The organism is Caldiplasma sukawensis, assembly GCF_052315375.1.
Lineage (GTDB): Archaea > Thermoplasmatota > Thermoplasmata > Thermoplasmatales > Thermoplasmataceae > Cuniculiplasma.
The window spans coordinates 115,066-171,572 of the sequence record NZ_JBLSDG010000002.1 but is presented as its reverse complement, the minus strand read 5'-3'; the positions used below and the strand labels follow the sequence as shown (position 1 = coordinate 171,572).

Genomic DNA, 56,507 nt, shown 5'->3' with positions numbered 1-56,507 from the left:
GAATGTCTCCCACATCTTCTGCATCTGATATGGACTTTCTTATTGGACATTTTTCCCATTACGGCTGTTCCATTGCTCATTACTGTTCACCTCCGGGAGAAATAAAAATAACATTATCCCCTCTTACAACAACCATTTCGTGTGTCCCCTTTACCTCTCCATTTATCATCTCAGTGGCATTCCTAAGAACCAGATTCATGTAAACATCATATCCTTCAAGAACGCCTGAATAATTCCTATTCCCTTTTACCTCAACAAGAACATTCTTCTGTATTGAGTGTTTAAGTGAATCCATTGGCTTTTCTCCAGAGTTTATATTGGATCTTTGCATAATGACTCTTACTGAATTTTAACTCAATATTAAAAATTATCTCAATATTACTTTACAGGTTATCTCACTTTTATTTAAAATCTGAGAATATAAAAGTTTGTAAATTTCAGGACATTATCAGAAATGGTTTGAGATTCAAAAATCAAGCATAAGTGTATGATTGTTAACAATTCAGTGAGATGTGCCACATTTTTATGTGAATACGGTATAATGGGATGAAAAATCCGCATATAATTAACAGAATATAATCATTAAACTTTTTTCATAGCCTCTAAGTGATATGGAGAGTATTGAGAAATTAAAGCGTGTTAATTAAGACTTGAAGAAGATCCTTGATAAACATAACAGAAGGATAAAGGAACTAGGGGATTTCTACGGTTATATTGGAAAAAGGCATCACTAAAGAAAATGTAAGATGATGCCAAGTCTTTAAATGTTCATGGCACGGATGATACCGCAGGTCTCTTTATCCTGGATTTAGATTATGACAGCATGAAATGCAGAGGATTTGTTAAAATCTCCTAAAGAGGAAGAAGGAGTAGCAGTTCCGTTTTATCATGGATACAGAAGTTGAATTCACCAATAACATGGTTGGCTGGTCTTTCACATATTCAGAGATATACAGGAGGGGATTAGGTCAATCAGGATCAGAGAGATTTTATGAGTTCTATACAAAGGTATATTCCATACACTACACATCAAAGTTGAGAGGTATAAATTCATGGATTAAACTCCATCTATTATTAAAGGAGGGGCTAAACCTGACTCACAGAATCTAGTAAATCAAACTGAACAGTTACCATGATTGGCTAAATTATTATATGAATAATGTATACGTTGTAAGCCGTTTAAGAAGTAAAGGTGAGGTCGTGAAAATTCCAAAAATAGTTAAAATGTATTGCAATCATTGCAAAACACATACTGATCATGAAGTCGAGAGAGTAAGAAAGAGAAAGGCAAGCGAATTAAGAAAGGGTCAGAGAAGATTCAGAAGAGTGACTTCAGGATATGGAGGTTTCCCAAGACCTAAGTTCGAGGGAAGGGAAAAACCAACCAAGAGGGTAAGTATCAGATTCAGATGTGTGAAGTGCAAAAAGGCCATAACCAGACCAACCCAGAGAGCAAAGAAATTTGAAATTGTGGAGGTGAAATGAGTTTGGTTAAAGAAGGTAAGAAATTAAAATCAATTGGAAACAGATTTGTAAAAATTAAGTGCAATGAATGCGAAAATGAACAGATAACTTATTCAAAAGGGTCTTCAGTGGTAAACTGCAACATATGTGGTTCAGTAATTGCTGAGCCCACAGGGGGCTCCATTAAAATTAAGGGAGAACTATTGGAAAAATATTGATAATTATGCAGGAAGCAGTGAAATTTCCCTCAGAAGGGGATCTTGTTGTTGTCACCATAAGAAAGATTAATCAGTTTAACGCTGAGGCCGATTTGGATGAATATTCTGGGCTAACTGGATTCATAGCTATTTCCGAAGTTGCAAACGGGTGGGTAAAATATATACGAGATTTCCTTAGGGAAAATCAGAAAACAGTCTGCAAGGTTCTATCTGTGGACAAAAAATCAAAAGTGGTTGAACTCTCATACAAAAGGGTAAATGATCATCAGAGAAGAGAAAAGATATCAGAATGGAAAAATGATCAAAAAGCAAGAAAGCTTATGGAAATAGTGGCGGAAAACCTTAAAAAAACTTATGAAGAATGTATGGAAGAATTTGGAAACATGCTTGTCCAGAGATTTGGAACACTCTATTCAGCATTTGAGGAAGCTTCTGCAGAGGGTGACGATTTCCTAAAGGGTACCAGATCAAAATGGAAAAATGTTTTTGTAAAAATAGCAAAACAGAATGTAACATCTCCATATGTAAAGATAGGTGGAATGATGGAGCTCTACTCTCTTGACAGGGATGGTGTAGAAAAGATTAAAAAAGCTCTTACGTCGGCAATTGTGGATGGAATAACCATAACATATGCAGGGGCTCCAAAGTACAGAATTTCTGTTAGGGATACTGAATATAAATCTGCCGAAGAAAAATTAAAAAAAGCGATTTCTTCAATTCAGGAGGAATGCAAAAAGCAATCAATTTATTTCGAATTCAAAAGAGAAGAAATAAAATGAAAAGTTACATCAAATTTTGTAGGTCCTGTAAAAAGTACACAATGAAGGATATCTGTCCTGTATGCAAAAATGAGACAACAAGACCGGACCCACAGAGATTTAGTGAGAATGATAAGTTTCAAAAGTACAGAATTCAGATTATGGAAAGTGATGGATGTGGAAAAAATAATAGTTAAGGAGTATGGTCTCCCGGAAATACGTGGGAAAAACATAATGATCTGTGGTCTCCCTGGAATAGGAAATGTTGGAAAGATTGTTGCAGCCTACATAATTGAAAAGATGGGCATGGTACAGATATGTGACATCTATTCGGAATATTTTCCACCTCAGGTGTTAATTAACAGTGATGGAGTGGCAAATCTAACAAGGAATTCATTTTTCATGAAAAAATTAAGTAAGAACAAGAACCTTATAATATACACAGGGGATTTTCAGGCAAACGATTCAGAGGGCCAATATGAGTTGATTTCAAAGGTTCTTGAAATGGCATTGAAATACCATGTTGATGTCATATACACCATAGGAGGATATGGTATAGGAAAGATTGTGGAAAGCCCTAGGATACTTGGTGCTGTGTCAAATATATCTTTGAAGGAAGGTCTTGAAAAATCAGGAGTTATCTTTTCAACAGGTGAACCGGGCGGTGGAATAATAGGAATGAATGGTCTGATAATTGGAATGTCTGAGCTGATGTATGGCATTCCTTCTGCATGTCTTATGGGTGAAACATCCGGATATTTCCCAGATCCAAAGGCTGCAATTGAGATAATTAAAGTTCTACAAAAAATAGTAGGTTTCAAGGTAGATCTTTCAGATCTTGAGGAGAGAATTAAAAACATTGACAACATAACTCAAAAGATACAGGCAGAGGGCGAGAAACAGCAGCAGGGAAAGGGGGAAGACCTGAACTATTTTCAGTAAAGATCGTATTTTGAACCTCTCCAAGTTATTGTTCTCTTTTTTGAAGCAATTGCAATATTTACACAGTATATGTATGGAAGAATAAACTGTAGGAAGAAATAGACTGCATCTTTGTCCTTAAGTCTTCCAAATGTTCTAATTTCACTCAGGATAAAAGGTATTAGGAAAATAAAAAACAGATGATTGTAAAAAATTCCCAGGAATAGGCCCTCCCAGAAGAGAAATATGAAAGACAGATATATCCCAATACCATAAATTATGTATTTTCTTCTCCTGCTTATCATTAGTGCGGTCTGTCTTACACTCCATTCAGAGAAGACATTGAAATTATCGGGAGAGTTCACTATTGCAACAGCATCAGGGCAATATTCAATATTATAATTTTTCCTTGCGCAGAGTTCTGTAATTGCCATGTCATCGGAAACAGATGATGCAAAATATTCAATGGAATCATTTATGAGTTCCTTCTTAAAAGCCATGGAGCCTCCCCAACAGAACCTTGTGATTTTTGATTCCATCATACTCATGCCAACGAAACCCCAGAGTGTTTTGATCTTTGACCACAGTCCGCTGACTCCCTTGAAATAAGGGAAAGTTGTGCTCGCTCCTATTTTATCATCAGAAAGTGGTCTTATGAGGTTTTTTAGCCATCCCTTCTCTACCTGAACATCAGAATCAACAACAACATAGGCATCATAATCTTTAAAGATTTTCAATGCTGTTGTGATCGCTCTTACCTTTCCTGATCCTTTCTTCAGGTTTCTATCTGTGATTATGTAATTAAGGTTTAATTTTTTTATTAACGGTATTTCACTCTCATTCTCATCGTCAAAAACCACAACAAGTTTAAAGTCAACCTCTCTCTGCTCAATTACGCTTTTTATGTTTTCTTCAATTGAATAATCTGAGCCCTTAATGGGCAAAATAACCAGCACCTTGCCTACAAAATCCCTGTAATTTATCATTTTATTCTTTCTGGGAAAAGAGAGTATGAAATGAAAAATAAAATTAAGAAATGATATTAATATAAAAATCCAGAACAGAATAAGAAAAATTACCAAGTTCACACAAGGCCCAATTCTTCGGTTTCTACCTGTCCGACCCCTTTAATTTTTTTTATTTCCCCCTCAATTCTGTCGTGTTCATTATCCCTGTCTGGAACGATTACCTGTAAATTTACATTCTGCAGACCAAAAGCAAGATCCTTTTTTTCAATTTTGGCAACCTTGCATTTATCCTTTAGATTATTTTTCAGGTTTTCAATCAGATCATCTATATTGTAATCTTCCTCTGGAAGCACTGAGAAAGTTATGACCACCTCTGCCATGAGATCACCTATGGTCCCTGAAATCCACATTTTTCACAGGTATAGGGTGTGGTCTGTTCCCTGCATATTCTACACCTTCCTATTACCTGTTCTCCACACTGAGGGCAGTCAAAAATTGAATATCCCTCCTCAACCAGACCTCTTCCACATGATGTACAGTTGGATGCTGTTCCCATTTTATATCAAACCCATATTGGGCTTTTGTTAATTATTTTTTTCTTAAATTTCATTCTAATGCAGGAAGACCCTGTTACCTGTAAAAACAAGGGAAATATTAAGTTCACGGCACTTTTCTATTACCTCCTTATCTCTTATGGATCCTCCTGGCTCTATGATTGAGCATATACCTACCCTACCTGCTTCCTCCACATTGTCCGGAAATGGTAAATAGGCATCAGATGCCATTACTGAATTTTTAGCATTTTCCCCTGCTCTTCTCACTGCAATCCTTGTAGCCTCTACCCTTGAAGTCTGACCTGCTCCGATTCCAACTGTTACACCATCCTTAGCGAGAACTATTGCATTGCTTCTGCAATGGGCTACAATCTTCCATGCAAACAGAAGGTCCTTCAATTCTCTCTCTTCAACTTTACCATTGACCACATCTATTTTTTCTGGTTTTACAATCATTTTTGACTGTAAAAGATACCCTCCAAAAATTGACTTGACATTACTATTATGATCCTTACCTTTGTATTTTATAACTCTTAAATTTTTCTTTCTTGAAAGCTTAAAAAGTGCCTCAGGAGTAAAATCCTTCGCGATTATTATCTCAACAAACCTTTTATCAATCACAGATTCACAATCCTCATCGAATATCCCATTAACAGCTATGACTGAACCGTAAGCAGACTCCTCATCTGCAAGAATTGCGTATTTCAAAGCATCTGAAAGTTTCTTCTTCACAGCGGCCCCACATGGTGTATTGTGTTTTATCACAACAGCAGCATTCTCATTTTCAAATTCCATTATGGTCTGTATGGCAGAGGATGCATCCATATAGTTATTGTAAGACATTTCCTTGCCCTGTAGTATTTCATATTGTCCACTGTCATCAGATATGAAAATTCCTCTCTGGGAAGGGTTTTCCCCATATCTTAATACCTTTCCATTTTCTGAATTAATTACCAACAGGTCCGGATCATTATCATCCCTGTATGAATTATAAATGACACTATCATAAGCAGAGGTTAATCTAAACGCTTTCTTCATTAGATATTTTTTAGTATTTTGAGAAACATCTCCAAGTTCTTTGATCTCTTTCAATACAGTATGGTAATCATTTACATCGGTAACAACTGCAACATTTTTCCAATTTTTTGCAGCAGCCCTAATCAGGGAGACACCCCCTATGTCTATATGCTCTATCTTCTCCTGTTCAGTACTTTCCTTAAATTTTTCAAATTCATAGAGATTACATATGAGCATGTGAAATGGTACATATCCCATTTTATCAAGCAATTTCAAATCATTTTCATCCCTGTAAAGGAGGCCTGAAAAAATTGAAGGATGAAGTGTTTTAACTCTACCATCAAATATATCCCTGAAACCAGTGAGACTCTCAATTGATATGGATTTAATTCCATTTTCATTTAAATATTTCTGAGTACCTCCTGTGGAATATACATTTACGTCATCCATGCCTTTAATAAACTCTGCCAGTCCATTTTTATTTGTGACGCTTGCAAGAATATTCATATTTTTCTTATCAATCTATGGCATATATTATTTTCAATAACCCACAGTAATATTTTGTTTATTTCAGTAATTTATGGTGGAAGTTAACAAAATATTTTATAAAGATCAAATGTTCTTGGCAGGATAATATGGAAAGAAACATATCTGTAGAACCCATAAAACAGGTTCCAACATTCAAGAGAGCAGTAGAGCTGGTTGAGAGAAAAGGTATTGGTCATCCGGACAGTGTTTCTGATGGAATTGCCGAGGCAGTGAGCAGGGAGCTGAGTAAATACTACCTCAAACACTATGGAAGAATACTGCATCACAACACTGATCAGGTTGAGGTTGTAGGCGGTCAGTCTGCACCAAAGTTTGGTGGAGGAGCAGTACTTGATCCTGTATATATACTTCTTTCAGGCAGGGCAACCACAACTGTTAATGGAGAGAGAATTCCGTGCAAATCAGTTGCAATAAAGGCTGCAAAGGATTATCTTCAGAATAATTTCAAGCATCTGGACCTTGATGCTGATGTTATGATAGATTCAAGAATTGGGCATGGTTCTGTTGATCTCAGAGAAGTATATGACACAAGCAAGTTCAGGGCTAATGATACATCGTTTGGAGTTGGCTTTGCACCATTTACAGATACAGAGAAGCTTGTAAAATCAACAGAAGCATTCATAAACGGTGAGATGAAAAAGAAGCTTCCTGCCATAGGGTACGATATTAAGGTCATGGGATATAGACAGAACGATGTGATAAATCTTACAGTTGCAGCTGCATATGTTGACAAATACGTTAAGGACAGTTCGGAATATTTCTCAATAAAGGAAGAGATGCAGAATCTTCTTGAGGACAATGCGGCCAAGGTATCAGATAAAAATGTTAAGATATTCATAAACACAGCAGATAAGGATGGAGATAAGATAACAAGCCATTATCTCACAGTAACAGGTCTTTCCATGGAAAACGGTGATGATGGATCAGTGGGAAGGGGAAACAGGGTTAATGGTATTATCACCCCATACAAGCCAATGAGCATGGAAGCCGCTGCTGGAAAAAATCCTGTTACACATGTAGGAAAACTTTACAATGTTCTCTCAAACATGATAGCCTCAAAGGTAGTTTCCGAAGAGGGAGGAGATGTTGTTGAAGTATTTGTGAGAATAGTTTCACAGATAGGAAGGAGCATCGACAATCCTCATGTGGCATCTCTTCAGGTAATATATGGAGACAACGTAGACCCGTCAAAACACCAGAAGAACATCGAAGCCATAGCAAATGATAAGCTTGAGCATATATTCGAACTTACAGATGGCTTTGTGAACGGGAAAATTGAAGTATTTTAATTATAAAATCAAAACAATTTTTTATAAGTTAAACATTCTTCTCTATGTACACCATTGACCCTGATGCGAGGGTTGCAGATCTGGTGGGTTTGCTATATACTTTAAATCATGAATTCAACAATCATACAGATCTTTTTAAAATTGAAAAGGAGATGGAAGTTGATATAGATGATCTTATGCCCATAATTTATGCGGCAAGTGAAATGGGATTTATAAAAACTGAGCAGGGTGATATCTGGATAACAGAACATGGTCTGAACTATATCAGATCAAATCCAAAAATAAGAAAACAGATACTAAAATCTGCAATTATAGGCCTTGAACCATTTGTTAGTGCAATTAAATTAAGGAAATTTGACATCGATGAGCTCATGGAAGAGCTTATAAATAATGGTGTTCAGAAATACAACAATCCATACGGGAAACATGGACTTGAAATAACCCTTATAGAGTGGGGCTTTTATTCAGGATTGGTTATTAAAAAGGGTGAAAAGTTCGAAGTTACAATCTGATTATTCGATTAAATATTTTTATGTTTGCACAGATTAAATTAATGTAATAACAGGAATTTACCCTTTATGGAAAATGATGATGAACTTCCAAGAGACAGGGATGAAATTGCAGATGACTACAATGAAAGGGGCATTTCATATTTCAACACAAAAAATTATACTGCAGCCATAAAGGAATTCACCAGGGCAATAAAGATACTCCCAAATGATCCGGATTTTTACTTTAACCGAGGATATGCATATTATTCCCTGAGAATGTATGATGCAGCAATAAAAGACTATCTGAAGGCAATAGAAATTATGCCAGGAACTGCTGATTATCACAATCATCTTGGTGCGGCATATGAGGACAGCGGGAACATAGATCAGGCTATCAGTGAGTTTTCAAAGGCAATAGAACTTGAAAGTGACATACCAGACTTCTTCTACAACAGGGCTAATGCATACTTCAGAAAAAAGGAAAATGAAAAATGTATAAAAGACCTTGATGAGGCCATAAGGCTGAATGATACCAATCAGATCTACAGATACAGGAAAATAGAAATATTAAGAAATCTTGGAAGAGAGGAGGAAGCACTTAAGGAAGCAGATGAAACAATAGATCTGATACCTGAAAATGGAATATTTTATCTTTTGAAATGCGACATACTCACATCACTGGGAAGGAAGGAGGAAGCAAAAAAAGCTCTTGATGAAGCATCAAAGTTCAACATTTCGCCTGAAGATCTTGAAGAGAGAAAAAAGAAGTTAGGGGCGCTTTAAAAAGATGGAAGAATATGAAAAGAGGGATTATCAGGTAAGGACAATTCAAAATATTTATAAAGACCTAAAGGAGGGAAAAAATGTCATACTCTCTTCAGGGACAGGTACAGGCAAAACATACATGGCGCTCTCACCTGCAATAAAATTTGCAAAGGAAGAGGGCAAAAAAATTATTTACCTCACAAGAACCAATTCACAGCAGGAACACATAATAATGGAACTGAGAAAACTAAGATCGAAAATGGAATTTTCTGCTGTGGTGATGCAGGGGAGGGCAAATCTATGCCCACTTTACATGGAGATGACTGATGAAAGGGATTTTGATGTGGAATCACTTTCAAAACTCTGCTCCATCAAAAAAAGGTTGAGCCTGGAAAAAAACCCTGAGGGATGCAGGTACTATAACGGTGAGGTTTTTTCAGACAGTACAGAGCAATATATCCTTCAAAACATACATGATCCTGGGGATATATTTCAGGAGTTCACCGCAAAAGGTGTCTGCCCATACGAATCAATAAAATATGCCATGAGAGATGCTGACATAGTGGTTATGCCCTATGCGTATATGATTAATCATAATCTTGCAATTTCAACACTTTACAAGATGAGGGGTTCAAGGAAAAGTGTACTTATGATAGTAGACGAGGCCCATAACCTTCCGGAAATTGCAAGGGAATCAAACTCCTTTGAAATTACAACTCACATGATCGATCTTGCTGAAAGGGAATCGGTAAACTATGGTGATCCTGAGATAGTTCCTGGTTTTAGAGTCTCAGATTTTATGGAACTTATGAGAAACACAATATCAGACTTCTGGTTCAATGCAGGGGATGGGACAAAAGAGGGAAGAATAATGTTCAGGGATCTGTTTGAGCATCTTGCCATCACAGGAAAGAAGACACCTGATGATATATCCTATTTCGTTGATGCTCTGGAATCAATAGGTATGTCAATCGAGGCAAGGATGGAGGGAAGCAATAAAGTCCCAAGATCAAGGATTCTTTCACTGGCAAAAAAATTAAAATTCATGGAAATGGGGGACGATGAAAGATATATATGTTTACTGACTCGTGATTCCAAAAATGAAAGCATAGAAACATATTGTATGGATACTTCAGTGTCCCTTTCCCATTTTAATCTATCTCAAAGCATGCATCTTTCAGGAACAATAGAACCTGTTGACTTTTATATAAAATTAACCGGCCTTTCCAATTACAGTTATCACAGGGTGGAAAATCCATTCGATAAATCCAATCTTTTGAAACTCTACTGCGATGATGTTAGCACAAAATATGACACTATGAATGATGAGATGATAAGAAAAATTGGAGAAAAACTGAGATTGATGTTGAACTCAAGCAAAAGAAGAAAAATAATTTTCTTTCCATCTTTTTCAATCATGGAAAAGGTTGTTGAGGTGATTGGTAAAGATGGAATTCTTCTAGAAGAGAGAAACATGTCACCCATGAACTTCAGAGATATAATGGAGAGATTTAAAAATGGAGAGGGAACCATGTTTTCAGTTATGGGGGGCAGATCTTCTGAAGGCATAGATCTTCCCGGATCTCTGCTGGAAATTGTTGGAATCGTTGGCATTCCATTCCCAAAACCTGACATAAAAAGAAAATCACTGCTCTCCTACTACGATCACGAATTTTCCAATGGATGGGAGTATGCATTTCTTTATCCTGCAATAATAAAGTTGAGGCAGGCGGCAGGAAGAGCAATAAGAGGTTTAAGGGACAGGGGTGTTGTTGTCATTTTTGATTCAAGAATAGAATCAATACCATTTTTTGATGATTATAAAAAATGCAGTGAAGATTTTTCTGAGATAAAAAGTTTTTTTGGAGATTAAGAAAAGTTGATAATAATCAGATTCATTAACATAAGTTATGTCTGATTTTAAAATTCAACCTCTGCCTAAAAGTATGGCAAACTGCTATATTGTGAAAAGGGGTGATGAAACTCTTCTCATAGATGCGGGAACGGAAAAGACTGGCTTAAGGATATCTCAGTATGTTAAGAATAACAATATCAGTGTGGATTATGTGCTATTAACTCATTATCATCCGGATCATGTTGGTGGTTTGAAGAATTTGGACTTAAAGGATACAGTCATCTATGGTCCAGATGGAGAATTAAATGTAATTAATGGAAAGGAGCCCATGAAACCTGGCAAATCATTCATATCAAAATTGATTGCTTCAAGGTTCAGTGGTGTTCAGAACGTGAAATTAGAACCAATTTCCAATATGAAGTTGAGCTGGATTAGGTCTGAGAAAACTCCGGGACATACCCCAGACAGCAGAATTTTTGTTATTGATGAAGAAAAAGTAATATTTTCTGGTGACAGCGCTGTGGAGAAAGGAGGAAAACTCTCTGTATCAAAGGCCTTCAGTATGGATTATGATCTTGCGCAAAAATCTCTCAGGGAAATATTGGGTCATAGTGGATATACAGTATACCCGGGACACGGAAAAACAGTTAAAATAGGGTGATCTCACTGAAATTTTTCTGGAAAAAAACCAACAAAAATGAAAAAAATAATGGCAAATCACATGATTTTGAGGTAATAGTTAGTGAAAATCTGAAAATACGGCTTTTTGATCCTTATGACCTGGAGAGGGTTGCTGAGATCTCAAAAAAATCTCTTTCTGAACATTATGCAGACAATCTTTTCATTGAGATTTACCAATCATGGCCGGAGGCTTTTCTCATAGGGGAATGGAATGGTGAGATAGTTGCCTTCATGACAGGAAGAAGAATGACAAGAACAGACGCAAGAATTTTGATGTTTGCAGTGGATGAAAAATTCAGGAGCCATGGAATAGGAACAATATTGATTAACAGATTCATTGATGTTTGTAGAAGTGAAATGATTATTACGGTGAGGCTGGAGGTTAGGACCGATAATGTTAGGGGTATAAAATTTTATCAGAAAAACGGTTTTGAAGTAACATCCATTCTAAGAAATTATTATAGCGACGGTTCAGACGCTTATATTATGTCCAGACAGATTATATGACATGATTTCCATCTTTGTATTTACAGAGGCGTTCAAAGTCAGTTCACTTTCAATATCAAGGACCGTACCAGCACTGTATATTGTGGCATCTCCTTTATTTTTAATAGTTCCCTCACCGGATATGAATCTAATCACACTGTTTTTCATATATTCAAGCTTTAATCTGCTTCCACCACTGATGTAATATTCAGAAATTGATACATCTTGATTCTGGAAGACCTTTCTAACATATCCGAAATCCTTATCCTCTCTTCCTGCATATTTCTTCCTGACCTGTTCCAGATCTTTTTCACTATCAATACCTGCCCAGAAACTGTTTTCCCTGTATGCTCCTATCATCTTTCTTCCTGCAAGTTCAGGAAAAACAGTTGTTTCAAGGTCCTTGCCATTATATTCCTCCATAAAGAAGCTTTTTGCTGAATTTTTAATGTAATATAAGCCTGAATTTATGTAATGATCAAGCTCAGGTTTTTCCATGAATGATTGAATCTGATCTCCGAGAAGATCAACTATACCATAGGGGCTTCTCATTTTAGTTACCATCATCACAACAGCATATGGGGAGTTTTCAGAATATTTTTTGAATTGCTTGAAATTTATATCCGTGACCGTGTCTCCGTTTCTTACAACAGCATCCTCTTCACCTATATTGCTGAAAAGATTTCTCAGGGAAAAAAGAGTGCCCATGGGTTTTTCTTCCCTCAGATAGTGAAAATTAATGCCATCCTTGTTCTCTCCAAATCTCTCTTCGATTTTTTCTCCAAGGTATCCTGACAATATGTAAACATCATGAATGCCCATAACTCTGAAATCATGTATCTGTCTATCCATTATTGTATAATTGTCCTTGATTTCCACCAGAGCCTTTGGAACCTGGTCAGTTATGGGCTTAAGCCTTTTTCCATACCCTCCAGCCAGAATTGCACCTATTACCATAATATCAATACCCATAATGATTATAAGTGAATAAGTCTTATTTTTTACTATCTCAACATCTTGGACATGTAAGGTCCATAATTTTCGTAACCAAGTTTTCTGAAATATTCCCTAACACCAATACCGCTTATCACTGATATTCTCTGGTATCCGAATTCATCAAGAACTATTCTTTCTGCCTCCCTTAGCATTTTTTTTCCAATACCTTTGTGTTGAATACCATTATCAGTGTGTGAACCCAGTGGAACAACATCTCCAAGTACCTTTATCTCTCTTATCATTCCACAGGATCTGGAATACTCGTACCATCCATTATCGTCTATCATCCTTAGCCTTAAATACGAAGCAATCTCTTCATCCTCTGTCTCAAAGGATATAAAAATCTCTCTGGAGCCGGATGCTCTGTAATCTATTCTTTTCATTTCAAGTTTCTTGGAATAGTCTCCGGTAAAACCTATCTCCCTTGATCTTATCTCTTTTGTTTTAACACCTAGTTTTTTTAGATTTTCATCAACCAGATTTCTTATATCGCTTCTTTTTACTCCTGCATCAATGAATTTTGCCGGTATATCTCTCTGTATTCTCTGTACCCTTATCCATGGTGGCATCTCCATCATAAATTTTGTAATCATATCCAGTGCATCTTCATTATTCATTTCCCTGTATTCTCCGTTTTTCCACATGTTGTAAAGTTTTGTTCCCTTTACTACCAGGGTGGGATAAATCTTCAACATATCAGGTTTAAAATTTTCGTCATTCACAATATCCCTGAAACTTTTCAGGTCGTCATCCCTTGATGCACCATACATGCCGGGCATTATGTGATAAACTATCTTTAAGCCAGCATCTTTTGATAGTTTTGTGGATTCCACGATCTCTCTCACTCCATGCCCCCTGAAATTTTTTTTAAGAACCTCCTCATTTATTATCTGGACCCCGAGCTCAACCTTAGTTGTCCCATAATTGAGGCTTTCTCTTATGTTATTTTCCATGAACCAGTCGGGCTTTGTCTCTACAGTCAGGCCTATACACCTTCTCTTTGCTGTTTCGTTTACCTTCATGGCTTCTTCAAGACTATTGGAAACCATGCCGTTCATACCATCAAGGCATCCTTTTACGAAATATCTCTGATATTCAAGAGGTCTTGCAGTAAAAGTTCCCCCCATAATGATCAGATCAACCTTGCTTGTATCATGCCCTATCATCTCAAGCTGTTTCAATCTGTTAAATGTGATCTCAAATGGGTCATATCGGTTCATTCTTCCCCTTAGGGCAGACGGTTCATAGCCAGTGTATGCCTGGGGTGAATTGTTCTCAACACCACCTGGACAGAAAATACACCTTCCGTGGGGGCAGATTTCAGGAGAGGTCATTGCAGCCACCACAGCAACACCTGAAATTGTCCTTGTTGGTTTTAAAGTCAAAATATTCCTTAGATTGTTGTCCATTAATCCTGAATTTAGTATCTCTGAATTTGAAGGAATTCTATCTAAATTCAATTGTTTTGCAATTTTTAATTTCTCCTTCTGAAGAGTATCTCTATCCCTGATTTCTCCCGTTTCTATCCTTCTTTTTATTTCTTCAATAAAGTTAATCATCTGTCACTAGGGGATTTGTTTAAAATTCTTAATTTTAATCATTAAAACATAAATTTTTCTTTAACATTATGAAAATACTGCTCATCATTATATATTATGTGTTTCAATATCCTATTATGGAGATCAAGGAGATTGAAATAAGGAAAGACAGTGAAACAAATGTTATTCTTGGGCACTCACATTTTATCAAAACTGTTGAAGATCTAGATGAAATAATAAAGACACATATTCCAAGGGCAAGATATTCTATTTCCTTCTCAGAGGCATCAGGTCCCAGGCTGATCAGGTACGAGGGTAATGATCCTGAGCTTGTAAACTTGTCCATTGAAAATATAAAAAACATTGGGGCAGGCCACACATTCCTGATAATGTTGAAGGATGCCTTTCCAATATCCATTTTAAATCAGATAAAAATGTGCCAGGAGGTAACAAGAATATATGCAGCTACTGCAAATCCTCTCACGGTGATCGTTTATACAGGATCACAGGGAAACGGAATCGTTGGTGTTATAGATGGGGCATCACCTCTTGCAGTAGAAGATGAAAAGGGTAAGCGTGAAAGATACGATCTGCTTAGAAAGATTGGATATAAAAGATAATTTAGGCCTGTGGTGCAGTGGATAACATGCAAGCCTCCGGAGCTTGCGACCCGGGTTCAAATCCCGGCAGGCCTGCCTTTAATCATTTGTATAAAATCAATTTCCATTTTTTGCTTAACTCAATTATGATTTTTGCCAGTATTTTATTTAAGATTCATATGATTTTTAAAAGGCAGAGGTTTGACAATCTAGAAATATTTATTTATAAGTTCAATATCATTTTTTTTGTGCTCACTTTATTTCTAATACCTTTGATGGCAGCAGTTGCTTTTGCAAGTGCTTACCTCATATACAGTATTGTGAGGGCTGAAAAATTATGACTTTTTCAACAGAATCAAATTTCTGGAGTTCTTTTTTTGTAAGTGACAGACTTTTATCAGGTATAATTATTATATTATTATATATAATAATAATCACAATAGTTGGTTATATTCTTTCTCCATATATAACAAAAATTTATCTGGATCAGAATACCAGATTGAGAAGATATACTGATCCAGTCATATCTTTTATAGAAAAGATTGTGGGTGTTGATAGGAATGAAAAATATTCAATAAAATATTATTTTCTTTCACTGATTATTTTCAACGCCTTTGCAGGTATTCTTTGCCTTCTCGCCATATTGATACAGGCGGATTTTTTTCCTGTACCGGGGCAAAAGGCAATGAACCTCACCCTCGCAATAAATACTGTGATTTCATTTCTCACAAACACCGATCTTCAGCATTATTCCTCTCCAAGCAGGCTTCCTTTTTTCCTATTTGAATTTGTAATTATAGGTCTTATGTTCCTGTCTGCGGGAACCGGATTTGCAGCCTCAATAGCATTTGTCAGGGGAATAGTTAGCGAAGATGGAAAATTGGGGAACTTTTTTCATGACTTTCTTGTATCCATATTTGATCTAATCCTTCCATTATCAGTTCTCGCAACCATTCTTCTAATAATATTTGGAGTCCCAGACACAACCTATAGCAGTATAACATTTCATCCATTTTTTGGGACAATGACATTTACCATACCAATCGGGCCGGTAGCATCAATGGAATCCATCAAATTCATTGGAACTAATGGGGGAGGTTTTTATGGTGCAAATTCAGCATACCCTTTTGAGAATCCCAACTGGATAACCAATCTTATTGAGGTGGTGTCCATGACCGTGATACCAACGGCCTCAATATTTGCCTTTGGAAATGCAATTGGCAACAAAAAGCTTGGAAACCTTCTGTATACTGTGGTTTTCTCAATATTCATATTCAGTGCGCTCTTCACGTTCTTTGGAGAAATAACTGGTATCCCTTCATACTATAATCTTGGTTTTATGTACGGCGGCAATTACATTGGGAAGGAGACTGCCATAGGTCTTTCCCAGAGCTCAATCTTCAATTCTGCATCAACAATAACATCAACTGGTGCTGTCAATTCTGCATTAATTGATTATACACCAGCCGGAATACTTGGTGTTCTTTTTCCATTGCTTTTGAACGATCCTCTTGGTGGGGTCGGAACAGGAATACTTAATATTTTTTCATATCTTATTTTCACAGTTTTTCTTGTTTCTTTGATGGTTGGTAAACTTCCTGAATTCATGGGATTCAAGATTTCATCCAAGGAGATAAAATACAGTACATACTCGCTCATAACTCACCCGCTCATAATAATCGTTCCCCTTGGTTTTACACTATTGTTTTCTTCAATTCTTATGGGTTCATTCGTAAATTCAGGTTCAGATAAAATTACACAACTGCTTTATGAATATGCATCAGCAGCTGCAAATAATGGCTCTGAGATGGGTGGATTTTTAACCAACTCACCTTTTTTCAATCTTATTGATGCTGCAATAATGTTGCTTGGCAGATACCTCATCATGTTCTTTCAGCTTTTAATAGCACAGTCCCTATCATTCCGGAAACCAAAAATGGAATATGGACGAAATTTCAGTGTAGGCTCTTTCTGGTTTGGCCTGATGCTGGCATTTGTCATTCTTCTGTTCGGTCTCCTCTCTTTCTTTCCAATTCTTGCCACGGGACCTTTGCTATCCTGGGGCCGGTCATTTGATCTCTTCATTGGGGGTGTTTTCCGATGAATGAATATTTGAAGGGAACTATTGAGGCATTGAAACAGTTTAATCCTGTGAGGTTGAAACAAAATCCAGTAATGCTAATTACGGAGATGTCTCTCATAATATCGGTATATGTTTTGATTTTTCATCAGGCCTATAATCTGAACATGTCTGCAATATACGTGGATTTTTACATTTCAGTAATAGTACTTTTGTTTCTAACCATATTCTTTTCAAATTTTGCAGAGGCACTTGCAGAAGGTAAGAGCAAAAATATATCAGAAACACTAAAGAGAATGAAGAAAGAAATACCTGCTAGAGTCATAAAAGAGAACGGTGAGGAGGTAAAGATGGCCTCACGAGATCTGAGAAAGGGAATGATTGTTGAGGTCATGAAGGATGAACTGGTACCAACTGACGGTGAAATAATCGAGGGAAGGGGGCATTTTAACGAATCTGCAATAACCGGTGAATCAAAACCTGTTATGAAATATGTTGAAGACAGTGTAACAGGGGGAACACAGTTCCTTGATGATAAGATAAGGATAAGAATAACTGCAGATCCTGGGGAAACCTTCCTTGATAAGATGATAGGAATGGTTGAAAACTCAAAGAGGGAAAAAACGCCCAATGAAGTTGCACTTCTTGTTTTACTTAGTGGTTTGACTCTCATTTTTCTTATAATAACATCGTCAATATACGAGTTGAGTGGATTTCTGGGAGTAAATGTTAACATAATAATCCTTGTTGTTCTCCTTATCTGTCTGATTCCAACAACCATTGGCGCTCTACTTCCATCACTGGGGGTTGCGGCAATAAATAAGGTATCACAGTTCAACATAATAGCAAAGAGTGGAAGAGCTGTTGAAAATGCAGGTGACATTGATACCGTAATACTTGACAAGACTGGTACAGTGACAATTGGGGACAGAGAGGTATCAAAAATATTCCCGGATCAGGGAGTGAAAATGGAAGAGGCCCTGAGATATTGCTATCTTTCATCGAAACAGGATGAGACAAGGGAAGGCATATCACTTGCGAATTTTGCTTTAAAAAATGGAGCTAAAGAAGAGGAGATACCTGAAGGCTACACTTTCATTCCTTTTTCATCTGAAGAGAAATACAGCGGAATAAAAAATGGAGATAAATTCATAATAAAGGGGGCCGCATCATCAGTATGGAAAATACTGAATCGTTCTGATGAATACCTGAACGCAATTTCTGCCGAAATTTCAAGCAGGGGTGGCACATCAATTATTGTTGCTACTGAGGAAGGACCAATTTGCGCTGTTGAATACAACGACATAATGAAACCCTGGATAAGGGAGAGAATAGAATCATTGAAGAAGATGAATATTAAGACAATAATGTGTACGGGTGATAATGAGCTGAATGCCGCCTATATATCAAGAGAGGCTGGAATTGACGAATATGTGGCAAACAGCAAACCTGAGGACAAATTCAGAAAGGTAGAGGAGGAGAAAAATAAGCAAAGAATGGTTGCAATGGTGGGAGACGGGACAAATGACGCTCCCGCACTTGCAAGGGCTGACGTGGGCCTTGCTATGAACAGTGGAACACAGGCAGCAAAGGATGCTGCGAACATGGTTGATCTTGACAGTGACCCCACGAAGCTTCTGGATGTTATTTTTCTAGGAAAACAGATATTAATTACAAGAGGAGCTCTTACAACCTTCAGCATTGCAAATGACGTATCCAAATATTTTGTTATTATTCCTGCAATATTTTATACATTCCCATCCCTCTCATACATTAACATTCTAGGCCTTACTGATCCACTTTTGGCAATAACATCTGCACTTATTTTCAACACTTTCATAATACCTGCACTGATTCCATTGGCAATAAGAGGGGTGAGATTCAAACCGTCATCCATAGATGATCTTCTTAAAAGAAATATTGTCTTTTATGGATTTGGAGGGGTTATTCTACCTTTCATTGCCATCGGCGCCATATATGCAATTCTTTTTGGGGTGGGGATAAGATGGTGATGAAAAAGATAATGAGAAGTGCACTAAGCCTGGCCATAATATCGCTACTGTTGTTTGGCGTAGTAATTCCAACAGCTGAAGCTGCAATTAGCGAAAACATATATGGGCCTGCAAACGGTTCCCAGATAAACATAAACGGAACAATATATGGAAGTTATCTACTGGAGCAGGCATTTAACCGATCTTTCTTCTTCCAGGGAAGGCCATCAGCAATTAATTTCAACTCCACAGAGTCAGGAAGTCCAGAATGCTCCCCCAACACAAACCAATCACTGAACCTCACAATTGAAAATCTGAAAAAATTCGAAAATGAAAACAGAAACGTCAATATATCAAACATTCCTGGGGAACTTATAATGGATTCAGGATCAGGTCTGGATCCAGACATTCCAGTTGAGGGTGCCTGTATTCAGGTTTCAAGAATTGCATTGTCACTGCAAAAACTTGCTGAAAACAGTTCAGTGAATATTTCAATGAAAAAGATAGTGGAATTTCTTAGAACAGAAATAAATGAAACGAAAAAACAGGATTTTCCATTTTTTGGTGCATATTATGTCAATGTTGTCAGATTAAATGTTCAGATAATATATTTTATGATCCAGAATAAAATCATAACCTATAATTCAATATTCTGAATCATCTTTTAACTATTGCAACGTCTGTATGTGATTCCCTCAATATTTTTTTAATGTCGGAATTGATACGGACATTTGAGTATTGATCGGGTCTTACCCCCAGAAATATTATGTTTGATCCAGTTACATAAGCCTTCTTAACAACATCCTCAACAATATTTTCTCCCGCTCCCTTTATTATTTCGCATTCTACATTTAGATCTTTCCAGAATTCATTTTTAATCAGTGTTTTAAAACCGTGTACCACTTTCCTGTCCAGTTCCCTTTCATCCATAATTATGAGTTTTGCCCCCAGTATTTTGGCAAAAAGTCCAGAAATGTACAGACTCTTTCTTGTATTGAGTCTCTCGCTTAATGGAACAAGTATTTTATCGTAGGGGTACTTCCCATTTTTTATACCTATGCCCACAACAGTATTTTTGGATTTTTTAATTATATAGTCGCCTATTCCTCCAAGCAGAGAAGAAGACATGGAGTCCCTTATCCTTGCACTGAAAATAGCGAGATCGTAACCCTTGGAGTTTATTTCATCAACAATACCTTGTTTTATGCTTCTTGCAGATTGTACCTTTGGAATAATCTTAATTCCTTGGTTTTTGCCTATTTTATAAGCATTTGTTACTATTGCTACCTTGTCTGACCATGTGACCTCCTTAACCTCCTCCTTCAGTGTGAGTGCAGTAATGTTTGAATGAAGTGTTTTACCAAACTCCATTGCAATGTCAAATGCCCTCCTTGAACTCTCCCCCTTTGCCATGGGAACGAGAATTCTTTCAATTTTTGAAAGGTAAGATGAGGTTTCTTCCATATTTGAAAGATATGACATAATAATAATAAAATATTTTGTATATTTTCATGTAACTTTTTGATGAGACTATAAAATAAATAATTATTCTTTATATATTATAATTAATGTATGATAAGTAATGACAGGCAAAACATTTTAACAAAATAAATATTACCACATGTGAACTGCCTTTTGATAAAAGATGATCATGTTTTTGGAGTTAAGGGTGGTACAGCTCTGGCATCCTATCCTGATGACGAAGCATTTGTTATAGATTACGATGCAATAACAAGGGGAAAATTCAATTTTAAAATTTATGGAAAAATTGCTAAATTTATTGAAATGACTCTACTGGCCTTTCCATACACAGAAAGGGATCTTGTGGATATATTTGTATCAGGGGCATCAAGAGTGGTGATCAATCATACCCTTGATGAGGGCACAGTAAGGAGATTTCTTGATTCTTCCGATGAGATAGTGATGAATTGCAACTCAAGATTTATAGCGTCCCAGTTCAGAAATCTTGGGGGTGAAATGTACTTATCATGTAGGGTATATGATGTACCAGGAATATACTTTTATTATGGGACACAGCCAGAAAAATTCAGCAATGTAATACCTCTTGAAAATTTTCCTGAGGATTTGAAAGATCTTTGCCAATAAATATTATTGTATGATACATTAACCATCAATGCAGGAAAAGCTATTTACATTTGCGGGGGGCCTGAAACTTGGGAATCCGTCAATTTTAGCATCAGGAATATTGGATGAAAATGGCTACTCAATGCTGAAAATAATGGAAGATGGTGCTGGGGCAGTTGTTACCAAATCAATAGGAATGACTGAGAGAAATGGCTACGAATCTCCTGTGATATATGAGGGGGAAAATTACCTCTTAAACGCAATGGGACTTCCAAATCCTGGTATTGAAAATTACAGGAATGAGATTGAAATTGCATCAAAGGGCGGCAAACCCATCATAGGAAGTATTTTCGGATCCACAGAGGACGAATTCCTGAAAATAGGTGAAAAAATGCAGGATTTTGGTGTAAATGCCATTGAGCTGAACCTTTCATGCCCTCATGTTAAAGGATTTGGAACAGAGGTTGGTTCCGACCTTCCACTTGTGAGAAGAATACTGAAAAATCTGAAGGGTTCTCTTAAAATTCCAGTATGGGCTAAGTTAGGTCCGGCTACCTTTTCATACGTGGATTCAGCATATGCATGTTCTGATGCTGACGCAATAGTACTTATAAACACAGTGAAAGCAATGAGAATAGATATTAGATTCAAAAAACCTGTTCTTTCCAACATATACGGTGGGCTTTCAGGCTCCACAATAAAGCCCATAGGGCTTAGGGCTGTTTACGAGGTGAAGAAAGAGACAGGAATGGAGGTAATTGGTGTTGGAGGCATAACCACATGGGAAGATGCTGTTGAATACATAATGGCAGGAGCGTCAGCATTCCAGGTTGGAACAGCCATTTGGAGAAAGGGTAGAGAGGTGTTTAGAGAGATAAATGATGGAATAACGGGTTTTATGAATAAAGAAGGATACCATAGCATAAAGGATATGGTTGGGGTGGCAATGGCATGAATCAGATGGTTTTTGTAGAAAGAGTTGTAAAAGAGAGTCATAACGTATCAAGTATATATTTCAAATGGGATCAGGAGATAAAACCAGGTCAGTTCACAATGGTATGGGTTCCTGGAAGAGGGGAGATTCCACTTTCTCTTTCAAGGCTTGGTGATGAAAAATGCATAACAATAAAGGAATTCGGACCAACATCAAGTGCAATTTTCAGGATGAATCCAGGTGATTCTTTCAGAATAAGAGGACCATATGGCAGGCCATTCAAGTTAGTTCCTGGAAAAAAACTTGTGATAGGGGGTGGTAGTGGAATGGCATCCCTGAGAACATTGATAGATGAAAATACATATGGAATAATTGCCGGAAAAACAGCCTCTGATCTTCTTTTCATGAACGAATTTAGAAAAGGACAGGTAATCGGTGTTACAGAGGACGGTTCTACAGAGGTCAGAGGATTTGCATATGAAGGTCTGAGTAAGGTGAATCCTGGAGATTTTGATATGATTTATGTTTGCGGCCCAGAACTTATGATGAAGTCAATATATGACAGGCTTTCAGGAAGGTACGAAAATGTACAGTTTTCACTTGAAAGGCATATGAAATGTGGCATTGGAATATGTGATTCCTGCTCTGTGAACGGTTTTCAGGTATGCAGGGATGGCCCGACTTTTTTTATTAATGAGTTAAGGGAAATGAATGAATTTGGAAGGACAAGATTGCTGGTTTCTGGAAGGAGGATATTCTTCTGATGTTATTGACAGAAAAATTTCACAGTATACAGGGTGAGGGTATATACACAGGAATACCTATGTATTTTATCCGTACCAACAGGTGCAATTTGAGATGTAAATGGTGCGACACAACCTATTCCTTTAAGAATGGGTTTGAACAGGATATTGAAAGCCTGAAGGAAGAAGCTCTTTCAGTGTGGGAAAAATGGATATGTATAACTGGAGGAGAACCCCTCCTGCAAAAAGAAACCTTAATCCTTTCAAACTATCTTTCAAGCAATGGAAAAAATATACTTCTGGAAACTGGAGGTTCATTACCAATAGAAGAATACACGTCAATTTCGGAACTTTATATAGATATGGATATCAAAACCCCTTCTTCAGGGGAGGAAAAAAGATTTTATCCCAACAATTTGAACTTTCTGAGGAGTGGGAAGGACTATGTGAAGTTTGTAGTTTCTGATTTAAGGGACATTGAATATTCACAGAGGTTTCAGGAAAGGATACCTGACGGTGTTGAAATAATAATACAGCCAGCTTATGGCTCAGATTACCAGATGCTTGTCCAAGAATTCCTTAAAAGAAAATTGAGGGGCAGGTTTATGATGCAGGAACACAAATTCATTTGGGGTGATAAGAGTGGTGTTTGAGGTTGTATATGAAGGGCGTTTTTATTACAAAAATGAGTTCAAGGACCTATATGTACATACTGAAAACGGTTACATAACTAAAATTTCTCAATCCATAAATCATGGTAGGGCAATTAAAATACCTGGCGGTATCCTCCCTGCATTCACAGACATTCACGTGCATTTCAGGGATCCTGGAGAGACTGAAAAGGAAGATTTCAGTACCGGGAGTCTTGCCGCACTTTTTGGTGGGACTACCACTGTATTAGACATGCCAAATAATAGAAAACCTATCAGAGATTATGAAACATTTATGAGAAAAAAATCTGCAATAAACAAAAGATCATACGTTGATTATGGATTTTACGCAATGTACGACGGTACAAACGGTTCAATAATGCCGGATGAAAATTGCGGAATAAAAATTTACATGGGGGAGAGTACAAACACCAAAGGTGCGGATATTGATTATGGAAATGACAATTTTCTGAATGAATACGGAAAACCTGTTATATTTCACGGTGAAACCCTAGATTGCCTTGAAAAGAATGTGAACATTGAAGCTAAAAACACCAGAGAATACAATCTCAAAAGACCATCAGAATGTGAAGAAGAGGCAGTGAAAAGAATTTTGAAAGTTAAGGCGGAGAGAAAAATAATGGCACATGTGAGTGATGTCACAAATATTGATGGGAGTTCCATAATAACAGAGATGACTCCTCATCACATGCTTCTCCATGACAATATGGACCTCGGTTCATTAGGAAAGGTAAATCCACCACTGAGGGAAAAGAGGACAATGGAAAAAAACTTCCAGTATTTTCTGGATGGAAAGATCAATATACTCTCTTCAGACCATGCTCCTCATCAGGAGAAGGACAAAGAGGAATTTCAATTTGCAAAAGCAGGTATACCTGGAGTTGAGACAAGAATACCCATAATGCTTTCACTTGTGAGAAGAAAAATTCTACCACTTGAAACCCTTTTGAATACTGGTTCAAAATTTCCTTCAAGTTATTTTGGAATCCCGAAGGGGGAAATTGACGTTGGCATGAGGGCAGATTTCATCTCTGTGGATTTTTCAAATGAGAAGAAAATAGATCAGAACAGGCTTCACTCAAAGAATCCAATAACTCCTTTTGATGGCTTTTATGCAATCTTTCCTTCAACAGTTGTGATGGGTGGCGAGATAGCAATAGAAAATTACGAATTTATTGATGAACCAATGGGAAAATATCTAAACTTCAAAGAAGTGAATAGTACTCCAGAATTTCAATGAGCCCCTTTCCATAACTATTTTCTGAAACATATTCTGATATTTTTTTTAAAGTATTGAATGAATTTGAGGGGCACCCCGTATGATATCCACCTGAAAACATTGATATGTCGTTTTCCCCGTCTCCGCATACCAGAACCTCCTCCTTTTCAAATCCATAAGATTCCCTGAAATATTCAACTGCAGATAATTTACTCTGGTCTCTGTTCATAATGTGTTTTGCATAACCGCTGTCTTCTATTCTCACGTTAAACTCTTTTTCATACTCAGAAAAATCATGAATACCATTAAGTATGAAGCTTACGGATGTTTCCCTCCACCTATTGGTAATGAATTCTTCAGCTCCAAGCTCCCTATGCAACTTTTCGTAACATTTATAGGGGCCTTCTTTATTAAATTTTTTAATTATATTACCTTTATGAAAAAACATACCTCCATTTTCAGCAGCAAGGGAATCACCAATTCCTGTAATGTTTTTTATACCTATCATTACGGGTAATACATTTCCGCTTGCCAAACAGATTGCAGAAACCTTATTCTTAAGTTTTCTCAGATAAAACAATGTATTTTCAGAAATACTCTGATCTTTTTCAGTTATTGTACCATCTATATCAAGAACAACCAGTCTTATCACAGAAAGTAATTATAAGAGGTATAAAATAACATTCAGTTGAGGAAGGATAATTACACACAGAAAATCGCCAGAAACAGGATTCAATACCTTTACAGTATTGTTGAAAATGGAAATTCCAAAGTGGAAAGAAAAAATGCAATCATTCTAATTGAGAGAATAGCCAGAAGGATGGATATAACTTTGCCATCAAAGATAAAAAGGAGCTATTGCAAAAAATGCAAAAATCCAATTGGCACATTAACAAGGGTAAGAATTAAAAATGGATATGTGAATGTTAAATGCAACCTATGCGGTAATGTAAAAAGGTACAGGATCAGTCGCTGACAGTTTCAATATGAAATAAAACCCTGAAACCTTCTAGAGTCGCCTGTATCTTATCCGCGAACCATAGTGAATCTTCCTCAGTTGCCGTATGTCCCCATTCATACACCATATCATGCTCTCCAATTATTGGTTTGAAGCCCAGTGATCTCAACCTGTTTATAACTTCACTGGGTTTTGCGCCTTCACTTGAGAAAGTAACATCGAGATAAGTCTTCATTATTATCCTTGCGAGATTGTAGAATATTATATAATATTTTTACTGTTAAATTTGAACGATTTTTATTAATAATATCCATAAGGTCCGTGCAAGTACGATTTGGGAATTCAATGACGGAAAACTTTTGAATCATTTGAAACAATAAGCATAAAATTCTTTAATATTCAACTTGCTGAGGCTGGATAAGAAATACAACTAATTAAATATCAATAGACAAAAGCTACTTAGAAGGCTATGATTTCCAAAATTTTTCTAGTTTTTTAATGAACGTTCTAAAAGAATCTGAATTGGTCATGGCTTTTGTCATATCAAATTTCTCTAAAATTTGTGTCATTATTTCTATCATATCACTTTTTTTCGGTAAGCATGCCCTGAATTTTTCCTTGGTACATTCATTAGGTTTAGGTAATTTTCGCATGCCTATTTCTTTCCTGGAATAATCGTCCAGCCCTGCAATATACCATCCTTCAATCTCTGGAAATACTAAAGAGATCTGTTCCTCCTTTAGATTTGGGTATATCCTCTGTAATTTTTTGACCTTGCTTAAAGGATCTGGATTCGTGTCGGGATCACAATCAGATAAAAATATAAAATTTCCGAAATTAAGATTGATTACTTTAATATAGGCATTTATCTTCGATTTTTCCTTTCCGGCATACCTTATAATTTTAGGTACTGGATTTATATCCATTTTGGAAATTATATTACTTACAAACAATTCATCATAAAAGCCCTCTACGAAAATAACATCAAATGGCATATAATTCAATTAAAGATACCATCTGTGATGATGTCACCAATATCTATGTTATCCTTTATAAATTCTTTTAATTCCTTAATTGTGGAAGCCTTTGTAATCTTTGAGTCCCCATCGGAATCTCTGCTCATAAGGAATATGTTCTCTAAACTCACTTCCCTCAGTATTTCAGGGTTGTGAGTTGTAATAATTATCTGTTTCTTCTGGGAAGCTTCCTTAAAAAGAGGTACTAGATTTGATATTAAACGCGGGTGAATATCCCTTTCCGGCTCCTCAATCACAATCAATTGATTACTTTCAAAAAATAGGACGTAAATGATGGAGATTATTTCAATTGTGCCATCTGAAATTAAGGCTGCAGGAAGTTTCTTTCTTGAATTGTATGTTTCGATAGTTTTGAACAATAATGATTTGTCGGCCTGAGGTTCAACCAAAATTTCCTTAATGAATGGAAGGCAAATTCTCAAATAACGCAAAAATCTCTTCCTCTTTTCTGTGTCTGACAAGATTCCTTTTAAAAGTAAAGCTATGTTGCTACCATCTGATTCAAGATCTGCTCTTCCCGCAATAGGTATGGCTTTCTTAGAAAGCTTTGGATCAAAGTCATATATCTGTATGGATCTATCAGTAGCTCCCATAATAAATGATAGTGGAGGCAACTCGGCCATTGTGATTTTATTTTTCTTCCCTTCACTGCTTTTTGTCAAATGTAATAATGGAAATATTTCATAGATAAGTTTTGTATGTTGATTACCCTCATTGACATGACCGTTGTCTGAGACTATGATTATTTCTTCTTTTTTTCCTTTGGAATTCAAGTTCACTGTAACTTCTTCTTTATACTTTTTTAATCCTTTTTTTCCTTTTGATGGAAACAACATTAATTTATAATTTACAAAACTAATGTCTACTTCCTCCAGTTTAGTACCAAATCTCAAACGATTCTTTTCAAATGTAATCTCTATTTCTAATGGTTCCTCTGAAGCACTATTGAAATTTATCAGATATTCAATACCTCCGTGCAAGGAAATGGCGTTTAAAAGTCCATCTCTTGCCATATCTCGAATAAATTGAAATACTGACACAAAATTTGATTTGCCTGATGCATTTTGGCCTATGATAACATTTAGATTAGAAAGTTCAATTTCTAAACTCTTAATACTTTTAAAGTTTAGAACTTTTATTTTTTTTATCATTTTAATCTTTATTAACTACAACTATAAAATTATGACTCATAGAAAATCCAGATATTATCTCAAATTTTGTGTGAGAACAAGAGAAATAACTCCATCAACAACTAACACATTTCATTAAACATAAAAGGATGCCTCCTTAGAACAACCACAGGAGGCAATGAATAATGGAAGAGTTTGATAAAAGTATATGGGAAATTGTAAGGAAGACAGTGAAGGAGTTCATGGAATCTATCATGAATTGAGAGATACAGGCATTCCTTTAAGAGAATAAGGGATCAAGGAATGGATATTACGAAAAGAATATTTGAAAAAGATACGGAAAGATCAATTATCTGAAGATTCCAAGGGATTGGGATAATGAATTCCAGACAGCACTATTTGAAAAGTACCAATTTGTAAACACCGATCAAGATTTGTGCAAAATCACCGGTTTGAAATTGACTCCGTACATATACAGTTTTCATCCCCCTTTTCACTCCTTCTTAATTGTTTGTAATGAATTCTTCTTCCTGTACTTCAGACTGTATGATTCACCCTTTAAGTTTATTACAGTGCAGTGATGATGCAATATGCGAGAAAGGACAGCAGCTGCCATTACTGAATCTACCAGGTCTTCACCCAGTTCTGAAAAAGATTTGTTGCCTGTGTATATGGTTGATCTCTTTTCATATCTTGTTAATACTAATTGGAAAAACAGGTTTGATTCTTCCCTTGTCAATGGAAGATATCCAATCTCATCCAATATCATAAGTTTGAATCTTGAATATGTCCTTATTCTGTATTCAAGTCTCTTCAGATCATAATCTTTCTTCAGGGTCTGCACAAGTTTCATGGCTGATATGTAATATGCAGGAATATCTGACATTATTGATCTAATTCTAAGTGCAATTGAAAAATGAGTATTTCTGTCTCCAGACGATCCTAAGAATACTATATTCCAGTTGTTGTTTATATACCTCATTGTCATGAATTCATCAATCACTGATCTGTCAATGGATGGCTGGAATGAGAAATCAAAATCAGTCTTTGTCTTGAGGAATGGGAAGCCGGAAAACTTTAGCACGTTCTCTGACTTCCCTGATATCTTATGTTTTAATCCCACTAATAGAAGATGATCAAGTATCTCCATTACAGTTTTTCCATGTGATGATTCAAGATAACTGTGGATAGTGTTCTAAATTGTTGTGATTCCAAGCCTTGATAGGTATTAATGGACTTTTTCATATGAATCCATCAGATCACATCTTCATATCTCTTCAGATCACTTGTTTCATCATGCTATTCGTATATTGCAGAATTCTCTTCTCTTACTGCCTTGAGAAGTCATTCAAAATATTCCTAATTCATTGAGATCCTTCCAGTTCCTTTAGTATTAAATGATCAGCAACATAAATGGAATCGATATCTATTTTGAGAATGGATGATTCCTCAATTATCTTGCAATCCCTTCCTTCATATTTCCATGGAACAGAATACCTGTTTCCACTGTATGATACATAACAGTATGTGGATGCCTTTATCACCTTTTCCTTCCTTGTCATGTATCCTAGTGCTGTTGATACAGTATTGAGTGATTCTTTTTTGAGTCTTTCCACAGGTATTTCATGAGTTGTTCCATGTAGTCCTGAATTAACCTTATGGAGTCATTCATTGCACTGCATGTTGATATCATTCAGATCAGAAAATGTTCTTCCATTGAAGAAGTTGATTCCCAGATATTTGATTGTGTTCTCAATCTTTCCCTTTGTTTAAAGCCTGTATGGATAGCATAATCTTATTACAATTCCATAGTATTCAGCAAAATCCATGAATTTAGAATTGAATGTTGATTCCGTTGTCTTGATCTTACGATCTATGACAATTTGCTTCATGTTGTCAAAGAGTATTCTGTCAGTGAATTCTCCAAACAATTGAAATGCATTCATATGTATCTTAATGACATTCTCTCTTGAAATATCTGTTATGAATTCCACACATATCCTTGATTATCCGAGTATAATGGAGAATGCATAGAGTTTCCTTTGCCTCCCATTCATGTCAATATATCCGAATTCACCGAAATCCATCTGTGACTCCTTTCCCGGTTCTATCTCATACCTTTATATTTCCTGTATCCCTCTATTCTTCCTGAGTTCATGGCAGTAATACTTCAGGATTCTGTATCCTCCATCATATCCCCTCTTCCTTATATCCTCCAGCATCCTTACAGTGGATAGGTTGTGCCTTTCCATTAGTTCTCTTATCATGTCCCTGTATGGATCACGCTTTGATCTTCTGTTTCTTTTCCTTTTAACTAATGATTCTGATTTCATATATTTCCTGACATTGTTCTGGATATATTCAGGTCCCTGGCTATTGACTTAATGTTTATTCCTTTCTCTCTCATATTAAGTATCATTATCCAAGTCCAGATCATACAACTCAGACTTCTGTATTGCATGGAGAGTGGTCAAAATTAAACCGGCGATAGGGGACACTTTTATTCCGGCGAAAATGCACAAGTATGAACCGGCGTTTACAAAACGTGTGAGGGTGAAATTCATTTTTCCATGCTTTGCTTACAATGTACATGCATTGAAGATAATCAATGGATAGGTTAGCTATGAATCTTTTAAGAAATTTCATTGAAAGTAGAGGGAAAAAGCATAATTGTTTAAGTCAAAGGTAGAAATTATCAGGTTATGGTATTCCTGGAACAAATCAATAGGAAATTAGGAAACTTACTCGATTAATATAATCATTATATTCATGGATCTATCGGTGCATTATGCTACATTCAGGTAAAAGTGTAGCGCATCAGTCTGAATCGTTACGAAATTAGAAAGCATAAAATATGGAAATAGGGACAACTGTTTGAACATTTATGTTAAATCGCCAGAAGTTGATAAGGGGGATTGATGAGACATGCAATGGTCTAAATGTTGATCACCTTCCTGATGGTGCCTTAGTGCCGCTTAATATAGATGGAGTTAAAGTGAGAATTTCTAAGGTTGATAATGCGTTTCTGAACACTGTGGGGTTGGCAGACCTTGATGAGGTAAATTACAGAGAAGTTATAGATTCCGTTAAAAATCGCTACATAAAAGAGAACAAAATCTTTGGATGGTTGGTCGGACCAACCTCAAGACCAGTGAACATCAGCAAATATCTGATTGAAAGTGGGCTTAAGAAAGTCCCCGAGTTGACCCTCTCAGGCATGATTCTGGAGGATTTGAGCGTCCGAATAAGAGGAAATGATGAATTTGAGATAAAGAAGGTAGAAGTAGATGATTTTAGCAGGAATATTGCACTCATAACAAAGTAATTTGGTATGGGCTTAAGTGAGGAGGTAGCTAGCATAATGATGGCCATATATAAATCACAAGGAGAGAACAGTTACCTTTACCTCTCGTATGCCAAGGACACTAAAAAACCAGTTGCTTTTGCAGCTAGCATAATGGATAAGATTAATGATTTAGTAATATTATTGGGTGCAGGCACTCTCCCAGAATACAGAAGTAAAGGCATATACTCATCACTTGTTGCAAGGCGGCTTGAAGATGCAAGAAAGGCAGGTATAAATTCTGCAATAATTCAGGAGGTAAAGAATACATCTGCACCGATATCTGAAAAACTAGGGTTCGGAATAGTTTGTGAAATAGATTTCTACATTTACAATTCCTGAAAAATTTTCCCCTGAAGATAGCCTCTCTGTTCATCTATTTTCTAACTTTGTTTGATTTTCTTTAGGTTAAAGGTGAACAGGAGAAAAGCAAAAAAAGCGTGATGAGCCTAAAATTTATATAAATGTATAAATTATAATAATTATGAATAAAAGTTCCTTAATATCATTTATAGATGCAACATGCAATGAGATGAATTCAAGATTTTATAAACCAGATGAATTGGAACCCCTTGGAATAGAGAATGTTACCGGACGCATATCCAATTTAGACTCCTTTGCGATTAATTGCGTAGGAAATGCAAACATTCCAGAAGAAAAAGCTGAGGGGATGATAGAAAAAGTTATTTCACGCTACTACGAAAGAAGAAAAAATTTTACATGGCTTGTTGGACCATCATCATCTCCTCATTTTCTTGGAAAAATACTTGAGAGAAAGGGTCTTGTGAAAATTCCACAAGTTTGCATGGCTGGAATGTATGCGGAGATTAATGAAATGAACATAAAAAGCAACACGGAAGTAAGAATAGAGAAAAAACCCACATCAAAACTTTCAGAATATGTAAATTTAATGTCCATGGCATATGGATTTGGAGAGACTGAGGATGGATTTAAGATAAGGTCAAAACTAATTGCTAATTCCGGAGATGGTGGGGAGGTTTACCTTGCGTTCTTAGGTGATTCTGATACTCCTGTAGCTTACGGTGTCAGTGTGTATTACAGAAAGGAAAAAATACTTATTATGCAAGGTTCAGGAACCAAAAAAGAATTCAGAGGCAAAGGAATATATACAAGCCTTGTTGCGGCAAGAATATCCGATGCCAGGAAAATGGGTATTGAAATTGCAGTTATTCAAGCTATTAAGAGTACTTCAATGCCCATATGCAAGAATCTGGGATTTAAAATAATTTCTGATATTGATCTATATGCTTTTGGTAGTGCAAATGAAGAGCATATGAGGAGGGTAATATCACTACTATAAATGTAGGTTTTTCTAGGAATCTTATTTAATTCAATTCGCGAGAGTTGCTTGAACTATCATAATATTCTATGTACATTGTTCTGCTTGCATGGATTTGCAGGATTTAGATATTCGAATTTTTTAAAAAATGATCTAAATCAGCGAGTATGATATCCTGAAGATATAAAGGAAGAAGGATTGGTTGAAAAGGCGTTCATGTATTCAAAATATGTAATGGAACCACTGTATGCACATACAGAGTAAGGAACACGGGGAAGGGTGTTCCTCTCCATCCGAGGGTATGCAATCTTCGCAATGATCGCCTACAGATACGAGTTGACATACAGCAAGACCATGGAAGCAATGAGAGGCATAAAGGGGGTTGTTTACACCAGTGGTTCACACAGTACCATTGAACTCACAAAGGATCAGAAAGCACTCCTTGAAAGACTTTCAATTGAATTGTAGTGTTAAAATAGGGCAAAGATAGGTTTTAGGTAATATTTACCAATTCCATTTATTTCCTGCTTCTTTTCCCATATTTCAACTGGCAATGTTATTTTATTACTATTACCTGTTAGGTAATATATGGAAGAATGGATAAGAAAAATACTTGAAAAGGAGGATTTAATAAATGTTGAGGTCAAGAAGATAGGAAAAAACTATTATGTTTACGAAGTGAGTAGTATATAAGATAAGGAAAAGAAAAGGCCAAGGAAAATATCCGGCAGATAAATAGGAAAGGTAACTGAATTCGGCATAATAAAGAAAGTTCATAGAAATGTAAGGACAGTATTCGAATACGGGAATTCAAAGATCATATATGACATAATAAAGGACATAGAAGCACCATTGAGGAAACATTTTTCATCAGCAAATGAGATAATGGCAATGGCATCTGTAAAAGTAATAAGGAATGTGCCATTGAAATATATGGATGATGCATACTCAAAGTTCTATATGTGCAATGTAATTGATGCTTCATTATCCCATTCAACAATTGCACAGAAGCTGAGAGCGATAGGATCTAACATGAAATCACATCATGAATTTTTCAATGGATTGATAATTGATGGAAATGTGTTTCTGTATGATCTGTCATCCTTATTTTCATAGTGAGAGAATACAAACCTTGATGAGAGGGGTTACAATAAGGATCACATATTACTTGACCAGATCAATTTCTCATTGCTATTCTCAGAGGACAGGAATATACCCGTTTCATTCAAGACATATCCAGGTTCCAGAAGTGATATGAAGAAGGCAAAAAAGATAATTGAAGAATTCAATTTATAAAGTTAAATCGTTGTAATGGATCGTGGATTTGTTTCATTGGAAATGACAGATTACATGTCCCATAATATGAAGTTCATACAGCCTCTAAGAAGGAATCCAAAAATGATAGATTATTCCATATCCATGAAGGGATTATTCACATACCGTGGAAGACGCATATGATATGGTTCTGTAAAATACAGTGATTATTCAATGTATGTGTATGATGATGCAAGGTTGAGGGGAGAGGAGATATCAAATTCCATAGTTGCAAGAACTGTGAATCCTCATATCATGATAAATGAGGAAAGGCTTGGAAATATATCCATAGTATCAAAACTTGATAAAACTCCTGACAAGATATATTTAATATACGTGGAAAGGGAGGATATAGAGCAGTCATTTGATGCAATGAAGAATGAAATAGAGAACGACAGAAATATTTAAGGGATAACGATGCAATTATGAGATACTTCTTTGTATCCTTCATTTTACTTTACATACATTATAGGATAATTGAACTACTTAGAATCAACGATCTGATAGGTAAATACTCTGTGAATGAATTATTGTTTGAGCTTTCCAAGGTATATGCAGTGCATTACTCTGACGGTAAGATAGAATTCAGTGATATTCCAATGAGGGTTGAAACGATTATGAAGAAAATGAACATGGACATATTTCCTAAGAATTAGCGAGTTGAGGTTTTAAAAAATCAATAGTTATTGTTTAATTTAAACTTTTACTTAATTACTAAATATAAAAAATATTATAAAACAAAAGAATTGTTTAAATTTTGAGTAATGCTATCTTTGACAAAATCTATTATTTTTTCCTCATGTAAGAAAAAATATATGTTAGGACCAATATTATTGTAATTACACTGGAAATTATACTTATTGTTATGATTGGGAATGCATTTTCGTTTATTTTTGTAAATCCAACGTAAATATTGATATTTTTTGAAAGATTTATGCTTTTTTCAGAGAAGTTGTCAGTATATCCAGGCGGGGTATCTATGTTAACCTTATAGTTCCCCTCAGGGAGACTTATTTTCAAAAATGAATTGTTACTATAGTGCGCTTGATTGTTTATTATAACAATAAGATCAACATTATATGGTAGGCCCTGCTCATAAACAGTAAAACAATAATTTGTGGTTGAGTAATTTTTAACTGTTCTATCATTATTAAATTTGCCTGAATGTATGAGTGCAGGTGAAAACATTAACAGGATTATTAGGGAAATTGAAATTATCATAATTTTACTTTTCATTGCATCTGTATATATCTTACAGTAATATATAGTTGCAAAAAAATTTTTAACACCACACAGGAACCCAATCATACCTTTTTGCATAATAAAAGTTTTTGATTAAATTTCAAAATGTAAACATTTTGATTTCCCAAAAGTTCTTTTTCAATATTTTTCTTTGAAGTATAATAATCTTCAATAGGGTATCTGAAGAACACCTTTCCTGCATTAAGTCTTTTCAATTCATTAATAAGTTTGAAGTAATCAGTTTCCACCATGATCAAATACCTGTCTCCATAAAAATCGGCGAGGTGATCTGAGGTGTAAAATGCCCTTCTATTATCCTTAAAAATAAGACTAAGCCCTTTCTCATTTGCGTGGTTTCCATGAAGGCCAGAATAAAACATGGCACCATCTGTAATATATATGTATTTTTTTAAGGATGATGTGGTCTTTGGCATCTCAATAATTTCCCTGTGGAATCTCACATCTTTGTCAAGCATAACTGCTGTTATTCCTTCTTTCCCTTCAATACTATATATGGTAAGGCGACTGATATTCCCATTTTCCGAAATGTACTCTCTCTCACCTTTTAAAACATTAAGATGCTTTTCTTTCATCATTGGCGGGAGATCAAAGACAAAACCTAATGCCCTGCCATCTAATTTATCAATCAATTCAAGTGGAGATGGGATTAGGTCTTCCATTCTTCTTTCTTCTGCATTTACGGATCTCAGTGGATCTGAAAATATTATTTCATCTCTTGAAACAGAAACTTCCAACCCGTTTCCTTGCTCCACATTTACCTTCCCGTCATAAGCCTTATTGTTCAATACTGCCATGAGTGCCCTTTTTCGATCAATTTCAATACCTCTCACTTTTGAATTAAAAGAAAAGAATATGCTTTGCATTCCAGCCCCACAACCTATATCAACTATTTTATTACCACTGAGTATTTCAGATCTATACATCCCTACATTTTCAGGAGTGGAATATGATGCACTGTATGAGTCAAACCAAAGGCTCTCCCATTTTGAGTATTTCTTTTTAACCCTGAGCCTCTGTTTTGCAATTTCATAATATACATTGCCTTCCTCAACATTCTTGAAACTATGAACAATTTTTTCTCTTGAATATCCACTGATTATCATATTCATAGCCTCTTTTATTTTAATTTCAGTTTTCTTTATATTTTGTTCAGATGTCAAATTATAAAACAGTTCTAATGGTATCTCACTCATCTGTCATTATGATTACTTAAGATTTAATTCACTTTTTCATTTCTGTCTATTAAAATATCTACAATGTAATTTATACAAATTTTAAAATATATGATATTTATGGAGTTCGATGGGTTTAAAAAACATTTTACGGAATAAAAATTTGGTGAAGTTATTTGTTTTACTCGTTGTGATTTTTTTTGCCCAGACCTTTTTTTATTCTCTTCACTTTAATCAAAATCACAATCAGATAAGCAATTCATTTCACAATAACAATGAAGTCCCTTTAATTGGCTCTAGTTCTCAGGGAAAAATACCATCGAATATAAGATACCAGGTACCCCTGTATATTGTAAACAATCAATCCGAGCCTACGGTTAACGGTTTTCAGCAACTTGTTGACATTCAGCATGACCTGTTCAGTCCATATCTTAATGAATCCGGTTCTTTGGCAAATTTCGAATTTTTCTACACAAACGGAACAATAATACCCTCATGGATAGAGTCTTTTAATTCAACTGTCACTGTTGTCTATGTCAAGCTTTACTCTATTCCCGCCAATTCATCTCTAAAGATTCTGCTTGGTTTTGCAGCAAAAAATGTTAATCTTCTATCAAGTTCAGGAACGGAAGGAATAGGTGAGGCGCCTCAGCTTTCCCCATTATTCGGAGAATATGACGACGGTTCAAGTGTATTTTTGTGGTACAACAATGGACAGACAATAAGCGGGTACAGTTATATTAATGGATCAGAAGGTCTTGGTCTAACATCAACAACTGATCCTTATGGACAGAACTCTTCGGTTTTAACTTTAACTCCAGACAGGAACGTACAAAGCAACCCTACCCCATGCGATACGGTTGCCTGGTATGACAGTCCTGTAGTTGGAAACGATTTCATAATGGAAGGTTGGGTGCACAATTCAATACCCGGGAACTATAATGTATTTTTCGCTCTTGATGGGTCCAGCCCTAAAACAGATAACAACTTCATTTTTGGAAGTGGATGGCAAAACTATGGATCAATTATCGATTATATATATGGGGGATGTTATTTAAGTGATGCCAATTCCGCCAAAGGTAAGTTTCCAAGCGGATGGGCATGGAACGAGGCAATTGTCAATGGAACATCTCTGCACGATAAAATCCTTTCAGCACCACAGAGTACAGGTGGGACATTATTCTATTCCAGCAATTACACCGCAAGCAATTATAATTATTCTGATAAATACATAGGTTATTCAACATACACTTATGCAGGCTCACCTGTTTACTATTTCACATCTTTCATAAGGGACTATCCATTGAATGGAAAGATGCCTTCTGTAATATTTTCATTACAATCTTCGGAGTATAATGTTACTTTTAACAAAACAGGCTTGCCAACTGGAACAAGTTGGAGCGTATCCGTAAATGGCGTGAATTATTCATCATCATCAAGTTCGATTACAGTTAAACTGTTAAACGGAACATACAATTATAATTCAAACACAGTTGACACCTCATACATAGGATATGGAGGATCATTCACGGTAAACGGTTCTTCATTGATTGAGCAGGTACATTTCCTTGAATTATACAAGGTTACATTCAATGAGACCGGTTTACCACCAGGTACAAATTGGTATGTGAATCTTTCAAACGGAATGTCTTCAGGACCAATAAATGGATCATCATACACATTCCATTTACCAAACGGAACTTACAATTTAAAATTTGCAACATCTGACAAGGAATACAGTGCATATTGGAGTTATTTTGTGAAAGTATTTTACCACAATCAACTCACTTCAATTACAGTAAACGGTTCTTCTTTGTCAAATACAGTTAAGTTCTATATAGTAAAATATTTGGTGAGTTTTAGAGCAGTGGGCCTACCTTCCTCTGCAAGATGGTATGTCAATTCAACTCAGGTATTTTGCGTAGACAATCCTGGAAACGAGGCGGTATCTTTATTCCTAGAAAACGGCACTTACAATTACACAGTATCCACAACGGACAAGATATATCATGCAAATGGGGGGTCATTCACGGTGAACGGCTCCTCATTATCAATGTCAATAAAGTTCTCACAGGTAAACTACTCTGTAACATTTGTTGAAATGGGCTTAATGTCCGGCACTCCCTGGTATGTGAATCTTTCAAACGGAATGTCTTCAGGACCAATAAATGGATCATCATACACATTCTCACTTATCAATGGATCATACTCATACACAATAGGTACAGTTGACAAGACACATCATTCAAACGGAGGAACAATCACGGTCAATGGTTCTTCAGAGTCATTTTTGATACGGTTCTCACAGTTTTCATATTCATTAACATTTGTGGAGAAAGGATTACCATCAGGTACCACATGGTCTGTAAATATAAATGGTGAAAATGTTACATCATCAAACAGCACAATTACAATTTATCTGATAAATGGAACATATTCTTACCAAATTGTGAGTATCAGTGGATATACAGCGTCAAGCAACGGAACAAATTCATTTAATATAAGTGGTAAACCAGTTAATTTCGAAATCACATTTACAAAAAATTTCACTATATCTCAGGCTGACATCTACATAATTATTATATCGGTGATAGTGGTAATATCAGTAGCTGCTTTTGTTATATTCAGAGTGAGAAAACCAAAAGTAGAATAATTTAAAAGTTTTGAATTTTTTAAAATTTATATTTTTTAATTTCCTTATAATTTTTGAATCAATAGATATGATTACAAGGGAGAAACGTTGAATTTAAAAAGGAATTGGATCAAAAAATTTATATTGAAGAACAAATTTACCAGATTACTGGAGGAATAATAATGTTAGGAGGACAAATGCCAATACTCATTTTAAAGGAAGGGACAAACAGAGAGCAGGGTAAAAATGCGCAAAAAACAAATATAGAAGCAGCAAAGGCAATTGCTGACGCTGTAAGGACCACTCTTGGTCCAAAAGGGATGGACAAGATGTTGGTCGATTCCATTGGTGACATCATTATATCAAATGATGGAGCAACAATTCTAAAGGAAATGGATGTAGACCATCCAACAGCAAAAATGATAGTTGAGGTTGCAAAATCCCAGGACAGTGCAGTGGGAGATGGTACAACAACCTCCGTTGTACTGGCAGGGGAATTCTTGAAACAGGCTGAGGAACTGCTTGACCAGGGCGTACATCCAACAGTGATAGCAAACGGTTACAGACTTGCAGTCAATGAAGCAAAAGAAGAACTAAAAAAGATAGGGAAGGAGATAAAGGATAAGGAATCCTTAGAGAAAATAGCAAAAACTGCCCTATCAGGAAAAAACATAGGTCTAGCAGGGGATGTATTCTATAAAATGATAGTGGACGCAGTGGAATCAGTGGTTGAAGAAAGAGACGGAAAAATAATGGTAGAGCCATCCAACATAAAGGTAGATAAAAAGGCGGGTGGAAATGTAAACGAGACCCAACTAATAAAAGGTATAGTTATAGATAAAGAAAAGGTTCACGCAAAAATGCCTGCCTTTGTAAAGGATGCGAAAATAGCACTCATAGATTCGGCCCTAGAAATAAAGAAAACAGAAATAGAGGCAAAGGTACAGATTACAGATCCGTCTAAAATACAGGACTTTCTTGATCAGGAAGTAGAGACATTTAAAAAGATGGTCGAAAAGATTAAGAAAAGTGGAGCAAACGTTGTGCTTTGCCAGAAAGGCATAGACGATATTGCCCAGCATTATCTTGCAAAAGAGGGAATTTACGCAGTAAGAAGGGTTAAAAAGAGTGATATGGAAAAACTCGCCAGAGCTACTGGAGGTAAGATAATAACAAATCTCGACGATCTCAATTCAGACGCACTTGGAAAAGCAGAACTCGTAGAGGAAAAGAAAATCGGAGACGACAGAATGACATTTGTAACTGGATGCAAGAATCCAAAATCAGTATCAATACTGATTAGAGGAGGAACTGAGCACGTTGTCTCTGAAATTGAAAGGGCTCTAAATGATGCAATCAGGGTAGTTTCAATAGCAAAGGAGGAGGGTATAGTCCTTCCTGGTGGAGGGGCCACAGAAGCTGAGCTTGCCATGAAGATAAGGGCGTATGCAAATAAAGTTGGTGGCAGGGAACAGCTTGCAATAGAAGCTTTTGCAAGGGCTCTGGAAATAATTCCAAGAACACTGGCAGAGAATGCAGGAATGGATCCAATAAACACTCTCATACAGTTAAAGTCAGAACACGAGAAAGGACACAAATTCTACGGTATAGATTTCACTGAGAATAAAATAGGTGACATGGATAAGATGGGTGTATACGATCCTCTCAGGGTAAAAAAACATGCACTTGAATCCGCAGTTGAAGTTGCAACGATGATACTGAGAATAGACGACGTCATAGCAAGCAAAAAGAGTTCTCCAAGCAACAATCAGAATCCTCCAGGCGGAATGCCTGAATACTAATCTTTTTTATCTTTTTTTTAAATTGTCAATTTTACTCAAATAATTTTTATGTAAAATAAGCATTCCCGTCTGGTGGTCTATTGAATCTTTATGAATACATGGGAAAACAGGTTTTTAGAAAATACTCAATTCCTGTTCCGGAAGGCTATGTGGTTGAAAAAGAGGCGGATGTTAGAAAATACGAAAAACCAGTTGTTGTAAAATCTCAAATTTTGCTTGGGGGTAGAGGAAAATCTGGTGGAATAAAATTCGCAAAATCTGAAGAAGAATTGAAAAAAGCTGTTCATGATCTGCTTGGATCAAAGATCAGGGATCTAACAGTGACAAAGGTGCTTGTAGAAGAGATGATAGATATAAAAAAAGAGATGTATGTCAGCATTACCCTGGACAGAAATGAAAAAAAACCAGTCATAATTGCTACCACTGAGGGTGGAGTGGAAATAGAGTCAGTTCCACATGAAAAGATTGTTAAAAGGCATATAGACCCATTGATGGGATACTCTGACTTTATAGGCAGGGAAATCGTATCCAGGTTAAAGATAGATCAGGAAATAGAAAATCAGTATATGGATATACTGAAAAAAATGTATAAAGTTTTCACAGAGGAGGACTGTCAGCTTGTGGAAATCAATCCTCTTGTGATCACGGGGGATAAAAAATTGATAGCTGCAGATTCAAAGATAATAGTTGATAGTGACTCCCTGTTTAGGCATAGTGAATTTAATGTAAAAGATCCAGATAAAACCCCTCTGGAACTGGAGGCAAACGAGGCTGGGTACTCATTTATAGAACTGGACGGAGATATTGGGGTTATTGCAAATGGGGCAGGTTTGACAATGGCAACGCTGGATGCACTGACTCTGCACAAAGGAAAACCAAGAAATTTCCTTGACCTGGGTGGTACTGACAATGTTGAAATTGTGGCCAAGGCTTTTAGTTTTGTACTCAAGGCCAATCCAAAGGCAATTCTTGTGAATATATTCGGCGGTGTCACAAAATGTGATACTGTGGCTAACGGTATTGCCGAGGCGAAAAGGCGTTTTTCCATAAAGCAACCTATTGTTGTAAGACTGAGTGGTGTCAGAGATGATGAAGGCATTCAGATCTTAAAGGAAAACGGTATTGATTCTTATCATACAATGATGGAAGCAATTGAGGATGTAGTTAAAAAAGTGGGGGTGAATTAATGAGTGTATTTGTGGACAAAAATACAAGAGTGATTGTTCAGGGTATTACTGGACATCAGGGGTCTTTTCATTCTGGAGAGATGTTAGCGTTTGGAACCAACATCGTGGCAGGAATTTCGCCTAAAAAAGCAGGTTCAAAATTCATGGATAAGGTTCCCATAGTTTCATCGGTAAGAGATGCAATGGAATTTGAACCAAACGCAACAATGATAAGCGTTCCTGCACCATTTGTAAAAGATGCTGCCTTTGAGGCAATAGATGCAGGTATTAAACTAGTTTACATACTTACTGAACATGTACCTTTCCAGGACTCAATGGACATTGTTCACAACGCTTGGAGAAAGGGAATAACTGTAATAGGCCCCAATGGACCAGGTATAACATCTGTTTGGAGTAGATGCAAGATAGGCATAATGCCAAATAAAATTTTCAAGAAAGGAAATGTAGGTGTTGCATCCAGATCTGGAACACTGACATATGAAATTGTGGATGCCATAACAAAAAGTGGAAGAGGAGAAAGCACAGTAATAGGACTGGGTGGAGATCCGGTTGTTGGCCTGAATTACATTGACATCCTGAAACAGTATGAAAATGATGATGAGACAGAGCAGATAGTTCTGGTAGGTGAAATCGGGGGCAGTGCAGAAGAGCTTGCAGCCCAGTATATTAAGAAACATATTAAGAAAAAGGTTGTGGCATACATAACTGGAAGAAGTGCCCCACCTGGAAAGAGAATGGGTCATGCCGGAGCCATAATTGAACAGGGCGTTGGAACAGCTGAAAGTAAAATAAAGGCGTTCAATGAAGCAGGTGTAAAGGTAGCTGATTACCCAGTGGACGTCCCGAAGCTTCTTGACTGAGGTGTAAAAAATGGTTAAAAAAGACATTATTTCAGTTCTGGATTATGAAGACAACTTTCATGAACTGATAAATATGGCATACAAACTGAAAAGGTCAAGGTATGAGACACATGCCTCTGTTGAGGGAAGAACCCTTGGAATGATTTTTGAAAAATCAAGTACAAGAACAAGGGTTTCTCTTGAGACTGCAATGTTTCAGCTTGGGGGACATGCCATATTCCTAAATCCCAATGATATGCAGATGGGTAGGGGAGAGACAATAGAGGATACTGCAAGGGTTCTTTCGGGTATGCTGGATCTCATAACCTACAGAGCCTTCAGTCACCAGAATGTTAAAAAACTTGCTGAACATTCAACCATTCCTGTAATCAACGCACTGGATGACGAGGAACATCCATTGCAGTTGTTGGCGGATTATCTCACCATATATGAGAAAAAGGGAAAGATCGGTAATTTGAAATTCACATACATTGGGGATGGAAATAACATGGCCAATTCAATAATGCTTGCTGGGGCAATTGCAGGAAATGATGTAACAATATGCACACCCCAAGGATATGAACCGGATAATAAATACGTTGAACTGGCATCAAAGAAGGCAAAAGAATACGGAGGGTCAATATCTGTGACAAATGATCCTGTCAGATCCGTAGAAAATGCAGACATAATATACACAGATGTATGGGTGTCAATGGGTCAGGAAAAAGAAAAAGAGGAGAAAGAAAAGGCATTTAAAAAATTCCAGGTCAATGAAGATCTTGTTTCCCATGCAAAAAGAGATTACATTTTCATGCACTGCCTTCCAGCACACAGAGGACTTGAAGTGACAGATTCAGTTGCTGACAGTGTTAACAGTGTTATATTCCAGGAAGCTGAAAACAGACTGCATAGTGCAAAGGCTGCAATTATTAATGTCCTATCAGATTAAAAATACTATTTCTAAAATTATTTAAAACAGTTATGAATAACCTCTAAATTATAAGGGTAGAATCAGATGAGAACTGTTAACAATCTTTATGGACAGATTTCACAGGAATGGAAAAACATGAGTGATAATGGTTTCCTCCTGCTGCAGAGACAAAGAATGATAGCATGGAGAAACGGTCTCGCAGTGGAGAGGCTTGAAAGACCCACAAGACTTGACAGAGCAAGAAATCTTGGATACAGGGCCAAATCAGGATATATCATAGTGAGATCAAGGGTTAGAAAAGGAGGAGCCAACAGACCAAAAATAATGGGTGGAAGAAGGCCCAGGAGACTTGCATACAACAAACTTACAAGAAAAAAGAGCATACAGTGGATAGCTGAGGAAAGAGCAGCTGACAAATATCCAAACATGGAGGTGCTCAACTCCTATTATGTTGGAGAAGACGGTTTTTACAAATATTACGAGGTAATACTTGTGGATAAAAATGTGCCTGAAGTTTACAATGATAAGAGGATATCATGGATAGGTGAGCCTCAGAACAAAGGAAGAGTTTACAGGGGTCTTACATCCGCAGGATACAAGGGAAGAGGTCTAAGAACAGGTAGGACAAAATCAGCCAAGAGCAGACCATCAATAAGATCAAATGGAAGATTGAGAAGGTAATTAATTTGAGCCGCGGTGGCCCAGTGGTACGGCGCCAGACTTGAGATCTGGTTCCCTTTGTGGATCGGGAGTTCGAATCTCCCTCGCGGCGTACTTTTAATTCTTATTTAAAAAATTTATTATAAAGAGTATCTGAGAAACGGATTTCACAGATTTTTTGGAAAAAGATTAAAAGCATTCTGAAATATGGTTATATTGTCAGAAATCTGTTTTAACGTGGTTTCCAGTGGAAGCAGGGGTAATTCCACCATAGTTTGTGACGATGAGGATAAAATAGTCATAGACTTTGGAATTTCAGTGAAACGTTTTAATTCAAGACTGGAGGAACTGGGAAAAGACAGAAAAAACATATCTGTTATACTAACTCATGAACATGGTGATCATTCTTCTGGCCTTCTTTATGCCCATAGAAGGCTTGGAGCTGATATTTATCTTAGAGAAAAAGTGAAGACTGTAATGAAGGCTCATTATGCATATTCAATGGGGGATAAAATTGCAATAGGAAATTTCAGTATAACTGCACTTCCCGTATCACATGATGCAACAGACCCTGTGGGATTTTTAATAGAGAATAAAAATTTTAAAATGTGCATATTCTCTGACCTGGGATTTTTCAATGAAAGCTACTTTCCACTGTTGAAAAATTGCAATATAATTGCTGTGGAATCCAATCATGACGTGGAATTACTTAAAAACGGGCCGTATCCTGAACATCTCAAAAAAAGGATACAGAGTAATTATGGCCATCTATCAAATGAACAGGCAGCAAGGGCAATATCCAACATTTCAAACGTGGATTCCAGAATAGTATTACTCCATCTTTCGGACGAAAACAACAGGCATGACTTGGCCATTTCCACAACAAGAGATTATCTTTCAAACAGGGGAATACCATTCAGATCAATAGAGGCAGCAAGACAGCTGGTGGGTTCTCAAACCTATTATTTGCATTAATGCTTTATATATATTAAAAATTCACGTACAATGTTGTTTTTGCCATACATATTGGCAGTATTCATTGTATCCTCAATTTCCCTCTTAATTGGATCCATTGAGGATCACAGGGAAAGAACAGTGAATTATCTCCTCTTCGTTCCCGTTGTTTCCATAACCATGTTTTCCTATTTTTTTGGTGCAAACCTATATTTCCTCATTATATATCTGGCACTTTACATTATTCTATTTATAAGGTTGCCAACGCAATTCTATCTCCTAACAATTACTATTTTTCTAATAGCAGGAATAATTATCTTTGATCTTACTTCAATGCCATTATACATTTTTGGATGGATACTCATCTCAATACTTGCATTTCTTGGTGCTGGTGAGAAGCTCTTTGGTAAAGGGGACATAAAAGCTTCTGTTGCACTGATGGGGATATTTTCAACAATAACAATTGATAATTCAAATATTATTCCCTTTTCCCTTTTATTTTTCATAAACCTTGGTATTTCATCTGTTATTTCAGTGATCTGGAGTTTGTACTACACCAAAAAGGAGACTGGGATATTCGCCATTTCTGTCTCATCAGATGAAAAAAATGCTCTGAACCCTGTTAGATTTTCCGTAAAGGAAAACGATGGTAAATATACATATTCATATAATGTTCCTTTTATAATTTTTATTTTTATAGCTTACATTATTACTGTGATATCATACCTTTCAGGTGTTTTCATATGAACAGGTATCTCATAATATATAATCCGGCAAGGCTGACAACAGTGACCACAGAAAATAATAAACAGGTTTTGAAAAAAACAGATGGTGTATCAATTGTTATTGAAAACGAAAGGATACATTCTATTGAGAATACGGAAACAGTATTAAGAAAATTTCCGGAAGCTGAGATTTATGATGCTTCAGGGAAAGGTGTTTTTCCGGGATTTATTGATTCTCACACTCACATCCTCTATGCAGGGGACAGATCAGAGGAATTCCAGATGAGGGTTGAGGGTGTGTCCTATGAGGAGCTTTTGAAAAAAGGTCAGGGGATAAAAAAAACAGCAATTGATACGGAAAATGCGGGAATAGATAGGATAGTTGAGGAATCACTTGAAAGGTTGAATAAGCTAATGGAAAAGGGGGTTTCAACAGTGGAAATCAAAACAGGTTACAGCATGAACATCAAAGGAGAAAAAAAACTGATTGAAGCCCTAAATCTGATGAGAAAAAAAACAAGTGCAAGATTACTTAGAACATATTTGCCACTTCACGCATCAATAGAAGGGCCCCATAGAGTTAAATTCATCAAGGAAAGCATTGAAATGCTCTCTCATATTGGCAATGAAATAGATTTTGTGGATGCATTCTGTGACTCCGGAGCATACACTCCTGAGGAATGTAGTGAATTTTTCAAAGGGGCCAGTATATACGGAAAGAAGATGAGAATACACGCGGATGAAATAAGGGATATCGGGGCATTAAATCTTCTGGATCAATTCAAATTCATATCTGCAGATCACTTACTGAAATCATCCAGGGGGTCTTTGGAAAAATTGAAATTGAATGGAACAGTCCCTGTTGTCCTTCCTTCTACGGCATTCTCTCTTAAGGAAAATTTTCCTGATATCAATAAATTTAGAGAGGCAGGCCTGGAGTATGCAATTGGAACTGACACATCCCCACTGAATCCAGTACCGGATATACTGTTTTCAGCATTTCTTGCAGTGAGATACTGCAACAGCACTCTTGATGAGGCTTTCCGTGCTATTACTGTTAACGGAGCCAGAAGTCTTGGGCTGGAAAACTTAACCGGAAAGATAGAGAAAAATTACTCTGCTGATATTTCAATCTTCAACAGGAAAGATTTTAGAGACATCGTTTATTCATGGAATACTGTAAAAGTTTCTAACATGGTTATTAATGGAAGATTCATATGGTGAATCATGCCTTATATAGATCCTAAGGGAACCATAGAAAAGCTAGAAAAAATGGGTGCGAAAAAGGTTCTCCTTCAGCTTCCTGACGGTCTGAAACCACATGTTTTTGAATATGTTAATGCACTGAATAAAAAATTTGAGGTTGTTGTAAGTTCTTCTGGATTTTATGGTGCATGTGATACCGGTACGAAGGATGAATACTCATCTGTGGATTGCGTTGTCCAGTTCGGTCACACGGAGATACCAAATTTAAACTACGGTGTCCCTGTTATATTTGAGGAATATGTTAATGAACCTGTAATAAAACCTGAAGAAATAGATCTTAGTGAGCTTGAAAAAAATCAATACAAAAAGATCAACATTGTGTACTCAATACAGTACAGGAAGGATGCAGATATATTCTCAGAGTTTCTGAGATCGAAGGGTTACCATGTACTTTATGGTGAAAATGACAGCAGACTTAAATACAGGGGGCAGGTTCTTGGTTGTAATTACAGTCCCATACATCAGGCTGATGCACAGTGTGATTGTCATATAGTTGTATCCACAGGAAAGTTTCATGCAATAGGTGCACAGCTTTCCACAAAGAAGGAAGTATTTCTTCTTGACCTTACGGAAAGGTATCATCTAATTCCAATGAAGGGTGAAGTGGATCGGATAATAAGGAAGAGGTATGCACAAATGGAGAAAGCACTTTCAGCGGAAAAATTCGTTGTGGTTATTGACACAAAGGTTGGACAATTCAGAAAAAAAATGGCTGAAAACATTATAAAAAAACTGGAAGGTATTGGTAAACAGGCAGTAATAGCCTATTCAAATGAAAGTCTGCCTTCGGATTATGAAAATATGAGGGCAGATTGTGTAATATTCACAGGTTGCCCAAGGGTTCCAATCGACGACCAGGATAAGTATTCAATGCCTGTTCTGACACCGAGGGAATTTGAATCAATCTTTTTCAGGAATGGACAGGGATACGTTTTTGACGAAATCGTCAGGGTTGACTCCTGAACTTTCCGCTCTTCCAATGAGGTATGTTGGACCGGTTTCAACGATTTCACAATTTACCCATGTATATTTTTCAAAATTACCTTTCATTACAACAGGTCTGTAATTTATATCCCTTCCAACAACAGTGTTCTCTCTTGTTCCTGTCTCTGTTATCATAACTTTTAAAGTTCTGCCCAAAAATCTTGATAGGTTTTCATTTAATATAATCTTGTGAAGATTGCTGTATTCCTCACTCCATTTTTTTGCAGCATTGCTGTTTTTGAAATTTTTTCCAAAATCCTTTGTGAATTGCCTTGGTGAGAATCTTGTGATGTTCACAATATCAGGTCTCGTTCTCTCCATAAGTGAAGCTGTCATTTCAAAGCTTTCCTGTTCCTCTCCAGGATAACCAACAATTATATCTGTGGATATTGTAATTTCAGGAAATTTTCTCCTGAATTCATTCACAATCTTCTCATAAACATCTGCTGTGTACTCTCTGTTCATTAGTTCCAGAATCCTGTCGTCGCCACTCTGAACTGGAATGTGTAAAAATTTGAACACCTTTTTGTTTTCATAGGCCTCTATAAGATCACCCATTATCTCTTCAGTATTTTTTGGTTCCATCATCCCTACCCTTAACATAAAATCACTTTCAATTTCGCATATTTTCCTTATGAGGTAAGGAAGTCTTAGTCCTGTGTCCTTTCCGTAAGCTGCAGTATCAAGTGAGCTTATCCTTATTTCCCTGATGCCTCTTTCTATCTGCATGTAAGCCTGATTCTTTATCTTATCAGGCATTCTTGAAAGCAATCTCCCTCTTGCCACTCTTGAAATACAGTAATTGCACGATCCTGTACATCCCTGATTTATTGGGATTCCATCCAGTATTTCCGGATTTCTTATTGGTATGCCATCAAGCTCTCCCTTGTAAAAATCCCTGAATTTTTCCTTTGGTAGTATCTCAATGTTGCTGTCCTCTAATGTCCCTGCTGAAACCGGTGGAAGACAGCCCATTACCTGGGTTTTACCATATGATGATAGTTCCTGAATCCTTCTGTACATCTTTTCCTCTGTTTTTCTTATTACAGCACAGGTACCTATTATTCTAAGGTCAGCTGATTCTGGATCATCTGTAATCAGATCATGGTCTTCCATTATTTTGTTAACATATAAACCTGTTTCAGCTTTCTGAAGTGTACATCCGTATTTTTCCACGTAAATTTTTCTACCCATGATTTATCTCTTTTAGGTAATTGTAATACACATTAATTATATTTTGAAACTTTATCTATTGAAAAACAATGGTCATGTATGACCGAGAGACTTTTTGGAACAAATGGGATCAGGGGGATTCCAAATGAATTTCTAACTACTGAATTCTGTTCATCCATTGGAAAAGCCATTGGAACTTACTTTCAGGGTAAAATTGCAGTGGGATCTGATAACAGAAGATCAAAAAGCATGATTCTGGACAGCGTTGTCTCTGGTATAATGTCAACAGGTGCCAATGTAATATATATAGGTGAAATCCCAACCCCTGCAATTCAATATTATTGTAAAATACACGGCATCCCTGGAGTTGCAATAACAGCATCCCACAATCCTCCACAATTCAACGGTATAAAATGCATAGACAAGGATGGAACTGAACTTTCAAGGGATAAGGAAGAGAAAATAGAGGAGATATATTTTAGAAAAAATTTTAAGGTTGCAGGTTGGGAAAGAATAGGTACAAGGATATGGGATAATTCCGCTCCAGAGTTATACATAAACGGGGTTTTGGATAAAATAAAACAGGACATAAAAGATAATATCAGGATGAAGGTTCTGGTAGATGCAGGTAACGGAGCTGCTTATTATACGACCCCTGAAGCACTTGGGAGAATGGGAATAAACATGACCACTTTGAATTGCAACCCGGACGGCCTTTTCACATCAAGACAATCAGAGCCAAAACCTGAAAATCTAAGGGAATTCATTCAGCTGATGAAAACTGGCACCTTTGATATTGGAGTGGCACATGACGGTGATGCCGACAGGGCCATATTTTCAGATGAAAATGGAAATTTCATTGATGGAGATAAGACCCTTGCACTATTTGTGAAACATTTTGCAAGGCCCGGTGACAGGGTAGTGACACCAATCAGTTCATCTGACGCAATAGATGATATAGGAAAAGAAATGGGTGTTGAGATCATAAGAACGAGAATAGGTGCACCCATAGTCTCAAGAACCATGATTGAAAAAAAAGCCAGGCTTGGAGGAGAAGAGAATGGTGGTATAATATTCGGGGATCATCAATACTGCAGAGATGGCCTGATGACTGTTGGCATAATTATAAGCATAATTTCCAGGTCTGGTAAAAAACTGAGCCAACTCATAAGGGATCTCCCCCAGTATAATATGGTAAGAAGAGCTGTTGAATTCTCAGGGGATTTCGAACCAATCAGAGAAAAGGTCAAGGAATTGCTTGGAGACTATGAATTTCTTGAAATAGATGGAATAAAGGCAAGAAAAGGTCATGACTGGATCCTAATCAGACCATCAGGAACGGAACCAATTGTTAGGGTTTTCACCCATTCCACTTCAATGGAAAGGGCAGAGGAATTGATGAAAAAGGTTTTACCTGAGATTACTCATTCCTGAGTCCTCTCATTGAATCACGGAATCGTGTGGCAGATGTTATATATCCCGCAATGAGGAAAAACAAGAGCATTAAATTGAACGGATCCAATCTTATATAATAATGGAATGAGAAAGGATATATTATTTCAATGAGGATCACAATCATCATTATGACAAGTCTGTCAGCCCTTCCCAGGATTCCACCATAGTTTCTTTTTAGCCCAAGTGCCTGAGCCTGGGTACCCATGTAACTTGTCATAAAAACTGCACCCAAACTGAGCATTCCTATGTAAATATTGGAAAAAATTGAGAATGAGAATCCTGTGATGAGAAAAATATCCGAATATCTGTCGAAGGTATGATCAAGCATGTCACCCATTTTTGATGCAACATTCTTCTTTCTTGCCACATATCCATCAAGTGCATCCAGCAGTGATGATATAAAGAGTGAAATAAAGGAAAATATTAGGAAGTATGAAGGAACATACCTTCCTGAAATTGCAATCAATACCCCTGATACTGCTGCCATTATGAATGAGATCACCGTGAGTGTTGATGGACTGAATGCAAGAAAGTATCTCCCCACTTTTTCCAACACGGGGTTAAACTGGCTCCTCTTTGAATCAAGACCCATTCATCTTCCTCCTCATCCTTGATATGAAATCCATTGCCAAATCTACGTCAACTCCATTTGTTGTGTCTATAATAAGGATTCGTGAAGATGGGATTATATCTCTACATTCATATTCCATAATGCCCCCAATCATTGCATCAACATTTTCCCTGATTTTTTCAGATGGATATTTTCTTGAATTAAGCCTTCTCACAAGTTCATCCTCAGTGCAGTATAGGATTATGGATGAGAATGGCCTTAAAAGATGTGAAAAATGCCCCTCCACAATCTCAATATGTTTATTATGGAGTCTTTCAAGCATACAGTCAATGTTAACATATTCCCCTGATTTGCATCCAAGATCCTCTGCAAGTTTTGTTCCATCTTCAATTTTTAATCCATTTTGTCTAAGTCTTTCAGAAAGTGTGGTTTTGCCTGTACCTGGAACACCTGTTATGGATGTGAGTATCATTGGGAAAACCGTCCTTCAAGTTTCCACGGCATTGAAAGATGTCTTCTTGCATATACCGGCGGTTCAAATTTTCCCCTTATATCATCTCTTCTTACTAAATTATAATCAGGTAGCATTTCTTTCCTGCAAGAACTGCATCTGTAAATAGCACCGCCTCTGTTTTCGCATTTTTTTCCACAAATCCTGCATTTTGGGGGCTCTCTTTTGTAAACTGTGGCCTGCTCTATGATATTTATTTTTTCAAGTTTTATATTTCCATTATCATAGGAACCATAAACCCTTATCTGATCTCCTGGAAGAAGTCTTTCCACATAATTCCTGAAACTCTTTGATGGTTCAAAGCAGACGATACCAACCTCCCCATGTTTCCATTTCATTGAAAAATGAACATGACCACCTCTCCATCTTATGGGTTTTCTGGTAACTATTCCCTCAAACGAATAGGATTTTCCATCAATGAGGCTGTCTGGATCCATCTGTATGTGATCATCAGTACCCTGATTGGATGCAAATATAACTGCATCTCTTACAACCTTTTCATTAATCATTTTTATTTCATCCACAATCTGCAGCAAATCCTCTGGATTTGTGCCTCTAATTCCAAATATCACTGGGGTTCTTTCAACAGGGAAAAGCGCAACCTTTCCATCCTCGCCATCCACATTGTTGAATGTGGAATCATATGATTCCGCAATTCTCCCTATGATCCTTTTCAATTCAACATCAATATGTTCCGGTTTCGGATATCTGTAAGTCAGTATTTCATAGGTCACTCTTTTTTTATCCCAGGATAAGGCACAGGAAGCTCCAATCAGGCCTCTTCCATTTTTGAATTTATAGTATAATGCCTTCTCTTTACTGAGATATTTCTCCACCTGTTCTATGGAAAGGGTCTCCTCAAGACCCCTGTGGTACAATGATGCATGAAAAAAATGATCCGAAACAACAATTCCAGGGTTTGTATTTTCATCATCTCTTATGTAGAATTTTTCGATTTCTTCAACAGCCATATTTAAAAGTGTTTCAGGTTCAGTTTTGAAACTTCCTGTAACAATCTTTTTTCCTCCACTGTAACCTATTGTCTTGTTTTCTTCCGCATCATCCATTGTAATGCATATGGCTCCGTTCCCTCTTGTTTTATAGGGTATGTTTGGATTCAATCTAACCAGTGAGGGGTAATTAGATGGTACAATCATTCTACTGCTTATCATATCAAATGCGATATGTGTGGTACATCCGGCAGTTCTACTGTCTGTATCATCAAATGCGAGATTTATCATTTACCAAATCTCCTTTGCCTGTTCTGATAAGTTCTCACAGCCCTTAGAAAGTCAATCTTCCTGAAATCCGGCCAATAAACATCTGAAAAATAAAGTTCTGAGTATGCAGATTGCCATAAAAGAAAATTGGATATCCTCTCCTCCCCAGAAGTTCTCAATATAAGATCAGGGTCGGGAATAGATCCGTCATAAAGGTATTTCTTGAAATTCTCCTCATTTATGTCTTCAATCTTAATATTGCCATTTCTGTAATCCTGGGCTATCTTCTTGATGGCATCTATTATCTCTTCCCTACCACCATACCCAACTGCAAGGTTTAGCTTAAAGTCTTGGTAACCCCCAGTTTTTTCTTCAACATATTTTATTGTATCCTGAAGATACTTGGGTAAACTTTCAGTATTTCCAATTACTCTCACTCTTATCTTATTCTTTATGACTCTTGGGTCTGTTACAATATTTCTCAGTGAATCATTTATAAGATGAAATAGAAAATCAACCTCGTCCTTGTTTCTTTTGAAATTTTCAGTGGAAAATACATATACGGTTACAATCCTTGTACCTATTTCCATGCACCACTCAAGCACTTCTTCAAGCTTTTCTTTTCCCCTTTCATGCCCATAATTTGGATCCTTTCCTATTTCCCGTGCAAATCTTCTGTTTCCATCTGTTATAATGCCAATATGATATGGAACATTTCCATTGGCCTTTATCTGTTCCAGAAGAGTTTTTTCGTAAATTTCGCCAGTTATCTCTCCAATTTTTCTTCCAAGCATCAATTATCATTCCTATAACATAGTGAGAACATGTAAACAGAGGGTGCATAACCGTGAACAATCCTCTTTGATACCAGATTAAAGTTTCTGTTTCTCCACTCGTTCATTCTTTCAGTGAGTTCACTTAGACTTGCCAGGTAGTAAACATTGACAAAACCTCCGCTTTCAAGATGTGAGGCAATAAGATCGAGATTACTGTATCCTGTCATTGGATTGTTCAGAATTATTCTATCAAACTTCCCCCCTCTCCTTATTAGATTGTACGAATCCTCATTGAAAGTTTCTACTTTTTCATCTATTTTATTCATAATGACGTTATGTTTCAGCAGGAAATGGGCATCTGGATTAAGATCATTTGCTATAATACTGACATCGCATTTTTTTCCTATGTTTACCGTAAATGGCCCTATTCCTGAAAACATATCGAATATTCTCTCACCATCTTTAACAGTATTTGAGACTATATACCTCTCCATGGCAAGCCTAGGTGAAAAATAAGCTTTTTTAACATTTACCATCAGCCTTATGCCATTCTCCCTGTACAAAGTCTCAGGATTATCAGGTCCACTCAACAACTCCAGGTCTCTTATTCTAAAATCACCCCTTATACCTCTGTCAAGGTAAACCGTTCTCACCTGTCTGTTGTTTCTTATAATAAAATCAAGTATTGAAGGTATCCTTCCTCCATTCCTGGAATGTATTATGCCAATCTCACCTATGATGTCATATCCTCCGGCTCTTCTTGTTATTGGCGGTTCCCTTTCCTCATATTCATTCATCTCAACAATTTCAAAATTTTCAACGTTGCCATCAATGGGAATGTACACATAATCATCGTCCTTAATTATGCGTATTCCTTTTGCCATTTTTCCATCTTTCTTCAAATTTAAAATTGTATTTTCAGCATCAGACTTTTTAACCTTCACAAATGAAATTTTATTCAAAGGATCTTCACCTTCTTTTTTGCATCTTCTATGACTTTTCCAGCAAGCGTTCTTGAAAATCCATATATTGATGATATTTCATCAATTGTTGCCTCTGAAAGCTTTTTAAGGTCTGTATATCCGCTCTCATATAGTCTTCTTGCCCTCACCCTTCCAATTCCCTCCACAGTGAGAAGTGAGATAACCTCGTCCTTTACGCCTTCTGAAACCCTTATTGTTAACCTGCTTAAAGTTTCATAGAGCTCCCTTTTATACCTGGTTGATAGCCTTGATGCACTTCCAACAACCCATTCCACAGTTGATTTTTTACCTTCTATGTCACCAGGGCCAACATTGTATTTCTCACATATTTCACCAATGGGGACTTCATTGATCCAGTCGTATATAAGGGCAGCTGTCTTTGCGCTCATATATTCCTCCTCTGTTTCCGGTTCCTCACGGAGTTTGCTTATGAAATCATCAATTATCTCATAATCTTTATTGTTAAAATATAATCGATCAACATCTGGGGTTTTGCATACACAGTACAGGAAGTCTTCAAGATTGTAATTATTCTCAAACTCTTCTATTATTATGTTTGCAGTCTCCGGATCTATGTAAAGTGAGGCTGTCAATCTTCCCAGTTCTGTTGGCATTAATCTGCCATTTTTCTCTTCAACAAATCCCTCATTCCTAAGATTTTCAATGGATTTTTCCATAATATCAATTATTATATCTGTACCCTTCTGTTTTGCATACAGGGAGGAAGAAAAAAATCTTCTTAGAGAATCCGGATCAGTGCAAAGGCCATTGGCTATTAGTGCCAGTGTGTTGAATCTAACTTTCCTCTCATTTCCAAAGTTTGAATCTATTGGTTCAACTCCATTTTTATAGAATTCTCTCACCCGCTCAAGTGAAGACTCTGTTGGACAGTATATGTATGCGTAACCTTTTTTATCATATTTAGGCCGCCCAGCCCTTCCAAGCATCTGTTCAATCTCCATATTTGATATATACGTTGTATATCCCTGAGAAAACCTTGTCAGATCCCTTATTACAACTGCACGTGCAGGCAGATTAACTCCGGCTGCCAGAGTGGGGGTTGCTGTGAGAACCTTAATATTTCCACTCTTAAATTCATCCTCTATCATGTTTTTCACAGTGGATGAGAGACCTGCATGATGAAAAGAAACCCTGTAGGGTAGAATTTCATTGAGTATTTCATGATATCTGTCAGTCTGATCTATTGAAAAATTTTGAAACTTGCTACCTATTATTTCTCTCATTGAAACAATGAGCTCCAGTGCAAATTTCTCTGCCCTCTTCCTTGTATTGAGAAAGAGCAGTACCTGACCACCATCCTGAACCGTTTTTTTAACAACCTCATAAATGTCAGACCCTGCCTTTTGAACCCTTTCCTCATTTTCATCCAAAATCCATCCCTTATGTATAGTGAATTTTTCCAGTGGAACTGGTCTGAAATCTGTTTTT

General features: G+C 36.6%; 67 protein-coding genes, 2 tRNA genes and 1 pseudogene (2 of these 70 only partly in view). 44 read left to right on the top strand and 26 right to left on the bottom strand.

What is annotated here, in order from left to right:
• Positions 1-80: the beginning of a 50S ribosomal protein L37e gene (locus tag ACNF4Z_RS02205; protein ID WP_458327605.1), read on the bottom strand. The gene continues 85 nt to the left of window position 1, outside the view; only the first 80 of its 165 coding nucleotides appear in the window; its start codon is at positions 78-80; its stop codon lies beyond the left edge, outside the window.
• The gene (locus ACNF4Z_RS02200; protein ID WP_458327604.1) at positions 80-331 is read right to left on the bottom strand and encodes an LSM domain-containing protein; all 252 of its coding nucleotides are present in this window, start codon (positions 329-331) and stop codon (positions 80-82) included. The genes ACNF4Z_RS02205 and ACNF4Z_RS02200 overlap by 1 nt, the downstream gene beginning before the upstream one ends.
• 557 nt (positions 332-888) lie before the next feature.
• On the opposite strand from ACNF4Z_RS02200, the gene ACNF4Z_RS02195 reads away from it, so the two are divergent.
• From ACNF4Z_RS02195 to ACNF4Z_RS02170, 6 genes are all read left to right on the top strand, one after another.
• Positions 889-1,110, top strand: coding sequence for a hypothetical protein (locus tag ACNF4Z_RS02195; RefSeq protein ID WP_458327603.1), 222 nt, complete (start codon positions 889-891; stop codon positions 1,108-1,110).
• Between the two features lie 90 nt (positions 1,111-1,200).
• A complete protein-coding gene (locus ACNF4Z_RS02190; protein ID WP_458327602.1) occupies positions 1,201-1,485 on the top strand; it encodes a 50S ribosomal protein L44e in 285 nt (94 codons plus the stop codon).
• Positions 1,486-1,487: 2 nt separating this feature from the next.
• Complete coding sequence (locus tag ACNF4Z_RS02185; RefSeq protein ID WP_458327601.1) at positions 1,488-1,682, top strand: 30S ribosomal protein S27e; 195 nt, start codon at positions 1,488-1,490, stop codon at positions 1,680-1,682.
• A gap of 5 nt (positions 1,683-1,687) precedes the next feature.
• A complete protein-coding gene (locus ACNF4Z_RS02180; RefSeq protein WP_458327600.1) occupies positions 1,688-2,461 on the top strand; it encodes a translation initiation factor IF-2 subunit alpha in 774 nt (257 codons plus the stop codon).
• A complete protein-coding gene (locus ACNF4Z_RS02175) occupies positions 2,458-2,637 on the top strand; it encodes a nucleolar RNA-binding Nop10p family protein (protein WP_458327599.1) in 180 nt (59 codons plus the stop codon). Before ACNF4Z_RS02180 ends, ACNF4Z_RS02175 begins: the two co-directional genes overlap by 4 nt.
• Positions 2,618-3,382, top strand: a complete 765-nt coding sequence (locus ACNF4Z_RS02170) for a proteasome assembly chaperone family protein (protein WP_458327598.1) — start codon at positions 2,618-2,620, stop codon at positions 3,380-3,382. The genes ACNF4Z_RS02175 and ACNF4Z_RS02170 overlap by 20 nt, the downstream gene beginning before the upstream one ends.
• Here ACNF4Z_RS02170 and ACNF4Z_RS02165 read toward each other — a convergent pair.
• The 4 genes from ACNF4Z_RS02165 to purH all read right to left on the bottom strand — a co-directional run bounded on the left by ACNF4Z_RS02165 (position 3,376) and on the right by purH (position 6,407).
• On the bottom strand, positions 3,376-4,347 hold the full coding sequence (locus tag ACNF4Z_RS02165) for a glycosyltransferase (protein ID WP_458327597.1): 972 nt from the start codon (positions 4,345-4,347) through the stop codon (positions 3,376-3,378). The genes ACNF4Z_RS02170 and ACNF4Z_RS02165 overlap by 7 nt on opposite strands.
• Positions 4,348-4,445: 98 nt before the next feature.
• Entirely contained in the window at positions 4,446-4,709 is a 264-nt protein-coding gene (locus ACNF4Z_RS02160; protein WP_458327596.1) for an elongation factor 1-beta, read from the bottom strand.
• A gap of 8 nt (positions 4,710-4,717) precedes the next feature.
• Positions 4,718-4,885 carry a zinc finger domain-containing protein gene (locus ACNF4Z_RS02155; RefSeq protein ID WP_458327595.1) on the bottom strand — a complete coding sequence of 56 codons (168 nt, stop codon included), beginning with the start codon at positions 4,883-4,885 and terminating at the stop codon, positions 4,718-4,720.
• A gap of 55 nt (positions 4,886-4,940) precedes the next feature.
• Entirely contained in the window at positions 4,941-6,407 is a 1,467-nt protein-coding gene (purH, locus tag ACNF4Z_RS02150; protein ID WP_458327594.1) for a bifunctional phosphoribosylaminoimidazolecarboxamide formyltransferase/IMP cyclohydrolase, read from the bottom strand.
• Between the two features lie 128 nt (positions 6,408-6,535).
• Between purH and ACNF4Z_RS02145 the strand changes: the two genes are divergently transcribed.
• The 6 genes from ACNF4Z_RS02145 (at position 6,536) to rimI (ending at position 12,037) form a co-directional block, all read left to right on the top strand.
• A complete protein-coding gene (locus tag ACNF4Z_RS02145) occupies positions 6,536-7,738 on the top strand; it encodes a methionine adenosyltransferase (RefSeq protein WP_458327593.1) in 1,203 nt (400 codons plus the stop codon).
• Positions 7,739-7,782: 44 nt separating this feature from the next.
• Positions 7,783-8,250, top strand: coding sequence for an AAA-associated domain-containing protein (locus tag ACNF4Z_RS02140; protein WP_458327592.1), 468 nt, complete (start codon positions 7,783-7,785; stop codon positions 8,248-8,250).
• Positions 8,251-8,316: 66 nt separating this feature from the next.
• Complete coding sequence (locus ACNF4Z_RS02135; protein WP_458327591.1) at positions 8,317-9,012, top strand: tetratricopeptide repeat protein; 696 nt, start codon at positions 8,317-8,319, stop codon at positions 9,010-9,012.
• A 4-nt stretch (positions 9,013-9,016) separates the two neighbouring features.
• Positions 9,017-10,867, top strand: a complete 1,851-nt coding sequence (locus ACNF4Z_RS02130) for an ATP-dependent DNA helicase (RefSeq protein WP_458327590.1) — start codon at positions 9,017-9,019, stop codon at positions 10,865-10,867.
• A 73-nt stretch (positions 10,868-10,940) separates the two neighbouring features.
• Positions 10,941-11,510, top strand: coding sequence for an MBL fold metallo-hydrolase (locus ACNF4Z_RS02125; RefSeq protein WP_458327589.1), 570 nt, complete (start codon positions 10,941-10,943; stop codon positions 11,508-11,510).
• Positions 11,507-12,037, top strand: coding sequence for a ribosomal protein S18-alanine N-acetyltransferase (gene rimI / locus ACNF4Z_RS02120; RefSeq protein WP_458327588.1), 531 nt, complete (start codon positions 11,507-11,509; stop codon positions 12,035-12,037). The genes ACNF4Z_RS02125 and rimI overlap by 4 nt, the downstream gene beginning before the upstream one ends.
• Here the strand turns inward: rimI and ACNF4Z_RS02115 are convergent.
• Together ACNF4Z_RS02115 and ACNF4Z_RS02110 are read right to left on the bottom strand one after the other, a co-directional pair.
• Positions 12,002-12,988, bottom strand: coding sequence for a nucleotidyltransferase family protein (locus tag ACNF4Z_RS02115; protein WP_458327587.1), 987 nt, complete (start codon positions 12,986-12,988; stop codon positions 12,002-12,004). The two genes, rimI and ACNF4Z_RS02115, sit on opposite strands and share 36 nt — an antisense overlap.
• A gap of 32 nt (positions 12,989-13,020) precedes the next feature.
• A complete protein-coding gene (locus ACNF4Z_RS02110; protein ID WP_458327586.1) occupies positions 13,021-14,571 on the bottom strand; it encodes a tRNA uridine(34) 5-carboxymethylaminomethyl modification radical SAM/GNAT enzyme Elp3 in 1,551 nt (516 codons plus the stop codon).
• 116 nt (positions 14,572-14,687) lie between these two features.
• Here ACNF4Z_RS02110 and ACNF4Z_RS02105 point away from each other — a divergent pair, with 116 nt between their 5' ends.
• The 5 genes from ACNF4Z_RS02105 (at position 14,688) to ACNF4Z_RS02085 (ending at position 19,876) form a co-directional block, all read left to right on the top strand.
• Positions 14,688-15,170, top strand: coding sequence for an adenosine-specific kinase (locus ACNF4Z_RS02105; protein WP_458327585.1), 483 nt, complete (start codon positions 14,688-14,690; stop codon positions 15,168-15,170).
• Positions 15,171-15,173: 3 nt separating this feature from the next.
• Positions 15,174-15,245, top strand: a tRNA-Arg gene (locus ACNF4Z_RS02100).
• A 241-nt stretch (positions 15,246-15,486) separates the two neighbouring features.
• Positions 15,487-17,253: a potassium-transporting ATPase subunit KdpA gene (locus ACNF4Z_RS02095; RefSeq protein ID WP_458327584.1), complete on the top strand. Its 1,767-nt coding sequence runs from the start codon at positions 15,487-15,489 to the stop codon at positions 17,251-17,253.
• A complete protein-coding gene (gene kdpB, locus ACNF4Z_RS02090) occupies positions 17,250-19,241 on the top strand; it encodes a potassium-transporting ATPase subunit KdpB (protein ID WP_458327583.1) in 1,992 nt (663 codons plus the stop codon). The genes ACNF4Z_RS02095 and kdpB overlap by 4 nt, the downstream gene beginning before the upstream one ends.
• Positions 19,235-19,876 (top strand): potassium-transporting ATPase subunit C, encoded by a 642-nt coding sequence (locus ACNF4Z_RS02085; RefSeq protein WP_458327582.1) that lies wholly within the window; start codon positions 19,235-19,237, stop codon positions 19,874-19,876. Before kdpB ends, ACNF4Z_RS02085 begins: the two co-directional genes overlap by 7 nt.
• A 1-nt stretch (position 19,877) precedes the next feature.
• Here ACNF4Z_RS02085 and ACNF4Z_RS02080 read toward each other — a convergent pair whose 3' ends face one another.
• The gene (locus ACNF4Z_RS02080; protein ID WP_458327581.1) at positions 19,878-20,684 is read right to left on the bottom strand and encodes a universal stress protein; all 807 of its coding nucleotides are present in this window, start codon (positions 20,682-20,684) and stop codon (positions 19,878-19,880) included.
• Positions 20,685-20,843: 159 nt separating this feature from the next.
• Here ACNF4Z_RS02080 and ACNF4Z_RS02075 point away from each other — a divergent pair, with 159 nt between their 5' ends.
• The 5 genes from ACNF4Z_RS02075 to ACNF4Z_RS02055 are packed head-to-tail and all read left to right on the top strand — an operon-like array spanning position 20,844 to position 24,893.
• A complete protein-coding gene (locus ACNF4Z_RS02075; protein WP_458327580.1) occupies positions 20,844-21,326 on the top strand; it encodes a hypothetical protein in 483 nt (160 codons plus the stop codon).
• Positions 21,327-21,354: 28 nt separating this feature from the next.
• Positions 21,355-22,260 (top strand): dihydroorotate dehydrogenase, encoded by a 906-nt coding sequence (locus ACNF4Z_RS02070; protein ID WP_458327579.1) that lies wholly within the window; start codon positions 21,355-21,357, stop codon positions 22,258-22,260.
• Positions 22,257-23,003 (top strand): dihydroorotate dehydrogenase electron transfer subunit, encoded by a 747-nt coding sequence (locus ACNF4Z_RS02065; protein WP_458327578.1) that lies wholly within the window; start codon positions 22,257-22,259, stop codon positions 23,001-23,003. The genes ACNF4Z_RS02070 and ACNF4Z_RS02065 overlap by 4 nt, the downstream gene beginning before the upstream one ends.
• Positions 23,003-23,635 (top strand): 7-carboxy-7-deazaguanine synthase QueE, encoded by a 633-nt coding sequence (locus tag ACNF4Z_RS02060; RefSeq protein WP_458327577.1) that lies wholly within the window; start codon positions 23,003-23,005, stop codon positions 23,633-23,635. The genes ACNF4Z_RS02065 and ACNF4Z_RS02060 overlap by 1 nt, the downstream gene beginning before the upstream one ends.
• Positions 23,625-24,893: a dihydroorotase gene (locus ACNF4Z_RS02055; protein ID WP_458327576.1), complete on the top strand. Its 1,269-nt coding sequence runs from the start codon at positions 23,625-23,627 to the stop codon at positions 24,891-24,893. The genes ACNF4Z_RS02060 and ACNF4Z_RS02055 overlap by 11 nt, the downstream gene beginning before the upstream one ends.
• Here ACNF4Z_RS02055 and ACNF4Z_RS02050 read toward each other — a convergent pair.
• On the bottom strand, positions 24,859-25,524 hold the full coding sequence (locus tag ACNF4Z_RS02050) for a phosphoglycolate phosphatase (protein ID WP_458327575.1): 666 nt from the start codon (positions 25,522-25,524) through the stop codon (positions 24,859-24,861). The two genes, ACNF4Z_RS02055 and ACNF4Z_RS02050, sit on opposite strands and share 35 nt — an antisense overlap.
• 36 nt (positions 25,525-25,560) lie before the next feature.
• Here ACNF4Z_RS02050 and ACNF4Z_RS02045 point away from each other — a divergent pair, with 36 nt between their 5' ends.
• Positions 25,561-25,848, top strand: coding sequence for a ribonuclease P (locus tag ACNF4Z_RS02045; protein WP_458327574.1), 288 nt, complete (start codon positions 25,561-25,563; stop codon positions 25,846-25,848).
• Here the strand turns inward: ACNF4Z_RS02045 and ACNF4Z_RS02040 are convergent.
• The 3 genes from ACNF4Z_RS02040 to ACNF4Z_RS02030 form a co-directional block, all read right to left on the bottom strand.
• Positions 25,838-26,065, bottom strand: coding sequence for a hypothetical protein (locus ACNF4Z_RS02040; protein WP_458327573.1), 228 nt, complete (start codon positions 26,063-26,065; stop codon positions 25,838-25,840). The two genes, ACNF4Z_RS02045 and ACNF4Z_RS02040, sit on opposite strands and share 11 nt — an antisense overlap.
• A gap of 232 nt (positions 26,066-26,297) precedes the next feature.
• Complete coding sequence (locus tag ACNF4Z_RS02035; RefSeq protein WP_458327572.1) at positions 26,298-26,825, bottom strand: hypothetical protein; 528 nt, start codon at positions 26,823-26,825, stop codon at positions 26,298-26,300.
• Between the two features lie 5 nt (positions 26,826-26,830).
• Positions 26,831-28,018: an AAA family ATPase gene (locus tag ACNF4Z_RS02030; RefSeq protein ID WP_458327571.1), complete on the bottom strand. Its 1,188-nt coding sequence runs from the start codon at positions 28,016-28,018 to the stop codon at positions 26,831-26,833.
• Between the two features lie 263 nt (positions 28,019-28,281).
• On the opposite strand from ACNF4Z_RS02030, the pseudogene ACNF4Z_RS02025 reads away from it, so the two are divergent.
• A pseudogene (locus ACNF4Z_RS02025) lies at positions 28,282-28,410 on the top strand (transposase); the annotation flags it as partial.
• Between the two features lie 80 nt (positions 28,411-28,490).
• Here the strand turns inward: ACNF4Z_RS02025 and ACNF4Z_RS02020 are convergent.
• From ACNF4Z_RS02020 to ACNF4Z_RS02005, 4 genes are all read right to left on the bottom strand, one after another.
• Positions 28,491-29,186 (bottom strand): ATP-binding protein, encoded by a 696-nt coding sequence (locus tag ACNF4Z_RS02020; protein WP_458327659.1) that lies wholly within the window; start codon positions 29,184-29,186, stop codon positions 28,491-28,493.
• Between the two features lie 175 nt (positions 29,187-29,361).
• Positions 29,362-29,613, bottom strand: coding sequence for a Mu transposase domain-containing protein (locus tag ACNF4Z_RS02015; protein WP_458327570.1), 252 nt, complete (start codon positions 29,611-29,613; stop codon positions 29,362-29,364).
• Between the two features lie 153 nt (positions 29,614-29,766).
• The gene (locus ACNF4Z_RS02010) at positions 29,767-29,991 is read right to left on the bottom strand and encodes a hypothetical protein (RefSeq protein WP_458327569.1); all 225 of its coding nucleotides are present in this window, start codon (positions 29,989-29,991) and stop codon (positions 29,767-29,769) included.
• Between the two features lie 126 nt (positions 29,992-30,117).
• Positions 30,118-30,330: a hypothetical protein gene (locus ACNF4Z_RS02005; protein WP_458327568.1), complete on the bottom strand. Its 213-nt coding sequence runs from the start codon at positions 30,328-30,330 to the stop codon at positions 30,118-30,120.
• A gap of 551 nt (positions 30,331-30,881) precedes the next feature.
• Between ACNF4Z_RS02005 and ACNF4Z_RS02000 the strand changes: the two genes are divergently transcribed.
• From ACNF4Z_RS02000 to ACNF4Z_RS01965, 8 genes are all read left to right on the top strand, one after another.
• Entirely contained in the window at positions 30,882-31,322 is a 441-nt protein-coding gene (locus tag ACNF4Z_RS02000; protein WP_458327567.1) for a hypothetical protein, read from the top strand.
• 6 nt (positions 31,323-31,328) lie between these two features.
• Positions 31,329-31,682 (top strand): GNAT family N-acetyltransferase, encoded by a 354-nt coding sequence (locus ACNF4Z_RS01995; protein ID WP_458327566.1) that lies wholly within the window; start codon positions 31,329-31,331, stop codon positions 31,680-31,682.
• Positions 31,683-31,824: 142 nt separating this feature from the next.
• The gene (locus tag ACNF4Z_RS01990; protein ID WP_458327565.1) at positions 31,825-32,661 is read left to right on the top strand and encodes a hypothetical protein; all 837 of its coding nucleotides are present in this window, start codon (positions 31,825-31,827) and stop codon (positions 32,659-32,661) included.
• A 258-nt stretch (positions 32,662-32,919) separates the two neighbouring features.
• A complete protein-coding gene (locus ACNF4Z_RS01985; protein ID WP_458327564.1) occupies positions 32,920-33,108 on the top strand; it encodes a hypothetical protein in 189 nt (62 codons plus the stop codon).
• Positions 33,109-33,492: 384 nt separating this feature from the next.
• Positions 33,493-33,756 (top strand): hypothetical protein, encoded by a 264-nt coding sequence (locus tag ACNF4Z_RS01980; protein WP_458327563.1) that lies wholly within the window; start codon positions 33,493-33,495, stop codon positions 33,754-33,756.
• A gap of 195 nt (positions 33,757-33,951) precedes the next feature.
• Entirely contained in the window at positions 33,952-34,098 is a 147-nt protein-coding gene (locus ACNF4Z_RS01975) for a hypothetical protein (protein WP_458327562.1), read from the top strand.
• Positions 34,099-34,128: 30 nt separating this feature from the next.
• Positions 34,129-34,362: a hypothetical protein gene (locus ACNF4Z_RS01970; RefSeq protein ID WP_458327561.1), complete on the top strand. Its 234-nt coding sequence runs from the start codon at positions 34,129-34,131 to the stop codon at positions 34,360-34,362.
• 17 nt (positions 34,363-34,379) lie between these two features.
• Positions 34,380-34,610, top strand: a complete 231-nt coding sequence (locus tag ACNF4Z_RS01965) for a hypothetical protein (RefSeq protein ID WP_458327560.1) — start codon at positions 34,380-34,382, stop codon at positions 34,608-34,610.
• 130 nt (positions 34,611-34,740) lie between these two features.
• Here ACNF4Z_RS01965 and ACNF4Z_RS01960 read toward each other — a convergent pair whose 3' ends face one another.
• Positions 34,741-35,175 carry a hypothetical protein gene (locus ACNF4Z_RS01960; protein WP_458327559.1) on the bottom strand — a complete coding sequence of 145 codons (435 nt, stop codon included), beginning with the start codon at positions 35,173-35,175 and terminating at the stop codon, positions 34,741-34,743.
• Positions 35,176-35,258: 83 nt separating this feature from the next.
• Complete coding sequence (locus ACNF4Z_RS01955) at positions 35,259-36,410, bottom strand: hypothetical protein (protein WP_458327558.1); 1,152 nt, start codon at positions 36,408-36,410, stop codon at positions 35,259-35,261.
• 145 nt (positions 36,411-36,555) lie between these two features.
• Here ACNF4Z_RS01955 and ACNF4Z_RS01950 point away from each other — a divergent pair, with 145 nt between their 5' ends.
• The 11 genes from ACNF4Z_RS01950 to dph2 all read left to right on the top strand — a co-directional run bounded on the left by ACNF4Z_RS01950 (position 36,556) and on the right by dph2 (position 48,348).
• Positions 36,556-39,042, top strand: a complete 2,487-nt coding sequence (locus ACNF4Z_RS01950) for a hypothetical protein (protein ID WP_458327557.1) — start codon at positions 36,556-36,558, stop codon at positions 39,040-39,042.
• 161 nt (positions 39,043-39,203) lie between these two features.
• On the top strand, positions 39,204-40,823 hold the full coding sequence (gene thsB, locus ACNF4Z_RS01945; protein ID WP_458327556.1) for a thermosome subunit beta: 1,620 nt from the start codon (positions 39,204-39,206) through the stop codon (positions 40,821-40,823).
• 80 nt (positions 40,824-40,903) lie between these two features.
• Complete coding sequence (sucC, locus tag ACNF4Z_RS01940) at positions 40,904-42,010, top strand: ADP-forming succinate--CoA ligase subunit beta (RefSeq protein WP_458327555.1); 1,107 nt, start codon at positions 40,904-40,906, stop codon at positions 42,008-42,010.
• Positions 42,010-42,870 (top strand): succinate--CoA ligase subunit alpha, encoded by an 861-nt coding sequence (sucD, locus tag ACNF4Z_RS01935; protein ID WP_458327554.1) that lies wholly within the window; start codon positions 42,010-42,012, stop codon positions 42,868-42,870. The genes sucC and sucD overlap by 1 nt, the downstream gene beginning before the upstream one ends.
• A gap of 10 nt (positions 42,871-42,880) precedes the next feature.
• Entirely contained in the window at positions 42,881-43,798 is a 918-nt protein-coding gene (gene argF, locus ACNF4Z_RS01930; RefSeq protein ID WP_458327553.1) for an ornithine carbamoyltransferase, read from the top strand.
• A gap of 66 nt (positions 43,799-43,864) precedes the next feature.
• Positions 43,865-44,461 (top strand): 50S ribosomal protein L15e, encoded by a 597-nt coding sequence (locus tag ACNF4Z_RS01925; RefSeq protein WP_458327552.1) that lies wholly within the window; start codon positions 43,865-43,867, stop codon positions 44,459-44,461.
• A 9-nt stretch (positions 44,462-44,470) separates the two neighbouring features.
• Positions 44,471-44,552: transfer RNA gene (locus ACNF4Z_RS01920), tRNA-Ser, on the top strand.
• 104 nt (positions 44,553-44,656) lie between these two features.
• Positions 44,657-45,415: an MBL fold metallo-hydrolase gene (locus tag ACNF4Z_RS01915; protein ID WP_458327551.1), complete on the top strand. Its 759-nt coding sequence runs from the start codon at positions 44,657-44,659 to the stop codon at positions 45,413-45,415.
• Between the two features lie 39 nt (positions 45,416-45,454).
• Complete coding sequence (locus ACNF4Z_RS01910; RefSeq protein WP_458327550.1) at positions 45,455-46,141, top strand: hypothetical protein; 687 nt, start codon at positions 45,455-45,457, stop codon at positions 46,139-46,141.
• Positions 46,138-47,343: an imidazolonepropionase gene (gene hutI, locus ACNF4Z_RS01905; protein WP_458327549.1), complete on the top strand. Its 1,206-nt coding sequence runs from the start codon at positions 46,138-46,140 to the stop codon at positions 47,341-47,343. The genes ACNF4Z_RS01910 and hutI overlap by 4 nt, the downstream gene beginning before the upstream one ends.
• A gap of 3 nt (positions 47,344-47,346) precedes the next feature.
• Positions 47,347-48,348 carry a diphthamide biosynthesis enzyme Dph2 gene (dph2, locus tag ACNF4Z_RS01900; protein WP_458327548.1) on the top strand — a complete coding sequence of 334 codons (1,002 nt, stop codon included), beginning with the start codon at positions 47,347-47,349 and terminating at the stop codon, positions 48,346-48,348.
• On the opposite strand, the gene ACNF4Z_RS01895 is transcribed toward dph2, so the two are convergent.
• Positions 48,286-49,563: a tRNA (N(6)-L-threonylcarbamoyladenosine(37)-C(2))-methylthiotransferase gene (locus ACNF4Z_RS01895; protein WP_458327547.1), complete on the bottom strand. Its 1,278-nt coding sequence runs from the start codon at positions 49,561-49,563 to the stop codon at positions 48,286-48,288. The two genes, dph2 and ACNF4Z_RS01895, sit on opposite strands and share 63 nt — an antisense overlap.
• Before the next feature lie 78 nt (positions 49,564-49,641).
• Between ACNF4Z_RS01895 and glmM the strand changes: the two genes are divergently transcribed.
• On the top strand, positions 49,642-50,976 hold the full coding sequence (gene glmM / locus ACNF4Z_RS01890; protein WP_458327546.1) for a phosphoglucosamine mutase: 1,335 nt from the start codon (positions 49,642-49,644) through the stop codon (positions 50,974-50,976).
• Here glmM and ACNF4Z_RS01885 read toward each other — a convergent pair.
• The 6 genes in view from ACNF4Z_RS01885 to ACNF4Z_RS01860 are tightly spaced (each overlapping or abutting the next) and all read right to left on the bottom strand, a layout consistent with a single transcriptional unit that may run on beyond the window.
• Positions 50,963-51,589 (bottom strand): CDP-alcohol phosphatidyltransferase family protein, encoded by a 627-nt coding sequence (locus ACNF4Z_RS01885; protein WP_458327545.1) that lies wholly within the window; start codon positions 51,587-51,589, stop codon positions 50,963-50,965. The genes glmM and ACNF4Z_RS01885 overlap by 14 nt on opposite strands.
• A complete protein-coding gene (locus ACNF4Z_RS01880) occupies positions 51,579-52,040 on the bottom strand; it encodes an AAA family ATPase (RefSeq protein ID WP_458327544.1) in 462 nt (153 codons plus the stop codon). The genes ACNF4Z_RS01885 and ACNF4Z_RS01880 overlap by 11 nt, the downstream gene beginning before the upstream one ends.
• Positions 52,037-53,320, bottom strand: coding sequence for a TiaS agmantine-binding domain-containing protein (locus ACNF4Z_RS01875; RefSeq protein ID WP_458327543.1), 1,284 nt, complete (start codon positions 53,318-53,320; stop codon positions 52,037-52,039). The genes ACNF4Z_RS01880 and ACNF4Z_RS01875 overlap by 4 nt, the downstream gene beginning before the upstream one ends.
• Positions 53,317-54,093, bottom strand: coding sequence for a polyprenyl diphosphate synthase (gene uppS / locus ACNF4Z_RS01870; RefSeq protein WP_458327542.1), 777 nt, complete (start codon positions 54,091-54,093; stop codon positions 53,317-53,319). Before uppS ends, ACNF4Z_RS01875 begins: the two co-directional genes overlap by 4 nt.
• The gene (locus ACNF4Z_RS01865) at positions 54,093-55,037 is read right to left on the bottom strand and encodes a class I SAM-dependent methyltransferase (RefSeq protein ID WP_458327541.1); all 945 of its coding nucleotides are present in this window, start codon (positions 55,035-55,037) and stop codon (positions 54,093-54,095) included. The genes uppS and ACNF4Z_RS01865 overlap by 1 nt, the downstream gene beginning before the upstream one ends.
• Positions 55,034-56,507, bottom strand: partial view of a DEAD/DEAH box helicase gene (locus ACNF4Z_RS01860; protein WP_458327540.1) — the 3' portion only. Its footprint extends 581 nt past the window's final position; only the last 1,474 of its 2,055 coding nucleotides appear in the window; its start codon lies off the right edge, out of view; it ends in the stop codon at positions 55,034-55,036. The genes ACNF4Z_RS01865 and ACNF4Z_RS01860 overlap by 4 nt, the downstream gene beginning before the upstream one ends.

Coding starts and splice junctions, on each gene's coding strand:
- ACNF4Z_RS02200 (WP_458327604.1), bottom strand. CDS start 331: ATGCAAAGATCCAATATAAACTCTGGAGAAAAGCCAATGGATTCACTT.
- ACNF4Z_RS02195 (WP_458327603.1), top strand. CDS start 889: ATGGATACAGAAGTTGAATTCACCAATAACATGGTTGGCTGGTCTTTC.
- ACNF4Z_RS02180 (WP_458327600.1), top strand. CDS start 1,688: ATGCAGGAAGCAGTGAAATTTCCCTCAGAAGGGGATCTTGTTGTTGTC.
- ACNF4Z_RS02175 (WP_458327599.1), top strand. CDS start 2,458: ATGAAAAGTTACATCAAATTTTGTAGGTCCTGTAAAAAGTACACAATG.
- ACNF4Z_RS02165 (WP_458327597.1), bottom strand. CDS start 4,347: ATGATAAATTACAGGGATTTTGTAGGCAAGGTGCTGGTTATTTTGCCC.
- ACNF4Z_RS02160 (WP_458327596.1), bottom strand. CDS start 4,709: ATGGCAGAGGTGGTCATAACTTTCTCAGTGCTTCCAGAGGAAGATTAC.
- ACNF4Z_RS02155 (WP_458327595.1), bottom strand. CDS start 4,885: ATGGGAACAGCATCCAACTGTACATCATGTGGAAGAGGTCTGGTTGAG.
- purH (WP_458327594.1), bottom strand. CDS start 6,407: ATGAATATTCTTGCAAGCGTCACAAATAAAAATGGACTGGCAGAGTTT.
- ACNF4Z_RS02145 (WP_458327593.1), top strand. CDS start 6,536: ATGGAAAGAAACATATCTGTAGAACCCATAAAACAGGTTCCAACATTC.
- ACNF4Z_RS02140 (WP_458327592.1), top strand. CDS start 7,783: ATGTACACCATTGACCCTGATGCGAGGGTTGCAGATCTGGTGGGTTTG.
- ACNF4Z_RS02135 (WP_458327591.1), top strand. CDS start 8,317: ATGGAAAATGATGATGAACTTCCAAGAGACAGGGATGAAATTGCAGAT.
- ACNF4Z_RS02130 (WP_458327590.1), top strand. CDS start 9,017: ATGGAAGAATATGAAAAGAGGGATTATCAGGTAAGGACAATTCAAAAT.
- ACNF4Z_RS02125 (WP_458327589.1), top strand. CDS start 10,941: ATGGCAAACTGCTATATTGTGAAAAGGGGTGATGAAACTCTTCTCATA.
- ACNF4Z_RS02115 (WP_458327587.1), bottom strand. CDS start 12,988: ATGGGTATTGATATTATGGTAATAGGTGCAATTCTGGCTGGAGGGTAT.
- ACNF4Z_RS02110 (WP_458327586.1), bottom strand. CDS start 14,571: ATGATTAACTTTATTGAAGAAATAAAAAGAAGGATAGAAACGGGAGAA.
- ACNF4Z_RS02105 (WP_458327585.1), top strand. CDS start 14,688: ATGGAGATCAAGGAGATTGAAATAAGGAAAGACAGTGAAACAAATGTT.
- ACNF4Z_RS02095 (WP_458327584.1), top strand. CDS start 15,487: ATGACTTTTTCAACAGAATCAAATTTCTGGAGTTCTTTTTTTGTAAGT.
- kdpB (WP_458327583.1), top strand. CDS start 17,250: ATGAATGAATATTTGAAGGGAACTATTGAGGCATTGAAACAGTTTAAT.
- ACNF4Z_RS02085 (WP_458327582.1), top strand. CDS start 19,235: ATGGTGATGAAAAAGATAATGAGAAGTGCACTAAGCCTGGCCATAATA.
- ACNF4Z_RS02080 (WP_458327581.1), bottom strand. CDS start 20,684: ATGGAAGAAACCTCATCTTACCTTTCAAAAATTGAAAGAATTCTCGTT.
- ACNF4Z_RS02070 (WP_458327579.1), top strand. CDS start 21,355: ATGCAGGAAAAGCTATTTACATTTGCGGGGGGCCTGAAACTTGGGAAT.
- ACNF4Z_RS02065 (WP_458327578.1), top strand. CDS start 22,257: ATGAATCAGATGGTTTTTGTAGAAAGAGTTGTAAAAGAGAGTCATAAC.
- ACNF4Z_RS02060 (WP_458327577.1), top strand. CDS start 23,003: ATGTTATTGACAGAAAAATTTCACAGTATACAGGGTGAGGGTATATAC.
- ACNF4Z_RS02040 (WP_458327573.1), bottom strand. CDS start 26,065: ATGAAGACTTATCTCGATGTTACTTTCTCAAGTGAAGGCGCAAAACCC.
- ACNF4Z_RS02035 (WP_458327572.1), bottom strand. CDS start 26,825: ATGCCATTTGATGTTATTTTCGTAGAGGGCTTTTATGATGAATTGTTT.
- ACNF4Z_RS02030 (WP_458327571.1), bottom strand. CDS start 28,018: ATGATAAAAAAAATAAAAGTTCTAAACTTTAAAAGTATTAAGAGTTTA.
- ACNF4Z_RS02005 (WP_458327568.1), bottom strand. CDS start 30,330: ATGAAATCAGAATCATTAGTTAAAAGGAAAAGAAACAGAAGATCAAAG.
- ACNF4Z_RS02000 (WP_458327567.1), top strand. CDS start 30,882: ATGTTAAATCGCCAGAAGTTGATAAGGGGGATTGATGAGACATGCAAT.
- ACNF4Z_RS01995 (WP_458327566.1), top strand. CDS start 31,329: ATGGGCTTAAGTGAGGAGGTAGCTAGCATAATGATGGCCATATATAAA.
- ACNF4Z_RS01990 (WP_458327565.1), top strand. CDS start 31,825: ATGAATAAAAGTTCCTTAATATCATTTATAGATGCAACATGCAATGAG.
- ACNF4Z_RS01975 (WP_458327562.1), top strand. CDS start 33,952: ATGGATCGTGGATTTGTTTCATTGGAAATGACAGATTACATGTCCCAT.
- ACNF4Z_RS01970 (WP_458327561.1), top strand. CDS start 34,129: ATGTATGTGTATGATGATGCAAGGTTGAGGGGAGAGGAGATATCAAAT.
- ACNF4Z_RS01965 (WP_458327560.1), top strand. CDS start 34,380: ATGAGATACTTCTTTGTATCCTTCATTTTACTTTACATACATTATAGG.
- ACNF4Z_RS01960 (WP_458327559.1), bottom strand. CDS start 35,175: ATGATAATTTCAATTTCCCTAATAATCCTGTTAATGTTTTCACCTGCA.
- ACNF4Z_RS01955 (WP_458327558.1), bottom strand. CDS start 36,410: ATGAGTGAGATACCATTAGAACTGTTTTATAATTTGACATCTGAACAA.
- thsB (WP_458327556.1), top strand. CDS start 39,204: ATGTTAGGAGGACAAATGCCAATACTCATTTTAAAGGAAGGGACAAAC.
- sucD (WP_458327554.1), top strand. CDS start 42,010: ATGAGTGTATTTGTGGACAAAAATACAAGAGTGATTGTTCAGGGTATT.
- argF (WP_458327553.1), top strand. CDS start 42,881: ATGGTTAAAAAAGACATTATTTCAGTTCTGGATTATGAAGACAACTTT.
- ACNF4Z_RS01925 (WP_458327552.1), top strand. CDS start 43,865: ATGAGAACTGTTAACAATCTTTATGGACAGATTTCACAGGAATGGAAA.
- hutI (WP_458327549.1), top strand. CDS start 46,138: ATGAACAGGTATCTCATAATATATAATCCGGCAAGGCTGACAACAGTG.
- dph2 (WP_458327548.1), top strand. CDS start 47,347: ATGCCTTATATAGATCCTAAGGGAACCATAGAAAAGCTAGAAAAAATG.
- ACNF4Z_RS01895 (WP_458327547.1), bottom strand. CDS start 49,563: ATGGGTAGAAAAATTTACGTGGAAAAATACGGATGTACACTTCAGAAA.
- glmM (WP_458327546.1), top strand. CDS start 49,642: ATGACCGAGAGACTTTTTGGAACAAATGGGATCAGGGGGATTCCAAAT.
- ACNF4Z_RS01885 (WP_458327545.1), bottom strand. CDS start 51,589: ATGGGTCTTGATTCAAAGAGGAGCCAGTTTAACCCCGTGTTGGAAAAA.
- ACNF4Z_RS01880 (WP_458327544.1), bottom strand. CDS start 52,040: ATGATACTCACATCCATAACAGGTGTTCCAGGTACAGGCAAAACCACA.
- ACNF4Z_RS01875 (WP_458327543.1), bottom strand. CDS start 53,320: ATGATAAATCTCGCATTTGATGATACAGACAGTAGAACTGCCGGATGT.
- uppS (WP_458327542.1), bottom strand. CDS start 54,093: ATGCTTGGAAGAAAAATTGGAGAGATAACTGGCGAAATTTACGAAAAA.